We start from the raw sequence: 55,019 nt of genomic DNA on the forward strand, positions 1-55,019 counted from the left end.
GAGGGCGAGGAGCGCCGGTACCCGGGCGGTCAGGAGGACCGCTTCGAGATCCCCGACGACGAAGTGCGGGGCGCCCGCGGCGAGGAGGCCTACACCCACCTCGACGAGGACGGCCTCGTCAACCCCGAGACGGAGGTCGACGAGAACGCCGTCCTGCTGGGCAAGACCTCGCCGCCCCGGTTCCTCGAGGAGCCCGACGACATGGGCGGCCTCTCGCCCCAGAAGCGCCGCGAGACGTCGGTCACGATGCGCTCGGGCGAGTCCGGCGTGGTCGACACGGTCACGCTGATGGAGGGCGAGGACGGCTCCAAGCTCTCGAAGGTCTCCGTGCGCGACGAGCGGATCCCGGAGCTCGGTGACAAGTTCGCGTCACGCCACGGTCAGAAGGGCGTCGTGGGCCACATCGCGCCCCAGGAGGACATGCCCTTCACCGAGGAGGGCGTCGTCCCGGACCTCATCCTCAACCCCCACGCCCTGCCGTCGCGGATGACCGTCGGCCACGTTCTGGAGATGCTCGGCGGCAAGGTCGGCTCGCTTGAGGGCCGCCGCGTCGACGGCACCGCCTTCACGGGCGAGGACGAGGAGGAACTCCGCGGCGCGCTGGAGGGCCGCGGGTTCAAGTCCTCGGGCAAGGAGGTCATGTACTCCGGCGTCACGGGCGAGAAGATCGAGGCGGAGATCTTCGTCGGGACCATCTTCTACCAGAAGCTCTACCACATGGTCTCGAACAAGCTCCACGCCCGCTCCCGTGGCCCGGTGCAGGTGCTGACCCGCCAGCCCACCGAGGGCCGCGCCCGCGAGGGCGGCCTGCGCGTGGGCGAGATGGAGCGCGACGTCCTGATCGGCCACGGCGCCGCGATGGCGCTGAAGGAGCGCCTGCTCGACGAGTCCGACCGCGAGTGGATCAACGTCTGCGGGGAGTGCGGCATGACCGCCGTCGAGAACGTCGAGCAACGGCGGATCTACTGTCCGAACTGCGAGGAGGAGACCGAGATCCACGAGGTCGAGATGTCCTACGCCTTCAAGCTCCTGCTGGACGAGATGAAGGCGCTCGGCATCGCGCCCCGGATCGAACTGGAGGACGCTGTATAAATGAGCGCGCAAGGATCACCCAAGGAGATCGGTCAGATCAGCTTCGGGCTGATGGACCCCGAGGAGTATCGAGAGATGAGTGCCACGAAGGTCATCACGGCCGACACCTACGACGACGACGGATTCCCCATCGACATGGGGCTGATGGACCCGCGTCTGGGCGTGATCGACCCGGGCCTGGAGTGCAAGACCTGCGGCAAGCACTCCGGCTCCTGTAACGGCCACTTCGGCCACATCGAACTCGCCGCGCCGGTCATCCACGTGGGCTTCTCGAAGCTCATCCGCCGGCTGCTGCGGGGCACCTGTCGGAACTGCTCGCGGCTCGTCCTCGACGAGCGCGAGCGCGAGGAGTTCCTCGACCGCCTCGACCGGACCCGCGAACTGGGCCAGGACCTCAACGACGTCACCAAGGCCGCCATCCGGCAGGCCCGCAAGAAGGACGCCTGCCCGTTCTGCGGCGAGCCCCAGTACGACATCAAACACGAGAAGCCGACAACCTACTACGAGGTCCAGGACGTGCTGTCCTCGGAGTACTCCCAGCGCATCGTCGCGGCCATGGAGCCCGACGAGGAGCAAGGTCGCGAGCGCACCACGCCCCAGGAGCTGGCAGACGAGACGGGCATCGCCCCCTCGCGGGTCCAGGAGATTATCTCGGGCGAGTTCCGCCCGCGCGAGGAGGACCGCCGGGCCATCGAGTCGGCGCTGGACGTCGACCTGACCGAGGAGGACGAGAACAAGCTGATGCCCTCGGACATCCGCGACTGGTTCGAGGACATCCCGGACGGGGACATTGAGGTGCTCGGCATCAACCCCGAGCGCTCCCGGCCCGAGTGGATGATCCTCACCGTCCTCCCCGTGCCGCCGGTGACCGCTCGGCCGTCCATCACGCTCGACAACGGCCAGCGCTCCGAGGACGACCTCACCCACAAGCTGGTTGACATCATCCGGATCAACCAGCGGTTCATGGAGAACCGCGAGGCCGGTGCGCCCCAGCTGATCATCGAGGACCTCTGGGAGCTGCTGCAGTACCACGTCACCACCTTCATGGACAACGAGATCAGCGGTACGCCGCCGGCGCGACACCGCTCCGGCCGGCCGCTGAAGACCCTCTCCCAGCGCCTGAAGGGCAAGGAGGGCCGCTTCCGGGGCTCGCTCTCGGGCAAGCGCGTCAACTTCTCGGCGCGGACCGTCATCTCGCCGGACCCGACCCTCTCGCTGAACGAGGTCGGCGTCCCGGACCGCGTGGCCACGGAGATGACTCAGACGATGAACGTCAACGAGCGCAACCTCGACGACGCTCGTCGCTACGTCTCCAACGGCCCCGAGGAGCACCCCGGCGCCAACTACGTCAAGCGCCCCGACGGCCGGCGCCTGAAGGTCACCGAGAAGAACTGCGAGGAGCTGGCTGAGAAGGTCGAACCCGGCTGGGAGGTCTCCCGGCACCTGATCGACGGCGACATCGTGATCTTCAACCGGCAGCCGTCGCTGCACCGGATGTCCATCATGGCCCACGAGGTCGTGGTGATGCCGTACAAGACCTTCCGGCTGAACACGGTCGTCTGCCCGCCGTACAACGCCGACTTCGACGGCGACGAGATGAACATGCACGCCCTCCAGAACGAGGAGGCCCGTGCCGAGGCCCGCGTCCTGATGCGCGTCCAGGAGCAGATGCTCAGCCCGCGGTTCGGCGAGAACATCATCGGCGCCATTCAGGACCACATCTCGGGCACCCACCTGCTGACCCACACGAACCCGCACTTCAACGAGACGCAGGCGCTCGACCTGCTGCGGGCGACCCGGATCGACGAGCTCCCGGAGCCCTCCGGCGAGGAGGACGACCGTCCCTACTGGACCGGTCGGGCGCTCTTCTCGGAGCTGCTGCCCGACGACCTGGACCTCGAGTTCACCAGCGAAACCGGCGACGAGGTCGTCATCGAGGACGGCCAGCTGGTCGAGGGCACCATCGACGACAGCGCGGTCGGCGGCTTCGGCGGCGAAATCGTCGACACCGTCGCGAAGCGCTACTCCAAGACCCGGGCCCGCATTCTCGTCAACGAGGTCGCCTCGCTGGCGATGCGCTCGATCATGCACTTCGGGTTCTCCATCGGGATCGACGACGAGTCCGTCCCGCAGGAGGCCGAGGCCCAGATCCAGGAGGCCATCGAGAACGCCTACGAGCGCGTCGAGGAGCTCATCGAGACCTACGAGCGGGGCGAGCTCGAGAGCCTGCCCGGTCGGACCGTCGACGAGACGCTGGAGATGAAGATCATGCAGACGCTGGGCAAGGCCCGCGACTCCGCCGGTGACATCGCCGAAGAGCACTTCGACGACGACAACCCGGCCGTCGTGATGGCCGAGTCCGGCGCGCGTGGCTCGATGCTGAACCTGACCCAGATGGCCGGCTGCGTCGGCCAGCAGGCGGTCCGCGGCGAGCGGATCAACCGCGGGTACGAGGACCGCACCCTGAGCCACTTCGAGCAGGACGACCTCTCCGCGGACGCCCACGGCTTCGTGGAGGCCTCCTACCGGGGCGGGCTCGGCCCGAAGGAGTTCTTCTTCCACGCGATGGGCGGCCGCGAGGGCCTGGTCGACACGGCGGTCCGGACCTCCAAGTCCGGGTACCTGCAGCGCCGGCTGATCAATGCGCTGTCCGAGCTGGAGACCCAGTACGACGGTACCGTCAGGGACACCTCGGACAACATCGTCCAGTTCGAGTTCGGCGAGGACGGCACCTCGCCGGTGCGGGTCTCCTCCAGCGAGGAGGACGGCGTCGACGTCGAACAGATCGCCGACCGCGTGATGGAGTCGGAGTTCGACTCCGAGGAGGACAAGGCACAGTTCCTGGGCGAACGGACCGAGCCGACCAACCTCTCCGAACACGCCGACGACTGGTGGATGGCGGAGGGTGACGACTGATGAGCCGAGCAGACGTATCAGCCGACGTCGAGGCCGTCGTGGAGGACACCGAGCTTCCGCGGCGCCTCAAAGACCAGGTGTACAGCGCGGTGGCCGAGCGCGACGCGACCGTCGAGGAAGCCGACGAGATCGCCCAGGCCGTCGAGTCGCGGTACCTCGATACCCGGGTCGACCCGCTCGACCCGGTCGGGACGGTCTCGGCGCAGTCGATCGGGGAGCCCGGCACCCAGATGACGATGAACACGTTCCACTACGCCGGGGTCGCCGAGATCGACGTGACCCAGGGGCTCCCCCGGCTCATCGAGCTGGTGGACGCCCGGAAGACGCCGGACACGCCGATGATGACCGTCCACCTCGAGGACGAGTTCGCAGTCGACCGCGAGCGGGCCCACGAGGTCGTCTGGAAGATCGAGGCCACGCGCATCCTCGCGCTGGGTGACATCTCGACGAACGTGGCCGACATGCTCGTCCAGATCGACCTCAACGAGCAGACGCTGATGGAGCGGTGGCCCACCGAGAACGACGTCGAGGTCGTCGCCGAGGAGATCGCCGCCACCATCGAGTCGAAGCTGGGCGTCGAGGCCCGGCAGGTCGGCACGAACATCGAGTTCGGCCCCGAGGAGCCGTCCTACCGGGACCTGCTCCAGCTGGTCGAGGACCTCCGTGAGATCGTCTTCAAGGGGATCGACGACATCGATCGGGTCGTCATCCGCAAGGAGGAGACCGACCAGGGCGAGGAGTTCGTCCTCTACACCGAGGGGTCGGCCTTCGGCGACGTGCTCGACATCGAGGGCGTCGACGCCTCCCGGACCACGTGTAACAACATCCACGAGATCCACCGCAACCTCGGCATCGAGGCGGCCCGCGAGACCCTGATCAACGAGACGATGCACACCCTCGAGGAGCAGGGGCTCGACGACGTGAACATCCGCCACCTGATGCTGGTCGCGGACATCATGACCAACCGCGGCGAGATCGAGTCGATCGGCCGCCACGGCATCTCCGGCAACAAGGAGTCCGTGCTGGCCCGCGCCGCGTTCGAGGTCACGGTCAACCACCTGCTCGACGCCGCCATCCACGGCGAGATCGACGACCTCAACGGCGTCACCGAGAACGTCATCGTCGGCAAGCCGATCAAGCTCGGCACCGGCGACGTCGACCTCCGGATGGGCGCCAGCCAGGACTGACGGTCCGATGGAGGTCGCCCTCTCGGACGAGGCACGCCGGCTGGTCGCCCTGTTCGAAGACGAGACGGGCGCTGCGGTCCGGGACTGCGTCGTCGACGACGAGCACGATCGGCTGGTCTACCTCGTGGCCGCGGGCGACATGCCCGACGCGATCGGTCCGGGCGGCGAGGCCGTCCGGCGCGTCGAGGACCGCCTCGACCGCGAGATTCGGCTCGTCGAGGACGCGGAGACGGCCGCCGACTTCGTCGCGAACGCGCTGTCCCCGGCCGCGGTGTACAACGTGACGATCTCCGAGAACGGCGACACGGTCGCCTACGTCGAGGTCGCGCAGGCCGACCGCGGCGTCGCCATCGGCGAGGGCGGCAAGAACATCGAGGCCGCGCGCACGCTCGCGAAGCGGCACTTCGGCGTCGACGGGATCGAACTGCCCTGAGCGGCGCTCGCTTTTCGCTCTCTCACAGCTCCCGAGCGACTGCCACGGAAACTGCGCTCACGATCAGTCGCCGCCCGCGTCGCTCGCCCCGCTGCCGTCGGCGACGGCGGGCCGGTCGTCGCCGCCCTCGACCGGCCCGCGGTCCTCGCCGTCGGCGTCCGCGCTCGTCTCGAAGTGCTCGGTCAGCGCCCGGAGGTCACTGGCCCGGTCGGACAGCGAGTCGATGTTGCGCGTGACCTCCGTGATGGCGGCGGTCTGTTCCTCGGCCGCGGCGGCGGCGCTCTCGGCCCGCTCGGCCGTCTGGGAACTGACGTCGCCGACCTCGTCGACCATGGCGACGACCTCCTCGGTGGAGGCGGCCTGGTCGTCGGTGGCGTCGCTGATCGACTGGACGCCGTCGTCGGCGTCCTCGACGCGTTCGACGATCTCCGCCAGATTCTCGACGGTCGCCTCGACGCCGTCGACACCGTCGGCCACGCGGTCGCTCATCTCGCGCACGTCGGCCACGGCCTCGCCGGTGGCGTCCTGGACCTCGGCGATCAGGTCGCCGATCTCGCCGGTGGCCTCGGTCGTCTCCCGGGCCAGCGACTTGATCTCGTCGGCGACGACGGCGAAGCCCTCGCCCGCCTCGCCGGCGCGGGCGGCCTCGATCGAGGCGTTCAGCGCCAGCACGTTCGTCTGCTCGGCGACGTCCTCGATGAACTCGACGACCTCCCCGATGCGGTCCATCTCGGCGTCGAGGGCCTCGATCTGCTCGGCGGTGGCCCCGGCGGTCGCCTCGACGGCGTCCATCTCCTCGACCGTCCGGGCGGCCGTCGTCCGCCCCTCGGCGCCGGCCTCGGCGGCGGCCTGCGAGGTGCCGGCCACCGCGTCGGCTGAGGAGGCCACCTCCTCGATGGTCGCCGAGAGGTCGGTCATCTCGTCGGCGGCCTCCTGGACGGTCTCGTCCTGGCGCTCGGCGTCGGCGGCGATGGCCTGGACCGTGTCGCTGACCTCCTCGCTGGCGGTCTCGACCTCGCGGGCGCTGGCGGCGATGGTCTCGCTGGCGCCGTCGACCTCCCGGGCGAAGTCGTCGATGCGGTCGACGGTCCGCTCCAGTTCGGCCAGCATCTCGTTGCAGGCGCGGGCGATCTCGCGCATGGCGTCGCTGTCGACGCCGTCGTCGAGCCGCTGCGTCAGGTCTCCGTCGGCGGCCCGCGCCATGGTTGCACTGAACTGCTCTGCCTGTCGTTCGAGGTCGCTGGCCAGACGCTCGGCCTCCTCGCGGGCCTGCTCGGACTCGGCCCGGGCCTGCTCGATGTCGTCGACGAACCCCTCGAGGTCCCGGTGCATCCGGTCGAGAGACTCGCCGAGGGCCCCGGGGACGTCCTCGTCGAGGGCGTCGTCGTCGAACTCCCGGGCGGCCAGCGCCTCGGCCTGCGCGGCGACTGTCTGGAGGTACACCTGCGTCTCGCGGACCGCCGCCTGGACCTCGCCGACCTCGTCGATGCGGTCGCTGGCTGCCATCTCCGTGTCGAGGTCGCCGGCGGCCAGCGCGCGAGCGCGACTGGAGAGCGTACCCAGCGACCCCTTCACGTCCCGTCCCACGACGACGCCGATGACGGCCAGTCCGCCCAGGGCGACGGCAACGAGCGCGACGACGTTGGTCTGGACCTCGTCTCGCAGGCTGTAGGCGGCCGCGGTGGGTACGGACTTGACGACGACCCAGTCGGTGCCCGCGACGGGCGCGTAGGCGAGCAGCGATCCGTTGGCCCGGACGACGCCGGGGTCGCCGCTCTCGTTCAGGGCCGCGACGGCGCGCTCGCCCTGCGGGTCGACCGTCAGTTCCCGAGACTCGTTGGGAGCGAACAGGACCCGCCCCTCGCGGTCGACGACGCGGGTGTCACCGCCCTCGATCGCGTTGCGGAAGTCCCCCGCGACGGCCGTCGTGTTCACCACGAGCATGACGCCCGTCTCGCGGTCGGGGACGGGGCTGGCGAACGCCTGTCGGTTGACGGCGAGATGCCGGTACGTGTCGGAGGTCGCCACGTCCCCGTCGCTCTCGAACGTCAGCGCGCCGCGCTCCCACTCGGCCCCGAGCTTGTCCATCGTGAGCCCCATCATCGACACCCCGGAGCTCTGCTCGACCTTCTGCCGCTCGAAGTCCACGTAGTGGATCGCCTGGACGTACGCCGGCAGTCGGTCTCCCTCCTGGTCGAGCAACTCGCCGATTCTGCTCTGCTCGCCGGACCTGACGACCGCGTGGTTCGAGAGCAGGCGGGTCGCCTCCCGCTGGCGCTGCGCCCAGGTGGCCATCCCCGCGGCCTCCTGCTGGACGCTGGTCTCCAGCTGGGCGTCTCGCTGGTCGGTCAGCTCCGCGCCGACCCGCTCCTGTGTGTACAGTCCGAGGGCGGTCACGGCGACGGTCACCACGAGGACGACCAGTGCGAACTTCCTGAGGTAGCTCTTCCGGACGACGTCGGGGAGCGCGGATTCGAGGGACATGCGCCGGTCAGTGTTCGGAGGAGCCCCGCGACCCGGCTTAAAGGCTGCCCGCGGAGTATCAGCCCTGATAGCGGCGTCGCGGGTCTGTGGACGCGTGACGTGGAGCGAACAGAAAGAGGAGCCTTAAGTAGCTCGGCCGGGTACCACGGCCTACTATGGCGAACGGCAAGTACGCCGCACGCAAACTCAAGAAGGACCGCCAGAACCACCGGTGGTCCGACTCCGACTACGCGCGCCGGGAGCGGGGCCTGGGCAAGGCTTCGGACCCGCTCGAGGGCGCGCCCCAGGGTCGGGGTATCGTGCTCGAGAAGGTCGGCATCGAAGCGAAGCAGCCCAACTCCGCGATCCGGAAGTGCGTCCGGGTCCAGCTCATCAAGAACGGGAAGCAGGTCACCGCGTTCTGTCCCGGTGACGGCGCCATCTCGTTCATCGACGAGCACGACGAGGTCACCATCGCCGGCATCGGCGGGGCGAAGGGCCGCGCGATGGGCGACCTCTCGGGCGTCAACTACAAGGTCGAGAAGGTCAACGGCGTGTCGCTGATCGAACTCGTCCGCGGGAACGCCGAGAAGCCGGTGCGATAATCATGTCGGCAGAAGACTCTCCCGAGCCGGACGCCCCCGCGGGCTCCGACGAGGAAACCACTTCGGCCCAGCTCTTCGGCGAGTGGGACGTCACGGACATCGAGTTCCAGGACCCCTCGACCGAGCGCTACATCACGGTCACGCCCATCGCCCACACGATGGGGCGCCACACGGACAAGCAGTTCAAGAAGTCCCAGATCTCCATCGTCGAGCGGCTCATCAACCGCCTGATGCAGACCGAGGAGAACACGGGCAAGAAGCAGCTGGCGACCACGCTGGTTCAGGACGCCTTCGAGATCATCCACGAGCGCACGGAGGAGAACCCGGTGCAGGTACTCGTCACCGCCGTCGAGAACTCCGCGCCGCGCGAGGAGACCGTCCGCCTGAAGTACGGTGGCATCTCCGTCCCGAAGGCCGTCGACGTCTCGCCCCAGCGCCGCGTCGACCAGGCCCTGAAGTTCCTCGCCGAGGGCGTCTACGGCGACTCCTTCAAGACGACCACCGACGCCGAGGATGCGCTCGCCCAGCAGCTCATGGGCGCAGCCAACAACGACGTCGGCACCTACGCCGTCAACCAGAAGGAAGAGAAGGAACGCGTCGCGGCGGCCGCTCGGTAAGCCGTTCTGCGATCTCTCCCCGTCTTCTTCTCGCCCGTAGCTTCGGGTCCGTGCGTCTCGCCCTGACCGTCCGTCAGAGCCCCATCTCGTTGCGCAGGAAGAGCCCGGCCGACCTGAGCAGCGACGGCCGCGCGATCCGCTCCATCTCGGCGTCGGTCAGTTCGAAGTCGAACACGGCGAGGTTCTGTGCGAGGTGCTCGCGGCTCGTCGACCTGGGAATCGCGGTGACACCGTCCAGCTGGGTGATCCACCGCAGTGCGACCTGGGCGGGCGTCTTGCCGTAGCGCTCGCCGATCCGGCCCAGCAGGCCGTCGTCGACGAGGCCGCCGTGAGCCAGCGGGCTGTAGGCGGTCACCAGCATCTCCGCCGACCGGCAGTACTCCCGGAGCGTCCGGTGCGGGTAGTGGGGGTAGAGTCGCACCTGATCGGCCAACAGCGGGATCGGCGATTTCTCGCGGGCGCGCTTCAGGCGCCAGCGCCGGAAGTTGCTCACGCCGGCGTGCCGGATCAGCCCCTCGTCGCGCAGTTCGGCCATCGCCCGCGCCGTCCCCCGGAACGAGACGAGTGGGGCAGGCCAGTGCAGCAGGAGGAGGTCGACGTAGCCGGTGTCAAGCCGTTCGAGGCTCTCCCGTGTGGACTCGATCACGTCGTCGTAGCGGGCGTTGCCCGGATGGACCTTCGTCGTCAGGAAGACGTCCTCGCGGTCCACGTCGGCGTCGGCGATCGCCGATCCCACCTCGCGCTCGTTCTCGTACAGCTGTGCCGTGTCGACGTGCCGGTAGCCGAGGTCCAGCGCGGTCGACACCGCCTCGTAACACTGCTCTCCGGTGAGTTGCCACGTCCCGAGTCCGATCGCGGGGACCTCGGCGTCCCGGACCCGCACGTACTCCATAGTCCCACGACGGCCGACGGTAACTAAAACAGCCGTCCTCCGTTCCGTCACTCTTACTACCGCTTGCCCATCAGTCACGGGCATGTCAGACGAATCGGAATGGGGGGCGTCCCGGCGGCGCTTTCTGGCGCTGGCCGGCGGAGCGGCGCTCGCTGGCTGTACGTCGCCCGGGGCACCGTCGCAGGGCGAGCCGAACGGGTCCGACGGGTCGTCGAACGAGTCGACGACGAGCCCGTCGTCGGGGGGCGAGGAACTGCTGGGTTACGACGTCGGTATCGGGCACGACGAGACGGCGTGGGACGGATACGACACCGAGTGGTCGCCGCCGACCGACGCCCCGCCGACCGACCTGACGACCGAGCGGCTCGTCGAGAACCTGGAGATACCGTGGGACCTCTCGTTCGGGACCGACGGGACGCTGTTCATCACGGAGCGGGTCGGCCGCGTGCTGGCCTTCGAGGACGGCGAGGTGCGGACGCTCGCCGAGCCCGACGCGGCCATCGACGCCGGCTCCGTCGAGGCGGGGGCCGACGAGTCCAGCTGGTACGTGCAGGGCGGCGAGGGCGGCACGCTGGGGGTCGCGGCCCACCCGGCCTATCCCGATCCGCCGATCGTCTACGTCTACTACACCTACCAGACCGAGGACGGCCGCTTCAACAGGGTCGCGTACGTCGACGCGTCCGCCGACGACCCCGCCGAGGCGACGGGCACGCTGATCGACGAGATCCCGGCCGACAGCTACCACAACGGGGGCCGCCTGGAGTTCGGCCCGGCGAACTACCTGTGGGTCACCTGCGGCGACTCCCTCGAGGGCTCGCTCGCGCAGGACACCTCGTCGCCGGCGGGGTCGATCCTGCGGGTGACCCCGGCGGGCGACCCCGCGCCGGGCAACCCCGACCTCGGCGAGGACGCCGACCCGCGCGTCTTCACGTACGGCCACCGGAACCCGCAGGGGGTCGTCTGGCTCCCCGACGGGACGCCGATCGCCACCGAGCACGGCCCCACCGGGCGGGACGAACTCAACCGCCTCGTCGCCGGGGGGAACTACGGCTGGCCCGACGTCCGCAAGCGCGACGAGTATCTCGACGCCGACGACGTCCGCAAGCCGCTGGTCAACACCGGGACGGACGACAGCTGGGCGCCCTCCGGGGCGGTCTTCTACACCGGTGACGCGGTGCCCGGCCTGCGTAACCGGCTGCTGGTCGGCGGCCTGATCAGCCAGCGGCTGAACGTCGCGACGGTGACGCCCGGGGACGCGGAGGCCCCGCCGGTCGAGGACGGGGTCCGCTACGACCAGGAGTGGACCGACCCCGACTACGTGACCACCGCCCACCACCGCCTGGCCGACGAACTCGGTCGGATCCGGCACGTCGAACAGGGTCCCGACGGCGCGCTGTACGCCGTCACCTCCAACCGCGACGGCCGCGCCAGCGGCGAGTTCCCGACCGAGAGCGACGACGTGCTCGTGCGGATCAGTTCCGCCGAGTGACGCCGTCACCGGCGGAGTGATACTGCCGGCGGCGCGTGACGCGACCGGCCGACCGATCCCTCGCCCCAATCCCGTAAACCAGCATCTATTTCCCCGTTGACGGTGGACGGTCCCCCATGGCAGGGGAACACGAATCGGTCGAACTCGTCGGCGATCGGACCGTCGAGCTGTTCGCGCGGGCGGTGCTGTTCGCGGCGTTGACCGCGGCGCTCGCACAGGTGTCGATCCCGCTGCCGGGCGGCGTCCCCTTCTCGCTACAGCACTTCGGCGCCTTCTTCGCCGGGCTCCTGCTGGGGCCGCTGTGGGGCGGGTTCGCGTTGCTGGTGTACGTTCTGGCCGGTGCGGCGGGCGCGCCGGTGTACTCGAACGGCGCTGCGGGACTGGGCCACCTGTTCGGCCAGACCGGCGGCTTCCTCTTCGGCTTCCTCGCCTGCGCCGTCGTAGTCGGCGGTGTCGTCCACCGTCGGGTTGAACCGCGCGACCTCGCGGCCGTCTCGATTCCCGTCCAGGTGGCGGCCGTCCTCGTCGGACTGGTCGCCATCTACGTGGTCGGCGTCCCGTGGATGGCGTTCGTGGCGGGGCTCCCGCTGGAGCGGGCGGCCGGGGCGATGGCGCCGTTCTTCCCGCCGGACGTCGTGAAGGCCCTCGTCGCCGTCGCCGTGGTGCGGGGCGGCGACCTCATCCGCCGATGATCGAGGTCCGCGGCCTCGTCCACCGGTACGACGGCGAGGCGGCCGTCGACGGAGTGACGCTGACGATTCCGGACGGCGAGTTCCTGCTGCTCGTCGGGCCGAACGGGTCGGGGAAGACGACGCTCGTGCGCCACTTCGACGGTCTTCTCGAGCCGGACGCCGGGACCGTCGCGGTGGACGGCCGCGACGTGACCGAGCACCCGGTCGCCGCCCGGACGAGCGTCGGGATGGTGTTCCAGCATCCCCGCGACCAGTTCGTCGCCGCGACGGTCGGCGCCGACGTCGCCTTCGGCCCGGAGAACCTGGGGCTGGACCGCGACGAGATAGACCGCCGGGTCGAGGACGCCCTCGCGGCGGTGAACATGGCGGGCCGGGCCGACGACCGGATCGACGCGCTCTCCGGGGGCGAGCAGGCCCGCGTCGCCGTCGCGGGCGCGCTCGCGATAGACCCGGACCACCTCGTGCTCGACGAGCCGCTGGCGGGGCTCGACCGGCCCGCCCGCGAGTCGCTGCTGGAGCGGCTGGCGAGCCTCCACGCGGACGGAACCGGGATCGTCGTGGTCACCCACGACGTCGGCGGGCTGCTGGACCTGGCCGACCGCGTCGTCGGGCTCAGCGACGGGCGGGTCGCCGTCGACCGGCCGCCCGGCGCGGCCCGCGAGGAACTGGACCGCATCGGCGTGGGATGCTGAGCTACGAGCCGGGCGACGCGCTCGCCCACCGGCTGGACCCGCGGGCGAAGCTGTTCTTCCAGGCCGGCGCGGCGGTCGCCGCCTTCGCCAGAACCGACCCCGCGTGGCTGGCCGGGACGGCGCTGCTCGGCCTCTCGGCGTGCTGGCCGGCGCGGCTGTCGCCGCTGCGCGTTCTCCGGTCCTACCGCGTCGTGCTGATCGCCCTGGGGTTCGCACCGCTGCTCGCAGGGATCGCTCTCGGTCCGCCGTGGTTCCGGGTCGGCCCGGCGCTGGACTCGCTCCGGGCCGTCGCGCGCGTCGTGCCCGTCCTCTTCGTCAGCGCCGCGTACGTGACTACCACGCCCGTACGGGAGACGCGGGCCGCGATTCAGTGGCTCGTGCCCGGCCGGGTCGGCCAGGCGCTCGGCGTCGGCGTCTCGCTGACCGTCCGCTTCTTCCCGCTCGTCCTGCGAGACGTGCGGGCCACGCGGACCGCGATCTTCGCGCGGCTGGGCGACGAGCGGGCGCTCACCGACCGGGCGCGCCGGCTCTCGGTCCGGAGTCTCCACCGGGCGCTGGACCGCTCGGACCGCCTGGCGCTGGCGCTGCGCGCCCGGTGTTTCGCCTGGAACCCGACGCTGCCGCCCCTCTCCTTCGAGCCGCGGGACTACCCCGTCCTCGCTCTCGGACTCGTCCTGCTCGCGACGCCGCTGCTGGCCCTCGTCTAATCGGCCGTCAGAACCGTCACGACCGCGCAGTTGCCGAACCCGCCGACGTTGCAGGCCAGCGCGGTCGACGCTGGCACCTGCCGGTCACCGAGGGACTCCCTCCGGTCGCCCCTCGAGCCCACACTCGCTTCACTCGCGTGGACGCCCGCCCGGTCCGTCAGCTGGTCGTACAGATCGACGAGCTGGGCCACGCCGGAGGCGGCGATGGGGTGGCCCTTCGCCTTCAGCCCGCCGGAGGTGTTGACGGGCAGCCGGCCGTCCCGCGCCGTCGCGCTCTCGACGGCCAGCCGCCAGCCCGCGCCCCGCTCGGCGAACCCCAGCGCCTCAAGCTGGAGCGGCTCCAGTATCGTGAACATGTCGTGGACCTCCAGCAGATCGACCTCGTCGCGGTCGATGCCGGCCCGTCCCAGCGCCTCCCGGGGCGCGTCGTAGCGGTCGAGGTAGCGCCGGGCAGTCAGGCCCGCGAAGGCGGGGACTGTCACCCCGTGACGGTAGGCCGCGGGGTGAGCTACCGCGGAGATGCGGTCCGTCGCGGCCGCGGTCGAGGCGTGGGTCAACTTCTCGCCGCCGACCACGAGCGCGCAGTCGACCTCTCCGGCCCGGATCGCCCGCACGGCCGAGTACACCGCCGCAGCGCCCGCGGCGGAGGTCTGCTCGACGCACGTCGCGTGGGCCGGCGCCAGTCCCAGTTCGCCGGCGACGGCGGCCGCCAGTCCCTGCCTGCTGTCGTAGGAACCGCCCGACTCGGCGACGTAGAGGTGGTCGACGTCGCCGGGTTCGACGGCCGCGTCTGCGAGGCAGTCCCCCGCTGCGTCCGTCAGGAGGCCGACGAGGGGCTCCCCGAGCTCGCCGAACCGGGTCATCGCTGCCCCGGCCAGGGCGACCGTCCGGATCACGGGGTACACCCCCCTGCGGGCTGCCCGACTGCCCCGAACGTAAACCTCGACTTCAGCATGCGTTGACGACGTTCCGCGAGGGCCGTAAAGAAGTCGATGTGGAGGGTCCCGGCGGGAATTCGGTCAGTCGGCGGCCTGGTCGGTGCCGTTCGCGGTAGCGTAGGCCTGCGTGACGTCGACGAGCGCCTTCCGGTACTCGCTCTCGTCGGGATCCCGGGAGAGCGACCGGAAGTGCCGCTTGAACGAGTCCAGGCTCACGTGCGGGGCGTCGGCGGCCGCGGCGTGGGCGAGGTCGTAGATCGGGTGCCCCTCGTCGGCGAGGTCGTGGCGCTCGACCAGCCCCAGCGCGAAGGCGGCGTTGACCGCCGTGATGTCCGGGTCCGCGCCGGCGGTCAGCCGGTCCCACGCACCCCGCTCCCGGGGCGCGTCCAGCACCGCCGCGGCGAGGCTCGACTCCAGGAAGTCTACCAGTTTGTCAGCCGGCGCCACGTCGAGCCAGACGTCGTCGGCGTAGATGTCCTTCATGTGGTTGGCGATCTGGTAGCAGTGGGTCAGCGTCCGCCGCTCGACGCTCTCCCCCGCCAGCGCCAGGTAGATGGCCTCCCGCGTGGACTGGGTGTGGGAGGGGTGCTCGCGCTCGTAGTGGTGCATGTGGGCGAACTCGTGGAGGGCGAGTTCGCGGACCATGGCGCTCGTGGCCGCCTGCTGGGAGATGATCAGCAGGTGGCTCTCCTCGTCGTGGCTCACCCGGGTCCGCTCGTCGGGGTCCTCGCGGATCCGGATCGTCACGGGCCGGTCGAGGTCGTGCTCGGTCTCGAAGAGGTCCCGGGCGCCGAGAAACGGCTCCGCCGGCCCACCCTGCACGTGGACGTCCATACGTTACACAGGAAGGGATTCCGCCGTATTACTCTTGCGGGGGCGTGACACGGGCCGCACGACGGCGGCGGTATCGGCGTCGTTCCCGTGGGTCCTCGGGAATCGTTCTCCGCTGCGACCGTCCGCCCCTCCAACGAGCGTTCATTTGCGTGCTTCCAGTTGTCGCACGCACGCGGAAACACCGATAGACGGCTCCCTGCCGGTCGCCGTCTATCGAGCGTCCATTTGCGTGCTTCCAGTTGTCGCACGCAAATGGAAACGCCGGGAGACTCGTCGCTGCCCTCCTCGTCTCCCGAGCTTCCGCTCATGGGTAAGCGATTGTTGGTGGCGTCATAGCGCGGTTTCGAGGATCGTTTTGAGTGCTTCCTCACCGGGTTTCCGGCGGACGCGTTGGCGAAGCTGAAACGCTCTGAAGTAGGGCGTGAGCCTGTCTTTGGAGACGCCTCGATGTGGCGAGAGCCACCGTCGCGCCAGCGACGCGTGGCTCTCGCAGGTGTTCACGTGAACATCTCCATCAGCGTATTCCCCGTCGCCATGGACGACGTATTCGCGGTTGAACTCCTCGTCGTCCTCTAGCGGGTCGTAGGCCCGAAATCCATCCGTATAGACCGTCAGCGACTCCTCTTCATGACCGGAGAGCAGAAGTCGAACGGTCGATTCCTCGGCGGATTTCGCTGGCAGCACGTAGCAGTCGTTCGTTGCCCGATCAACCAGAACGAACACAGGCGGCTTGTCCTCGGCATATTTTCTACGTCCGCGTGTGGACAGCCCACGCGAGCGCGACGGTCGGTCGCGCTCGCGGCCTTTCAGGCCAGCTTTGACGTACAGTTCGTCGAGTTCGACCGGCCCGTCCAACTGTGGCCGAGGCGCGTCCAGCGCTCGCAGGAAGCGCTGGACGCGCCGATACACCGTCTTGTAGGAGACATCGATCTCCACGTCCAGCTGCCGAAGACTGGTGTTGAACCGGATGTAGGCGTAGACAGCGAGAAACCACTTCCTGAGTGCGATCGAAGAATGCTCGAAGACGGTTCCTGTCTTGTCGTTGAACGTGCGGTCGCAATTCTTACAGCGATACCGTTGAAACACCCGATAGCTGCCGTACCGAATCACGGATTCGGCACGGCAGCGCGGGCAATAGACGCCGTCACGCCAGCGAATCTGTGTCAGCAGATTCGCGGCACGACGCTCCGAGACGAACGTCTTGAGTGGAATCATGCTTCGTCGGGTGGCGCGTTCGCGCCACCCTTGCCCGCTGTGACTTCCAGCTACTGCTGCGAACTGACCAACAATCCTCTACCCAAGAGCGCGAGCTTCGGTGTTCGTGCTCCACTCTGTCGCACTCACACCGAAACACTACCCTTTTGATGCTGCTGCTGATAGTCAGCCGTATAATGGGCCGACGTAAAAAGATCGTTCAGGAATGTGAGACACTGATGGACTCACCGGAGCAGATCCGGAACATCGCCATCGCTGCTCACGTGGACCACGGGAAGACGACGCTCACGGACAACCTCCTCGCGGGCGCGGGTATGATCTCCGACGAGACTGCCGGCGAGCAGCTCGCGATGGACACCGAAGAGGACGAACAGGAACGCGGGATCACCATCGACGCGGCGAACGTCTCGATGACCCACGAGTACGAGGGCGAGAACCACCTCATCAACCTCATCGACACGCCGGGCCACGTCGACTTCGGTGGGGACGTCACGCGTGCGATGCGCGCCGTCGACGGTGCGCTGGTGGTCGTCGACGCCGTCGAGGGCGCGATGCCCCAGACCGAGACCGTCCTGCGACAGGCGCTGCGCGAGGGCGTCAAGCCGACCCTGTTCATCAACAAGGTCGACCGCCTGATCTCCGAGCTCCAGGAGGGGCCCGAGGAGATGCAGCGCCGGCTCCTGAGCGTCATCGACGACGTCAACGAACTCATCCGCGGGATGACCGAGGAGATGGACGACATCGATGACTGGACGGTCTCCGTCGAGGAGGGCACCGTCGGCTTCGGCTCCGCACTGTACAAGTGGGGCGTCTCCATGCCGTCGATGCAGCGCACCGGGATGGACTTCGGCGACATCATGGAGCTCGAGCGCGCCGACAAGCGCCAGGAGCTCCACGAGCGCACGCCGCTGTCCGACGTCGTGCTCGACATGGTCTGTGAGCACTTCCCGAACCCCATCGACGCCCAGCCCCGTCGTATCCCGCGCATCTGGCGCGGCGACGCGGACTCGGAGCTGGCCGACACCATGCGTCTGGTCGACGAGGAGGGCGAGGTCGTCCTGATGGTCACCGACATCGGCGTCGACCCCCACGCCGGCGAGATCGCCGCGGGCCGCGTCTTCTCCGGCACCCTGGAGAAGGGCCAGGACCTGTACGTCTCCGGGACCGCCGGGACGAACCGCGTCCAGAGTGTCGGCATCTACATGGGCGGCGAGCGCGAGGAAGTGGATCGCGTCCCCGCCGGCAACATCGCGGCCGTCACCGGCCTGAAGGACGCCATCGCGGGTTCGACCGTCTCCAGCGTCGAGATGACGCCGTTCGAGTCCATCGAGCACATCTCGGAGCCGGTCATCACGAAGTCCGTCGAGGCCCAGAACATGGACGACCTGCCGAAGCTAATCGAGACACTCCAGCAGGTCGCCAAGGAGGACCCGACGATCCAGATCGAGATCAACGAGGACACCGGCGAGCACCTCATCTCCGGACAGGGCGAACTCCACCTCGAAGTGATCGGCCAGCGCATCGAGCGCAACCAGGGCATCCCGATCAACACCGGCGAACCGATCGTCGTCTACCGCGAGGCGCCCCAGACCGAGTCCCGCGAGGTCGAGGGTATCTCGCCGAACCGCCACAACCGGTTCTACATCTCCATCGAGCCCCTCGACGAGGACATCGTCGAGACGATCAAGATGGGCGAGGCCTCCATGGACATGCCCGAACTGGAGCGCCGTGAGGCCCTCCAGGAGGCCGGCATGGACAAGGACACCTCCCAGAACATCGAACACATCCACGGGACGAACGTCCTCATCGACGACACGAAGGGTATCCAGCACCTCAACGAGACGATGGAGCTCCTGATCGAGGGGCTCGAGGACGCGCTCAACGACGGCCCGCTGGCCGCCGAACCGGTCCAGGGGACGCTCCTGCGCCTGCACGACGCGCGTCTCCACGAGGACGCCATCCACCGCGGTCCGGCACAGGTCATCCCGGCGATGCGCGAGGCCGTCCACAACGCACTCATCGACGCCGAGATCCGCCTGCTCGAGCCGATTCAGGACGTCCGCATCGACGTCCCCAACGAGCACATGGGCGCCGCCTCCGGCGAGATCCAGGGTCGCCGTGGCCGCGTCGACGACATGTATCAGGAGGGCGACCTCATGGTCGTCGAGGGCGTCGCTCCGGTCGACGAGATGATCGGCTTCTCCAGCGACATCCGGAGCGCCACGGAGGGCCGCGCCTCCTGGAACACGGAGAACGCCGGCTTCCAAGTCATGGCCGACAACCTCCAGCCCGACAAGATCACGGAGATCCGCGAGCGCAAGGGCATGAAGACAGAACTGCCCGAAGCGATCGACTACCTCTAAGCTACCACCTTTTTATTGCGGGGGGTCGCCTCCGGCGACCCCCGTCTGCTCACGGGCGCGTAGCGCCCGTTCGCACGGCCAGCGGGACCTTCGGTCCCGCTCGGCTTGCAAACACGTGGGCGAAAAACTCCCGGACGCTCGCTTCGCTCGCGTCCTCACGAGCGTCAGCGAGTGAGGGGTCGTCAGAGCTTCACTCTGACGGTGAACCGCGCTTCACTTCGCCCCGTGAGCGAAGCGAACGGGGGCTCGGAAGAGCTTGCTCTTCCGGTGGTCGGTGCGGATACTTGCCGCCTTCTCTTTCCGCTCTGTTGCCCCCAGCCTTAGGTCGGTCCGCCGCCAATCCGCGGGCATGGGCGACCGTATCCACCAGGTCGTGGACATCCTCGTGGCGGCCCTGATCGGCGGCTCCACCACGTGGCTATGGGCCTTCGCCCTGCCGCCGGGGCTCGCACTGACGCTGGGGAGCATCTTCGCGGCGATGTGGTACTTCTCGCGTAACCCGTGGGGGAGCGCCCGCGGCGAGGAGTACAACGCGTGGATCGACGACCTCTACGACCGGTACCTGCCGTGATCGATGGGCTCGCCGTCGGTGATACGCCACCGGCGGGGGACCGGCATTCAGCGACGGCCGTGGCTCTGGCTGCGCTGGTCTCCGGGCCGGCGATCAGGTCGCGAGTCAGTCGGCACCCTGGCCGGGCACGTACCCACAGGAGTCACAGGAGCCGGAGAAGTCACTACTGTCGAACTGTGCGTTGCATCGCGGGCAGGCGTTCGCCGGTGCCGTGGTACGGCTGCGGGTTCGTGCTGCCATCGTACGGACGAACTCGTCGCGGAAACTTGAAACTAGCCAAAGCATGAAAATTAATGACGAGCGGGCCGACGCGATAGTGTTATTATAAAAATATATTGGTCGGTCGACGTGACTCCGCTCATCGTCACAAACGAGCCGTGTAGAGCACGGGATCTCCGACGGCGTCAGCGGCGTCGCTGACGGGCGTAGAAAAGGAAAGAAATGAACCACGACAGCCAGGGAACCGGCTCCGGAACCTGCTGGGCACAGAGTCGGCGGCGCTACGGGCTAGTCGGCGCCCTGTCCGGGGATGTAGCCGCAGTGGCTACAGAAGCCGGGGAAGTCGGTGCTGTCGAACGATTCGCTGCAGTGCGGACAGGCGTTCGCCGGTGCCGCGTGGATGCGTGCTGTCATCACCCCAGCGGAACCGGTCGAGAGATATAAGCTTGCCTATAATATAGAAATGGTTATATAAGGTTGGTAATACGCATCAATATAGGCAACTGCTGGGTCCACTCGCGCGTTCGGGAACGACGCCACCCGTGATCGCCGGCGGGAACGGACGGATTCTTATAGCTCCCGCTCCCTGCTGTGGGATAATGAGCGGACGGACGCACGACGACTCGCGGGAGGTGATCGGGCGATGAGCGACTCGACCGACGAGGTGCGGGCCTACACAGTCCGGCTCGAACTCGTCGACGAGCCGGGCGAGCTGCTGCGCGCGCTCGAACCCATCGCCGAAAACGGCGGCAACCTCCTCTCTATCTTCCACGAGCGGGGCAACCTCACGCCCCGCGGCCACATCCCCGTCGAGGTCGACCTGGAGACGACGCCCGATCGCTTCGACGTCATCGTCGAGGCCCTCCAGGCGGCCGACTTCGACGTCATCCAGGCCGGCGCGGAGCGCTACGGCGAGGCGCTGACCGTCATCCTTTCGGGCCACATCGTCAACACGGACCTGTCGGATACCCTCTCGCGGATCCGCACCTCCAGCGACGCCACAGTGACGGACCTCTCGCTGTCCGCGCCCGAGGGCGAGGAGGACGTCTCCAGCGCCCGCCTGCGCCTGGCCACCGAACCGGGCAAGGTCGAGAACACGCTCACCGCAGTCCGGGAGATCGCCGACGAGAAGGACCTCACCGTGGTCGAGCCGCTCGCCGCGGGTGATGCGGCGTGAGACTCGCCGTCGTGGGCGCCGGCGCCGTCGGTAGCTCCGTTGCGGAACTGGCCGGCGAGTACGGCCACACCGTGACCGCGCTGGCCGACTCGAAGGGAGCCGTCGTCGATCCCGACGGGATCGACGTGGAGTCGGCGCTGGCGGCCAAGCGCACGGACGGCGTCGTCGGAAGCGCCGCCCCCGAGGACGCGCTGGACGGCGAGTACGACGTCCTCGTCGAGGCCACGCCGACGACGCTGGGCGACGCCCAGCCCGGGTTCGGCCACGTCCGGGCCGCGCTGGAGCGGGGCCGCCACGTCGTGCTGGCCAACAAGGGCCCAGTCGCCGAGCGCTACGGCGAGGTCGTGGAACTGGAGCGGGACAGCGACGGCGAGGTGCTGTTCGAGGCCACCGTCGGCGGCGCGATGCCGGTGCTCTCGACCATCGACGACTTCGGACCCGAGCACATCACCGCGGCCCGGGGCGTGCTCAACGGCACGGCCAACTTCATCCTCTCGCGGATGGCCGCCGAGGGGCTGGACTACGAGCACGTCCTCGCCGAGGCCCAGGACCTCGGCGTCGCCGAGGCCGACCCGACCTTCGACGTTGAGGGGACCGACGCCGCGCTGAAGTGCGTCATCGTCGCGAACGTCCTCGCGCAGGGCGACCGGGAGTACAGCCTCGAGGACGCCGAGGTCGAAGGGATCAGCACCATCCCGGGCAGCGCGCTGGAGCTGGCCCAGGAGGACGGCCGCACGATCCGGCTGATCGGCGAGGTCGTCGACGGCGAGGTCCGCGTCGGCCCGCGGCTCGTCCCCGAGAACGCGGCACTCGCCGTGTCGGGCACGCGCAACATCGTCCAGTTCGAGACCGAACACGCCGGCCGGCTGAACGTCTCCGGCCGCGGCGCGGGCGGACCCGAGACGGCGACCGCGGTGCTGGCCGACGTCGGTCGCCTGTCCGAGTAACCGCGCCCCGCCGCTGACCCGCCACCGATTCCCGGGCTCCGCCTCGACGACGGGCCCGCTCGGCCGTCCCGCGTCCCCGGCCCAGCGTGTGACTGCGTGGCAAATCGCAGGAGGGCTCCGTGATGGCCTGTACGGGACTTCGAAATGGTTTTATGAACAACCGCGCAAAGATTCCGATATAGCGCCTCTGCGCGTGAGATACACCAATGAGCAACGATCGCCACCAGAACCTGGCCATCATCGGCCACGTGGACCACGGGAAGAGTACGCTCGTCGGGCGACTCCTGTACGAGACGGGATCCGTCCCCGAGCACGTCATCGAACAGCACAAGGAAGAAGCCGAGGAGAAGGGCAAGGGCGGCTTCGAGTTCGCTTACGTCATGGACAACCTCGCCGAGGAGCGCGAGCGCGGGGTCACCATCGACATCGCCCACCAGGAGTTCAGCACGGACACGTACGACTTCACCATCGTCGACTGTCCGGGTCACCGCGACTTCGTGAAGAACATGATCACGGGCGCGTCCCAGGCCGACAACGCCGTCCTCGTCGTCGCCGCTGACGACGGCGTCGCGCCCCAGACCCAGGAGCACGTGTTCCTGGCCCGCACGCTCGGCATCGGCGAACTCATCATCGGCGTCAACAAGATGGACCTCGTCGACTACGGCGAGTCCGACTACAACCAGGTCGTCGAAGAGGTCAAGGACCTCCTCAACCAGGTCCGCTTCGACACCGAGAACGCGAAGTTCATCCCGATCTCCGCGTTCGAGGGCGACAACGTCGCCGAGCAGTCCGACAACATGGGCTGGTACGACGGCCCGACCCTGCTCGAGTCGCTCAACGACCTGCCCGAGCCGGAGCCGCCGACGGACGCCCCGCTGCGCCTGCCGATCCAGGACGTCTACACGATCGACGGCATCGGTACCGTGCCGGTCGGCCGCGTCGAGACGGGCATCCTGAACGACGGCGACAACGTCAGCTTCCAGCCCTCGGACGTCGGTGGCGAGGTCAAGACCATCGAGATGCACCACGAAGAGGTGCCCAAGGCCGAGCCCGGTGACAACGTCGGGTTCAACGTCCGCGGCATCGGCAAGGACGACATCCGCCGGGGCGACGTCTGTGGCCCGGCCGACGACCCGCCGACGGTCGCCGAGACCTTCCAGGCCCAGGTCGTCGTCATGCAGCACCCGAGCGTGATCACGGCCGGTTACACGCCGGTCTTCCACGCCCACACGGCTCAGGTCGCCTGTACGATCGAGTCCATCGATCAGAAGATCGACCCCTCCTCCGGCGAGGTCGCCGAGGAGAACCCGGACTTCATCCAGAACGGCGACGCCGCCGTCGTCACGGTCCGGCCCCAGAAGCCGCTCAGCATCGAGCCGTCGAGCGAGATCCCCGAGCTCGGGAGCTTCGCCATCCGCGACATGGGCCAGACCATCGCCGCCGGCAAGGTCCTGAGCGTCGACGAGCGATAACGCATGCAGCAGGCACGCGTCCGGTTGGCGGGCACCAGCCCCGAGGACCTCGACGACATCACCGAGGACGTCCGGGACATCGCCAACAAGACCGGGGTCGAACTCTCCGGTCCGGTCCCGCTCCCGACGAAGACGCTGGAAGTTCCCACTCGCAAGTCCCCCGACGGTGAAGGGACTGCGACGTGGGAGCACTGGGAGATGCGCGTCCACAAGCGCCTCATCGACATCGACGCCGACGAACGGGCGCTGCGCCAGCTGATGCGCATTCAGGTCCCGAACGACGTCTCGATCGAGATCGTCCTCGAGGACTGAGCAAACCCGAACAGGTTTGCGAAGGTCGGAAGACGGCGGAGCCGTCTTCCGGTACTGAGTGGAATCCCTGATTCCATGAGGGTCGAAAGACGCCTTCGGCGTCTTTCGGGACTGAGCTGAACTGACCGCGGTTTGCGGTACCCGAGGTGCGCGACGCGCCTCGGTCTGAGCCCGCGCGGTGCGGGTTCGACCTCCGCTGTATGCTCGCTCGCAGAGGTGTTCGACCTTCGATCGCCTCTCTTTGCCTCTCCGAGCGGCGACACGACGACGTACTATTTGCGAGGCTCCAGTCGCCCAGTGGCGTCTCCGACGCTTTCTGACGACCACTCGAACGGTTGCGGCGGCTGCAGCGGCGCGGGTCATTGTCCGACACGGTGGCTCAAACCCGCGACAGAACGGAAGCCTCAAGTACGACTCGCCCGGTACGATTGGATGCGGGCTCGTAGATCAGTGGCAGATCGCTTCCTTCGCAAGGAAGAGGCCCCGGGTTCAAATCCCGGCGAGTCCATTCCTTCCTTCCGCTCACTTCGTTCGCTCCAGTCAGTCATTCCCTCGCCGACCCTCGCGAAGCCTTCGGCTTCGCTCGGTCCCGGCGAGTCCTCTGTTTGATCCAGTCGTAGCGTTTCTACTCCAGTCAGAGTAACTAACCGTCGCGATAGTAGTCGGTTACTTTGATAACAGTGGATGGGGCATCGTTCATACAGTTATGGACGAAAAAGCGGTGAGGGATTACGTGGCCGAGACACAGTCCGTCATCGACGCCTCACCGCAGATGGACGAAGCGAACACCAAGGCAGCAGTTCTCCGGGACTTTCTCGAACTTCTCGGGTGGGAGGTCCCCGCGAACACGCAACTCGAATACTCGGTGGAAGCGTTCGGGAGGACCTACCGAGTCGATTATGCCCTGGTGCTGGAAGGCACGCCTGTCGCGTTCATCGAGGCCAAGGGTGTCGACACGGCCCTCTCCGAGAAGCACCGCGACCAGTTAGCCGCGTATCTGAAGAACGAGGACGTGAACTGGGGAATTCTGACGAACGGGGAGGAGTACGAGTTCTACCGTCGTCGAGTCGTCGACTCGAAGGTAACTGTGAACGCGCTCTCCGATGCGACACTTCAGAGCCTGCCCGACCAGATCAATATCCTGCGAGCGTTCACGGAGCACGCGATCCAGACGGGCGATGCGGAGAAAATCGCCACCCGGGTCAACGAACTGAAGCGCGCCCGAAAGACGCTCGAAACCGAGAAAGACCGGCTGGCTCTCGAGGTCACTGAACTGTTGACCGATTCCGTCTCCGACGTCGTCGCTTCTCCCGCCGAATCGCAGGCCAAGGAGATGATCGACGGACTCGTCCAGGAGATCGAGCGCGAGATAGACCCAGACAGGGCGTCCCCGTCCGCGGCGGATTCGGATGCGAGCGAGGACGGGATGGACGGCCTGATCCGAAACGGCGGCAGGAAGCGGCGGCCGTTCGACACCTCGGGCAGATACGTGATCAGGATCTACGACGGGGACGACGCCGTAGCCGCAGTGAGCGACCGTACGCAGGCGAAAGCGATGGTCGGAGTCGCTAACTATCTCGTCAGGTTTCACGGGCTGACGGATCGAATAGACGTCCCGTGGGTGCCCTCCCGGAACAAGGCGATAATCAACGACGAACCGGAGTGGGCCGAAGCCGATCCGGTGTACAAGGAACTGGTCGACGGGCATCACATCGATACGAAACTGAGCAAACGCGGGAAGAAGCGAGAAGTAGAACGGATGGCCGCTGAATGCGGGGTCACTGTCGAGTTCGACGGTGACTGGTGAGTGGACTGGTTTTCGAGACACGGAGTTCCCTCAATCCGCTGTGGGTTCTCTTCCTGCGGCAGGGATTTCGTAGCACCCTGAGACCGGACTGCGGTTCTTCTGTGGTGGGACGAAGAACGGGCGTCGAACTCCCGCATCACGACGAATCCCGAACACGTCGCTCACAGCGGCCGCCACTACATCTTTCCTTCGTCACCCGTAATACCATACTGAATGACACTACCAGTCACCGTCGCAGACGTCCACCAGATGACGCCCGACGTGAAGCAGTTCCGCCTCGTGGCAGAGGACCACACTTTCGAGTACGAACCCGGCCAGCACACCCACATTCACTTCGAGCAGGACGGCGAGGAGGTCGAGCGCCCGTACACGGCCGCGTGCCTGCCGGGGACGGGCCAGATCGTGATGGCGATCAAGCGCTACGACGACGGGACGGCGTCGGTCTGGATGCACGAACGGACGCCGGGCGACGAGATCGAGATCAACGAGGTCGACGGCGATCTCTACGTGCGGGACCTCGACCGGGACGCCGTGTTCGTCGCGACGGGGACGGGCATCACGCCGATCTACCCGATGCTGAAGCAGTACGCCCGCGAGGGCGAGGGCAACGCCCACCTCGTGTTCGGCGAGCGCGACGAGGACCACCTCATCTTCCGGGAGAGCCTCGACCAGCTCAACGCCGAACACGACCACGTCGACGTCGACTACGTGCTCTCCAAGGCCGACGACGACTGGCCGGGTCGGGAGGGCCACGTGCAGGACCACCTCCCCGACGCGCTGGAGCGCGTCGCCATCGACGAGGCGGCCGTCTACGTCTGCGGCGTCCCCGAGATGGTCGTCGAGACGGAGGAGCTGTTCGTCGACGCAGGCGTCGACGAGGAGCGGGTCTACACCGAGGGCTGGGAGGCGGACGCGGCCGGGGAGTAGGGAACCGGAAGCCAATCGATGGGAAGCCGCATCTACGTGCGGACCACCTCGAATGAGCGCTTACACCCGCTGCGCTCCAATCACCGACGCAATGGAACTCATCGACGAACTCGGCGAGGTCGGCCAGAAACAGCCGATAGAGATCACGGCGGACGACGGGACGACGGTCGAGGGGCACGTCAGCCAGTCGATCTACGAACCGGGCAACAAGCTCCGGCTGGAGATTTCGGCCGGCGAGGACGACGGGTACCAGCGCTTTCAGGTCCGGGCGGACGCCGAAGACGGCGACTGGCCGACGCCCCACGTCAGGGGCCGAGAGACGGGGAACGACGACTGGACGGACCTGGGGACGGTCGCCGACGTCGAGGTAGAGACGGGCCACCGGACGAACACCGAGGACATGGACGTCCAGGGCGAGGCCGACCCGGACGCGGAGGAGTAGCGGCAGCCCGCATCGGCCCGGCAGTCCCGACGACCGCGGACTACCGCTCGTCGAGGGCGGCGTTGGCCAGGTCGTCGGCGGCGCCGTTGTCCGACCGGCCGACGTGGCGGATCTCGAAGTCGTCGAACTCGTCGGCGAGCTCCCGGACCTCCTCGTAGAGGTCGATCAGGTTCGATGCACGAACGTCGTACTGGCCGCGGACCTGCCGGACGACGAGCTCGGAGTCGCCCTCCGCGATGACGTCGGTGTGGCCGGCCTCCAGTGCGCGTTCGAGGCCGCGCCGGAGCGCCCGGTACTCGGCCTCGTTGTTGGTGGCCTCGCCGACGAACTCGTGGCCCTCGACGCCGTCGCCGTCCGCCAGGACTCGGTACCCGATAGCGGCCGGACCGGGGTTGCCGCGCGACGCGCCGTCGAACTCGACGAAGGTTGGCATGGGGGTACGCGAACGTCGTCCCACAAGAACCCACTGGATTCGGTGCCGGTTCTGAAAACCGGCCGTCGCTCGCTGTGCGGCCCGTACCGCGGAGTCGACACCGGCGTCAGGAACTCCTGATCTCCAGGATCCCGTCGTTGGTCGTGATCTCGGTCGCCTCGGGCGGGACCTCGAACTCGAACTGTCGGTCGCCGGCGACGACGATGGCCGTGTCACCGACGATGTCGAGGCCGGCGTCGACGCCCTGGCCGAAGTCCACCACGAGGACGGTCTCGTCGTCGTAGTTCCGCTGTGTGATCGTCACGTCCTCTCCCTGATCCGCGGCAGAACGGAGTGGGGCTGGCGCCTCCATACTCGTCGTTGGGTCGGCGCAGGGTTAAGTCCACTACCTGTGTCCATACGTCCGATTCGCCGATCGCGAACGCCTGCCGTGCGGCTCCGCAGCGGGACCGCCGTCACGCGGTTTCGCGGCGCAGCGCCGCGGCGCCGTCAGCCGCCCGATACCCGCGACCGCTGACGCCTGTGGGCGCGTCAGCCGCCGTCGTCCTCGGCGTCTGCTTCTTCGTCCTCCTGCTCCTGTGGTTCCTCCTCCTCACCTTTCTCCCACTCCTCCTGCTGTTGCTCGGTCGGCATCGTCTGGGTCTCCTCGCTGGAGGTGTGGCCGGTCCCGTCTTCGCTGTCCTCCTCGTTGCCGTTGCCGTCGGACATAGCAGCAGAACGTAGGGGCGGCACGCCGTTGTCGCTTGTTGCCAGCTACCGCTCTCTGCGGACCGATCGGCTGCCAGCTGTCGATCGGTCGCCGCGCCTACCCCGCTCCGACGGGGGCTACTCCACGCCGCCGACGCCGCTCTCGGCGTCGGGCAGGTCGCGGGGTTCGGCCTCCAGTCCCAGTTCCTCGAGGGCGGCCTCCATGTGCTCCTCCTTGGCGTAGTCGGCGCCGTCCTCCTCGCGGATGCGCTGAGTGGTCGCCAGCACCTCGGCGCGGCGGTCGTCGGGCACGTCGAACTTGTCGGTCGTGATCTCCACGACGAGGCCGTTGTTGTCCCGGGTGTACACGGAGTGGAAGATGCCCCGGTCGAAGACGTTGTACCCCTTCCCGGCGTCCTCCAGCGCCTGCATCATCTCCTCGAAGCGGTCCGGCGCGACGCGGAGCGCGATGTGGTGGACCCCGCCGATGGCGCTGCGCTGGGGCCGGGGGTCGGACTGGCGGTCGTCGCTGACGAAGAAGGTGAGGATGCGGCCGTCGCCGGTGTCGAAGAAGAGGTGGGTCTGGGAGGGGTCGTCGAGGTTCGGCTGGCGCAGCACCAGCGGCATCCCCAGGAGGTCCCGGTAGAACGCGATGGTGTCCTCGGCGTTCGAGCCCCAGATGGTGATGTGGTCGGTCCCCGTCGTGTGGATCGGGCTGTCCGGCAGGTCGTCGCTGACTGGTCGGCCGTCGCTCATACCTCCCGATAGCGGCCGGAACGGAATATAGCTATCCTCGTCCGCGACCAACTGCGACCGCCCTGCGCCCCGCTGTCGCCGCGCTGTCGCGGTCACTCGGTCGCCTCGAAGTCGGGGTCCCAGGCGAGCATGCTCCCGACGAACAGGACGACCCCGCCCAGCAGCAGGAGGAGGCTCGAGCCGAACACCGGGGCCAGGAACGGCGCCGCCCCGACGATCGCGCCGGCCACGCCAGCGATCGACAGCAGCCCGGCGACGAGCCCGACGGCCGCGAGCGCCAGGCCGAGCACGGCCACGGCGAGCCACTGGAGCGGCGGGTCCTCGGCGGCGCTCTCGACGTCGGCGTCGGTGTCCATCGCTCGCCACTCGCGGGGCCACCCACGTACCGCTTACGCCTCGACGCCGTAGAGCCACTTGGTGCCGTAGAAGACGAACCACGCCATCCAGATGCAGAAGACCGCCAGCCACACCGCGTACTGGACGGCCGGGCGCGGGACGAGAACGTAGCCGACGGCGAGCAGCAGCGCGACGCCGGCGACCGCCGCCGCGTCCCAGCGGTCCGGTTCGGGCGGGTCCATGCCGTCCTCGTTGGCGTTGAGGTGGTTGAACGCTACTGGCTGATGCCGTACACGTCGCCCGTCCAGTCCCGAGCGGGGTGGTCGTAGACGGGGTGGTTCCGGTCGGCGTCGTCCAGGCGCTCCAGGTCCTCCTCGGCGATGTCCCAGTCGAACAGTTCGAGGTTCTGGCGGACGTGATCGGGCGTGGTGGACTTGGGGAGGGTGACGATTCCGCGCTCGAGCTCCCACTTCAGGATCACCTGCGCCACCGACCTGTCGTACTCCTCGGCCAGGTCCTGGACGACCTCGTCCTCGAAGACCTCGGTCCGGCCCAGCGGCGCGGCGGCCTCGATCACGGTGTCGGTCTCGCGGCAGTACTCGACGAGGTCGGGCCGCTGGAGCCAGGGGTGGAACTCGATTTGGTTGACGGCGATGGGCACGTCCGAGACGTGCCGCGCGCAGGAGAGCTGGTAGGCGCTGAAGTTCGAGACGCCCACGTTGCGGACGAGTCCGCGGTCGTGCAGCGTCGCCATCGCGTTCATCGTCTCCCGCAGCGAGATGGCCGGGTTCGGCCAGTGGATCAGGTACAGGTCGAGGTAGTCCGTCCCGAGACGCTCCAGCGAGGCCTCGCAGGACCGGATCACCGACTCGTAGTCGAGGTTCTTCGGCAGCACCTTCGAGGTGAGCCAGACGTCGTCGCGGTCGTAGTCGGCCAGCACCTCGCCGATCTCGTCCTCGTTCATGTAGCCCTCGGCCGTGTCGACGTGGCCGTAGCCGGCGTCGAGACCGGCGCGGACGGACTCGCGGACCGTGTCGCCGTCGATGTCCCACGTGCCCACGCCGACCTGTGGCAGTTCGTCACCGCTCGGTAGCGTCACTGTCGGTACCTGCGTCATCACGCACGACTGCGACCGCCCGGGGATTAACGGTTTGGGCGACCTGTCGATTCGAGTACGAAACACGCCCGACACTTTCACGTCCGCCACGCGGACGCGCCTCGCCTGCCTCGCCGCTGGGCTGGGACCGGAGCCGGAGCGGTCTCTGGCGGACGGGCGGGCCCTGCGGCCGTCAGCCTGCTCGCGAGCGGAGTGAGCGAAGCGAACGAGGGCTCGAACGGGGACCAGCGGGAGCCTCTCGGCGTTCGGACGACTACTCGTCGTAGGGCCAGTTCGGATCGCGCTCGGCGTCGCCCGGCGGACCGGCCTCCTCGACGGCGTCGGGGACGCAGGCGCCGTGTTCGCGGAAGTTCGCGCGTGCCTGCACGAGGCTGACGTGGTTGGTGTCGCTGACGTACTCCGGATCACCGAACTGGACGGGGTCGTCAAGCCACTGGCAGACGGGGCAGACGGCGTAGGAACCTGGGGGACACCGGGGCAGGGTCCGGTAACCACAGCAGGGACAGAATCCGAGTTCGCGCGATGCCGGATTACCGGGCGCGTCGGCAGCCATAACTGGCTCTCTGTACGACCTCGGAGCGCTTAGAACTGTGGGGGGTAAGCCGTCCGTAACGGGGGAACCGGCCGACGCCGGCCGGGGCGCGGCGCTACTCCTCGGCCGCCTCGACGCGACCGGCGTACTTCTCCAGTTCCGCGGCGAGTTCGCGGGCCTGCTCCGCGGAGAGCGCGACCTTGTCCGCGTGGGGCTCGACCTCGTCGAGCTGGGTGTTGTCCATCTCCAGCTGTAGCTCCACGTGGTCCGGGTCGTCGCGGGAGTCCGTCGTCGCGTTGAGGACTGCGTAGGCCTCCTCGTCGAACCCGTGGCCCTCCACCGTCCCGTCGAGCAGATCGAACGTCGTGTACGCGTTGACCTTCAGGATGCGGTCGACCATACCCCCTCTTGTGACGGTCCGCACTTAAGCGCGAAGCTCTCCCTAGGTCTTTCACTCGGATCGTCTGTTGGCTGCCCACAGACTTCCGTGACATCGAACGCCCTCGGCCCGCTCTCTGGAAGGATCGCGACAACTTCGAACGACCAGAAAGCCCTCGGCTCGCTCGGGTCGCGCGAGCCACGCTGCGCGCTTCGCTCACTTCGTTCGCTGTAGTGCTTGCGGGCTCGTGCTTCCCCGACCGAGCCTCGCCCTTTCATCCGCCAGGGAATTGCTCGCGCCACGAGGGCGCGAGCGATTGCTTCCACCACTCCTCCCCGGATTCGCGGCGTCCGCCGCGAATCACGCTTCCTGACCGCACTGCGGCCGGGAGCGGCCTCCGTGCCGCGTAGCGAGGGACCGAAGGTCCCTCGGACCTCGCGGTGCAACCGCGAGAACCCGGGGACGAGCAGGTCTGCGGTTGCGGCCTGGCGTCCTGCCGAGCGGAGCGAGGTGGTTCGAGAGAGCTTCGCTCTCTCGTCATGCCGAAAATCTTCGATTTTCGAGCACAGGGCTCGAAAGACGTGCGAAGCGAGTCTTTCGGTGGACGAAAGGGCGAAGACCGCTCGCGCCGGAGGGCAGTCGCTCCGCCGGCACTACCCGAACGGAGTGAGGGTATCCGACGGAGCGGCCGCGAGCGGGCCGAGGGCTTTCTGAGTCCCGTCGTCTGTGCCGTCTGTCGCGTCCGAGAGGGAGAACGTGGCAGCAGCCAGCCGGTTCGAGAACGGAAAGAGACGTCGAGAAGAGAAGTCGGGAGAGAGAAACCGCGTTGGGACCCTAGTCGTCGGCGGGAGTCAGCGGCTTGCCCTCGCCGTCGGTGGGCGCGGGCGAGGCGTCCATGTCGTCGTCCTCGGCGTAGGGGTACCAGGTCTGCTTGGTGTTGTGCATGTACGGGTCATCGTAGTCGGTCTCCTCGGGCTCGACGAGCTCGGCCAGCGTCTCCTCGTCGCGGGACTCGACGAGCTCGCGGAAGGTCTCGCCGTCCTGACGGCGCTCTTTGAAGTTCTCGACGAGGTTCTGGATGGCGCCGGGGACCTCGTCGGCGGGGACGCGCATCTCCACCCAGTCGGCGAAGCGCGGGTCCTCGCCGAGGCCGCCGCCGAGGCCGATGTCCAGGGCCTCGACGGGCTCGCCGTCCTTACGGGTCTTCATGCCGCGCAGTGAGACGTCGGCGATCTGAGGCTGGGCGCAGGAGGCGGTACAGCCCGAGAGGTGGATGTGGAAGTCCTCGTGGTCCTCGGGGAGGTCGACATTGCCCTCCAGCCAGCGCGCGTAGCGCACCTGGCGGTTCTTCGTCTCGACGATCGAGAGCGAGCAGTACTCGGTGCCCGTGCAGGCGATGGAGCCGCGCTTGAACGGGCTCGGGTCGGGCGAGTACTCCTCCAGCAGGGGCTCCTCGAGGAGCGCGTCGAGGCTCTCCTCGGAGACGTCCGTGACGATGACGTTCTGGCGCTGGGTCAGGCGGACCTCACCGGAGCCGTACTCCTCGGCGAGGTCGGCGAGTTCCAGCACCTCGTCGGCGCCCATGCGGCCGACGAGGACGTTGAGGCCGACGTAGTAGTTGCCGTCGGGCTGCTCGTGGACGCCGACGTGGTCGTCGTGGCCGACCTGGTTGCCGGAGTTGTAGGTGTACTCGTCGCGCATGTCCTCGCCGGCGGTGGGCAGCTCGAAGTCGACGTACTCCTCCTGGAGGACGTCGCGGACCTTCTCGGGGCCCCACTCGTCGACGAGGAACTTGATGCGGGCGTTGTAGCGGTCGTCGCGGTCGCCGTAGTCGCGAAAGAGCGCGGAGAGGCCGCCGGCGACGTCGGGGACCCGTTCTTCGGGGACCCAGACGTCGATGTCGCGGGCGAAGCGGGGCTCCTTGCGGGCGAGGCCGCCGCCGACCCGGACGTTGAAGCCGAGTTCGCCGTCCCTCTCGGCGGGCTCGAAGGCGAGGTCGTTGATGTCGCCCTGGCCGCAGCCCTCGTCACAGCCGGTGATGGAGACCTTCCACTTCCGGGGCAGGTTGACGTGGTCGTCGTCGCCCTTGAACGTCTCGTGGAGGTTCTCGGCGACGGGCCAGGCGTCGATGTGCTCGTGGCTGTCCTTGCCGGCGACAGGACAGCCGACGATGTTCCGCCAGGAGTCACCGCAGGCCTGCTGGGTGGAGAGACCGACCGACTCGAGCTTCTCGAAGATCTCCGGGATGTCCTCGATCTTGATCCAGTGGAGCTGGATGGACTGGCGGGTCGTCCAGTCGCAGTAGGCGTCGCCGAACTCGGGGTTCTGGGCGGGGCCCTGGGCGTACTCTCTGGCGACCTCGCCGATGACCTCGAGCTGGCCGGGCTCGACGACGCCGTTGGGCGTGCCGATCCGCATCATGAAGTACGACTCCTGGCCGGAGCGCTGGTGGTAGAGGCCCCACCACTTGAAGCGCTCGAACCAGGCGTCCTGCTCGTCTTCGGGGATGGCGTCCCATCCCTCCTCGGCGAACTCCATCAGGTGCTCCCTGATTTCGTTGCCGTACACCTCGTCTTTCCACTTCTCGACTTTCGTCGGCATAGTAGTACTACGTAGCCAATAGCCCCGAACATATACCCCTCGCCTTGCCGTCAAAGGTCCCCACCTCTCGCCGCATCAGGAGAAAGTTGCCTATTCTCCGGGATCGGCCAGTCGGCGGCGCTTCTCGGGAACGTGGACGCTCTCGTGGTCGACGCCGTAGAACTCGCCGGATTCGGGGTCGATGACGCGTCCGACGATCAGCCAGTCGGTGACGCCCTCGGTCCCGCAGGCGATACAGCGGCCCGCGATGCGCGCCTCGATGTCGGGCGGGTCGGGCTCGACCTCGACGAAGCCCTCGGCGAGGAAATCGGTCGGTTCGCAGCCACAGAGGTCGCTTCGCGCCAGGAGCCACAGGTCGCTGACGTTCACCTCTCGGGAGTCGTTGACGCTGATCCAGGCCCCGTCGTCGAGCTGGTGGACGTCGGTGGTCATTACATATTATTACATCTCCCGGATACGTCAGTCCGTCGCCGATTTCAAGATTCGCCGCAACACCGATCTCCCCGCCGCCCTCTTGCTGTCCTTGTCACATGGTACCACAGCTCACTTCCTGTCGGACTCCGCACACGATAGCTGCACTGATTGCCGGTAGTCGGGAGTGCGGGACAAGATTACGGGTGAGAGCGGGCTTAAGGAGGCAGGTGGCTATAGGTGGAACCACGTTGACCGACGCGGTGCCGCGCCGCGCGGGAGCACGACGATGACGACTGCACAACAGGACCACGACGACGCAGAAGAGCCGGCGACCGACCACCTCGACGGCGCCGACGAGCAGGGCTCGTCGGCTCATCGGGAGCATCTCGACGACGTCGAGGACGGATGCGGTTGCACCGAGATCTGGGAGCACCTCTCGGAGAACCGCGAGGACGCCGCCGCCGACGACTGAGTCGCCGCTGTAGCCGTGACCAGCGACGCCGACGCGTCCGGATCCCTCCGACGCGGGGCCGCACCGGGCACGCTCGCACGGGACGTTTTTAACGAACGACTCCGAACGGAAAGTGATGACCGCTGACGGAAGCCCGTCGACGGACCGCGAGTCGCCGGTCGGGAAGCCGGTGATCCGCGGCGATCCGTCGCTGATGGGCGACCGCGCCGAGGAGGCCGTCGAGTTCGACCCGGACGACCCCGAGAGCCTCGAACTGGCGGCCGACACCGTCAGGGCCTTCTCGGAGAACACGGCCGGCGCCGACGACAACGTGTACATGCTGCGGGGAGCGGCCGCCTGCGCTGCCCTCGTCCGCGGCGAGGGATCCTACAAGGCCGCCGCCGAGCGGGCCGGCGGCGAGGCCACGGTCTCGTTCATCCGCAAGTGGTCCCGCGTCCACGACCTGCCGCGGGCCATCCGCCTCCACGTCGCGCTGGGCCACATCGCGCCGACCGCCGCCAAGCACATCGCCCGCGTCGGCGGCGAGGCTCGCTACCTGCTGGCCTGGGCCGCCATCGACCACGACCTGACCGTCCGGCAGATCCGATCCGTCGCCAGCGCGATCAACGACGGCGAGAGCGTCGCGGCGGCCCTCGCCGACGAGGGCGCCACGCTGGGCGAGATAACCCTCGACCTCGACCCCGAGGCCTACCGCGAACTCCGCCGCCACGCCGCCCTCGAGACTCGCTCGCCCGGCGCCCTCGTCTCGGAGATCCTGTCGCAGGAACTGGACAGCGCCGAGTGAGTCCCCCGGACGTCCCGTCCGAGCTCACGCCCGCGAGATGGTGACGTAGCGGACTTCGGTGGCCACGTTCCGTCCCGACACGTCGTCGGCCATCTGATCGAGGTCGTCGACGACGTCCGGCTGGTCCTGGTCGGTGCTGACGCCGACGGTCACTATCACCCGGTCTGGCTCCTGGAACAGCGGCGTGTTGGTGTGTTCGGTCTCCACCTCGACCAGCGTCAGCCCGGCGCCGGTGACGATCTCCTCGGCCCCCTCCTGGATCCGCTCCTCCGTCGCCGCCCGCTCGTAGGTGTCGACGGTCACGCCGCCGAGGAAGGCCGACAGGACGAGGATGGACAGCGCGAGGACGCCGATGCGTTGGAGCGTCGCACTCCGGGCCTCGTCGAGGCGGAACCACCGGGTCGGTCGGTAGCCCTGGTACCACAGAACGATCAGCGCCGCGAAGTTGATCGAAATGATGTTCACCAGGGTCAGCACGCCGGATCCGAGGCTGACGAGCGGTTGCCCCCACGCCAGGCCGATGCCGACGGTCGCCGCCGGCGGGATCAGCGCCACGGAGATCATCACGCCGACCAGCGCTGTCGATACCCCGGAGGAGAGGCTCAGGGCGCCCGCGACGCCGGCCCCCAGCGCGACCACGAGCGAGAGGAAGTCCGGGGCTACCCGTTCGCGCACCTGCTGGATCGTCGTCACGTCGGTCAGGGGCGGGACGAGGTGGAGCGACCTGATGAGCCCGGCGAAGACGGCGGCGGCGGCGATGGAGAGCACGACTCCCAGTATCTGGAGCTTCAGGCCGCGCCGGAACAGCTCGCTGTCGTCGACCACGGTCCCGACGCTGGTCGACAGCGCCGGTCCCACCAGCGGCGCGATGACCATCGAGCCGACCACGACCGCCGGGGAGTTCAGCAGGAGGCCGGCCGTGGCGATGACCGAGCTGATGACGGTCATCGTGACGTAGTTCGACAGCGTCGCTGACAGCTCTCTGGCCGCCGACGTCAGCTCCTCGCGGGCGATGCGGCTCTCGTCGTGGTCCTCGGCGTAGCGCTCCTCCAGCTCCTCGAACTGCTCGGAGACGACCGTGTTCGCCTCCAGGATGACCGTGTAGGCGTCCTCCTCGATACCGACCTCCCGGAGGTTGGCGAGGACGGGCTCGACGGCCGGCGTCGGCAGCGGGAACGAGACCAGGGCGGTGAACTCCCGGCCGCTGGTCTCGTCGCTGACGACGTAGTCGATTCCCTCGTCGTCGAGGACGGCCAGGACGGTCTCGCGCTTCCCCGCCGGGATCGTCACCTGGACGAGTCGCACGTTTCGGCTTGTGCCCCGCGGGGGCAAATAAGAACTGGTACCGGCCCGCCTACCGCTCGATACCTGCCGGCCCAGCGTCGAACGCGCCGCGAGCCGGTTCGGGGACGTACCCCGACAGGTCGGCGTCGTCGAGGTCGATCCGCTCGCCGCGCTCGGCCGCGAGGTACGAGGCGGCGACGAGTTCCGCCACCTCCAGGCCGTCTTTGAGGTCCTCGCTGGCGTCCTCGCCGGCGCGGAACGCCTCGACGACGTGTTCGTTCTGATCGAGGTAGCCGTAGGTGGCGCCCTCCTGCGGGAGGACGGGCATCTTCCCGCGGTCGGCTTCCTGCTTCTCGACCACGTAGCCGGCGTCCTCTGCCGCGCGGTCCGAGAAGAACACGTCCGTGCCGGACTCCAGCGTGTTGATCGTGCCCGAGTACTCCGGCCCGAGCAGTTCGATGGTGATCCGCAGCCCGGACCCGACGAAGCACCAGGAGTTGGTGGCCTCGCCGACGACGAGGTCGCCCTCCGGCGTCTCGTAGAAGACGCTGGCCGACGCGTAGTCCTCCGAGGGCGCGCCCGCGTAGTCGACGCCGTACTCCTCGGCGAGGTCGTCGGCGTACTCCTCGCGGCCCCACTTCAGCGTCGAGATGTCGGCCGACACCGCGACGGGTTCCAGGTCGTCCGTCTCGCCCGGGCGCGAGAGGAGGTGTTTGTTCACTTTATGCGAGTGACACATCATGTCGTTGAGGACGCCGCCGCCCTGCTTCTCGCCGTCCCAGAACCACGTCGAGTGCGGGCCGGAGTGCTCCTCGGCGGACCGGGCGAGGTACGGCCGGCCCGAACCCTCGGCGCTGTCCCATAGCAGTTCGCGCATCCTGTCGACGCCGGGCATGTGGACCTGGTTCTCCAGGTACGCCTCGTTCAGCCCCGTCCCCTCGACGAGGTCGACGACCTCGCGGGCCTCGTCGACCGTCCGGGCCAGGGGCTTCTCGACGGCGATGCCATCCAGTTCCGCCCGGCCCTGCTCGACCTCCTCGACGATGGCCTCGACCGTCTCGACGCGCGTGTGGTTGGGCGAGGTGACCCACACCGCGTCTACCTCGTCGTGGCGGACGAGGTCACGCACGTCGCCCGTCGTCATCGGGTCGCCGCTCCCGGCCTCGCGACACTCCTCGGCCACCGCCTCGGCCTTGCTCACCGTCGGATTCATGACACCGGTCACGTCCGCGCCGCGGATGCGTTCGAAGGTCGCCGCGTGGAACTCCCGCGTGATGAAACCCGCGCCGACGAAGCCGACGCCCAGTCGCTCTGATGGCATGTGTCGCGGTGACTCACCAGGAGGACAAAAAGATTGTTTCGATAGTTCAAAAAACTACGAGCTCCGCCGTCGCTGATCCGGTCGCGACGGACTGGCGTCACGGACCGCCGGCCACGACGCCGCTCAGAGGTCGATCGACCGAGAAGGCGACTCCTCGGCGACCTCGTCGACGCTGACCTCGCGGCCGAGTTCGTCGGCGAGGTAGATCCCCTCCATGACGAGCATGGAGTTGAGCGCGATCTCGCCCGTGGGGATCGGGTCGACCGTGCCGCGGACGGTCTCGACCCAGTGGTCGAACTGCGTCGGGCGGTCGCTGGCGTCGTAGCCGGACTCGCTCTCGATGAGCGCCTGCCGGCGCTCGTAGTCCTCGACGTCGACCTCGGCAGTGATCTCGTAGTCGCTCGCCGTGGTCAGGTACTCGAGCGGGTCGAACGCCAGGCCGCCCTCGCTGCCGACGACCGTACCGCGCTCGTCGGGAGAGAACATGTGCCAGGCGGCCCGGATCTCCAGGCGGGAGCCGTCCGCGAGCCGGGCGGCGCCCGTTCCCGCGTCCTCCACGTCGTAGTCCGACTCCTCGAAGCGCTCCTCGTAGAGCTCCTCGTTCTCGCCGACCAGCTCCTCGCCGTAGCTGTCCTCGTGGTACTCGAACGTCTGGCCGTTGACGCGCTCGACGGCCGGGTTCCCGAGCAGGTACAGCATGCGCCCGATCTCGTAGGTCCCGATGTCGAACACCGGGCCGCCGCCCGCCGACTCCTTCTGGACGAACGAGGGCGTGCCGTACCCGTCGACGTACGGCCGGCCGCGGCGGCGCGAGTAGACCGAGCGGGCGAACGAGACGTCGCCGAGCCGCCCCTCCTCGACGAAGCGCTTCGCCGCGCGCGTCTCCCCAGTGAACAGCTCCATGTTCTGGACGCCCAGGTGTTTGCCCGCGTCTTCTGCGGCCTCGAGGATGCGCTTCGCGTCCGCGTAACTCCCCGCGAGGGGCTTCTCGCAGAAGACGTGCTTGCCCGCATCGAACGCCTCGACGGCCATCGGTTCGTGAAGGTTGTTGTGTACGCAGACGCTGATCGCGTCGATCTCGTCGTCGGCCAGCATGTCGCGGAAGTCCGCGTAGACGTCGGGGACGCCCAACTCCTCCGCGAGCGCCGTCGCCGCGTCCTCGTCGACGTCCGCGATGGCCTTCACGCGCGTGTCTTCGACCGCCTGATACTCCTCGGTGTGCTTCCGGCCGCGGTTGCCCGCGCCGATGATACCGATCGTGACTGTCATGGTTGGATCTTCGCCGGTCGCCCGACGCGTGAGATACCCACTCATTCGCCAGCCACCTGTTAAAAGCATCGACGACAACAACACCCGCTGTTAATTGCCACACGTATCTACTTCGTTTAACGGAATCTGACGGCGACGGCGCTTTCGCGCCCTTTCAGTGACAACAGGGGCCGTAGTCGCGCCGCGACCGCGGGCGACCGCCGACCGAAACCGCGCTCCATATGCCGCTCGCCCGGCTACGGGCGGGTATGTTCGAGACGCGACCGGACCGGTCGAGCGAGGTGGTGCTCGTCGGCCGGTCGAACGTCGGCAAGTCGACGCTGATGCGGGAGATAACGGGCCACGACGTCTCCACCGGCCAGCGACCGGGCGTCACCCGGGAGCCGAACCACTTCGACTGGGTGTCCGAGGACTTCGTCGTCACCGACCTCCCCGGCTTCGGGTTCATGGACGGCGTCCCCGAAGAGGTCCGCGAGCGGATCAAGACCGACGTGGTCCGCTACGTCGAGGAGCACGCCGACGAGATCCTCGTCGGCATCCTCGTGCTCGACGGCAAGGCGGCCGTCGACATCATGGACCGCCACTCCGGCCCCGACGAGGTGCCCCACGCCGTCGAGCTGTTCCACTTCCTCCGGGACGTCGACGTCGAACCCGTCGTTGCCGTCAACAAGATGGACAAGGTCGACGACGAGGACGACCGGCTGAACGACATCTGCGAGCGGCTCGGCCTCGTGCCGCCCTGGCAGCAGTGGCCCGAGACCATCGCCCCCATCAGCGCCAAGCGCGGTACCGTCGAGCCGCTCAACGAGGCCGTCCGCGAGCACCTCCACGAGGCCGGACGGGACGACCTGTTCCAGTTCTTCTGACGCGACCGGCGTTCGCCCTCGCCCACGATCGTCTGTCTCACTTTCGTCGCCGCGAGTGACGACTGCCGCCGTCTCCGGTTTGAATTTACGACCTGTCTAGACGAGGGCAAAGTTCGAAACATCGTAAAATACGCCTTCGACTATGAAAATGTTACCCTAAAACTAGCGTAATAAATCAGCATGGGTGGGGGTCGAACGCGAGGTGACGTGACGTGTCCGCGGGTGGGACCGCGGTGGTCGCCCCGCGTTCGCCTTCTCTGGTGGGTGTGAACGAATGACGGCGAACGAATCACAGCGGTCGACGGCGAACAGTGTATCGAGTATCCGGTGTTCGCGGGGGGACGGCGCGGACGCCGCCGACGGGGGAATCGGCGCGGTCACCGCGGTCGTCCTGGCCCTGGCGCTGCTGGGCGTTCCGGCGGTCGCAGCGGTGGGATCCGCCCAGGACGCGACGCCGATCGAGATCTCGGCGCCCGACTCGGTCGAACCGGGCGCGACGACGGAGGTGTCCTACACCGTCACGAACCCGACGGCCGACGCGCGAGGCTTCTCGGTGACGAACGGCCTCCCGAACGGCTGGGAGATCCGCGGGGTCACCAGAACCGGTCCGGTGATGTACGGACCCCTCTCGGGCACGTGGATGTGGACCGAGCCACTCGCACCGGGCGAGTCGCGCACCGTGTCGGCGACCGTCGAGGTGCCCGCGAACGCCAGCGGCACCGCGACGCTCACGCCGGAGGTACTGGCGGCGAACGGCGCGAACTGGACCGCGTCCGAGAGCGTGGCCATCGACGACGGGGACGAGACCGATCCCGGAGAAGGCGACGAGAGCGACGACACCGGAGACGGTAGTGACGGCGAAGAATCGGACGACGGCGGATCTGACGCCGGTGACGCACCGGATGAGGACGACGACGAGAGATCCGATCAGGACGAGGACGCCGGTGAGAGCGAACCGCTGTCGGTCTCCGCACCCGAGTCCGTGACGCCGGGCGCGACGGCGGAGGTGTCCTACACCGTCACGAACACGGACGAGAGGAGTCGCAGCTTCAGTCTCAACGACGGGGTCCCGGACGGCTGGACCGTCCGGAACGCCACGAAGACGAGCACGTTGCTGTACGCGAACTCGTCCGGTGTCTGGATGTGGATCGAGCCCTTCGCGTCGGGCGAGTCTCGCACGGCGTCGGTGACCGTCGAGATGCCCGAGAACGCCAGCGGCACCGCGACCGTCGCGCCTGAACTGCTCGTCGACAACGGCGAGAACGTGACGATCACCAGGACGCTGTCGGTGACGTCAACCGGTGACGGAACGGGCGACGACGGCGGAGAGGGCGACGAGAGCGACGAGAGCGACGGAACTGATGGTAACGACAGCGACGAGAACGACAGCGGCTCCGATACCGAACCGGATCAAGACGACGACGCCGACGATGGTGACGAGACCGACGGTGACGAATCGGACCAGAGTGACGGTGTCGGTGACGGTCCGGACCAGGGCGGCGACGAGAACGAGGACGAGAGCAGTCCTCCGAGCGACGGCGCAGATCCTGGAGAAGACGACGATAACGACTCGAACGACGAGACCGATCCGGACGACACCAGTGACTCGGACGACGATGCCGACGACGACTCGGACGACAACGGCTCGAACGACGACGATTCGGACGACAACGGCTCGAACGACGACGATTCGGACGACAACGGCTCGAACGACGATTCGAACGACAGCAGCTCCGGCGGCAGCTCCGCTAGTAGCGGCGGCGTCCCTCCCGGCGACGACGCAGGCGGCGACGAGACGACGGCGTCGGCGACCCCGACGCCCGCGACGACGACTGCTGTCACCACGACGCAGAGTGAGACGACGGCGGCCGTCACCGAGACGGCGGTCGCGACTGGGACCTACACGCCGACCGAGACGGAGGTACCGCCCACACCGATGACGGAAGCCGAGCCGACGACCGGCTCCGGCCCCGGATTCACCGGTGCGACGGTCCTGCTGTCGGTGCTAATCACGGTCGCGGTGCTCCGGCGGCGCTGACGGGCGGAGGACCCGCTCTGTTCGCCTCTCTACTCCCTGCTCCCGACGCACCAGAGATTCCCGTGCCCGCGAGAGCGAGGCCAGCGACCGTCTCGAGACACATCTGCTCCACGCCTGGTTCGCCGCGTCGTTCCCACGCAGACGGTCGAGAGCGGCGCCGTCGATAGCGTCACTCCCAGCCGGCCCACTCGCGGTGCCGCGCCGCGACGGCGTCGACGCCCTCGTCGTCCAGCGGGCCGTCCTCGGTGACGACGGTGACCGCCTCGGACGGCGTCACGTCGAACGTCGGATTGGCGACGGAGACGGACGCGTCGCCGTCGTACACCTCGGTCGGGTCGCGCTCTTCGCGTTCGATCCGCTCGCCTGCGGCGATCTTCGCGCTCGCGGCGACGACGTAGCAGGGACAGACCGCCGGCGCCGCCAGCGCGGCCGCCCGCGTGCCGACCTTGTTGACGACCCGGCCGTCCGGGAGGATCCGGTCGGCGCCGACGACGAGCGCGCCCTCCTCGCGCCGGGCGAGTTCCGCGGGGAAGGCCGCGTCCGTCGTGAGCGTCACCTCACACCCGTCGGCCAGCGATTCCGCAACGCCGACGCCCTCGCGACCGGGCCGCGACTCGGCGACCAGGACCGCGTCGGGATCGGCCGCTGCCAGGGCCCGTCGGACGGTCCCGGACCGCGAGAGCGTCGCGACGCGGTCCGGCAGCCGATCCGCCGCGGCCGCGGCGGCTCGCTCGTCCGCGTAGTAGGCGCGCTCGATCCCCGTCGCCGCGGCGCGCTCGACCGCGGCCGGGGTCCGCTCGTCGCCGGCCTCGTGCATCGCGCGGTTGACCCGGTTCTCGACGACGGCCATCGAGGGCCGGGCGTCAAGCAGCGCCGCCGCGACGGCGGCGAGTCCGTCCCAGCCCGCCGCGTCGTCGCCGTCGCCGCTCTCGCCGTCAGCGAACCGCTCGCGCTCGGTCGCCTCCGCCGCGCGCTCTCGTCCCTCGACCGCCGCGGCCGCCTCGTCGCGCAGGACTTCCAGCGCCCTGACCGAGAGCCACGACGAGCCGTGCTCGCGGTCCTCGCGCACGGCGGCCGCGCGCGGCCGGACGCGGTCGTAAGAGGTCCACAGCGCCGGGACCGTCTCGCGGCGGAGGATCTCCGTCGGCGGGACCCACTCGTACTCGGCGGTCTCCCAGTCGGTCTCGACGTCGCGGTCGTCGATCTCGAAGAGGAACGGGTGGACCCGCCAGCGATAGTCGCCGTCCTCGACCTCGAAGGACTCGCCGGCCCGGACCGGCGTCGCGTTGACCACGCCGACCTCCTCGCCGAGCTCCGCACGCGCCGCTGCCTCGGGGTCGCGGTCCCGGCCCTCGTCGTCGGCGACGTGGCCGGCGACCCCGCCCCACCGGCCCGGATAGGAGCCCACCTCGTCGCTGCGGCGCAACAGGAGCACGTCGCTGCGATGGCGCAGGAAGCACGTGACCACGGGCGTCGCGTCCATGGTGAGTGGTCGGACCGGAGCCGCAATCAATCCGGGGGGACGGGCCTCGTCGTGCGCGAAGCGGCCTACGGCGACGCCTCTCGCCGGGCCTTTTACCCAGGGTGGCCTACCGGCCAACATGGAGATAGCCATCGTCAGCGACACGCACGTTCCCTCTCGGGCGTCGCGGATTCCCGAGACCGTCCGCGACCGGATCGCGTCGGCGGATCACGTGCTCCACGCCGGCGACTTCGACTCCAGAGGGGCGATAGCGAACGTCCGCGACCTGGCGCCGGAACTGACCGCCGTCGCTGGGAACGTGGATCCCGCCGTGGGCCTGCCCTCGGTGGCCTCGGTCGACCTCGGCGGCGTGACGTTCGTGGTCACCCACGGCACCGGGCCCGACAGGGGCTACGAGGACCGCGTGGCCGACGCCGTCCGCCAGCGCGACGGCGACGTGGGCGTCTCGGGCCACACCCACGAGGTGATGGACGTCGAGCGGGACGGGATGCGGCTGCTCAACCCCGGCTCGGCGACCGGGGCCGCGCCGGCCCGGCGGACGACGATGATGACGGCGACGGTCGAGGACGGAGACCTGGACGTGGAGCTGCACGAGATTTGACCGGTCCCGACGGTGGCGACCCTTACTGGTATCGGGCCCCTTTTTCCGGTCCCCTGACGAGGGTGGCGTATGGAGGTCTTCGCGGTCGAGGGACTGCCGGAGGTGCGCCCCGGCGACGACCTGGCGGCCATGATCGACGAGCGGGTCGACCTGCGGCCCGACGACGTGGTCTGCGTGGCCAGCACCGTCGTCTCCAAGGCGGAGGGCCGGCAGGCGGACTTCGACGACTTCCCGGCCGGCGAGCGGGCCCGCGGCATCGCCGAGCGGATCGGCGACCTCGCGGGCGAGGAGAAGGACCCCCGGTTCGCACAGGCAGTCCTCGACGAAAGCGAGGAACTGCTGCTGGAGGTCCCGTTCCTGCTCGCCACGACGCGCTTCGGTCACAGCACCGTCAACGCCGGGATCGACCGCTCGAACGTGCCCGACGCGGACCTGCTCCTGCTGCCCGAAGACCCGACGGCCAGCGCCGAGCGGATCAGGTCCGGGCTGGGCGGCGACCCAGCCGTGATCGTCACGGACACCTCCGGTCGGCCGTTCCGGCACGGCCAGCGCGGCGTGGCGCTGGGCTGGGACGGCGTCCCCGCCGCCCGCGACTGGCGCGGCGAGCGGGACCGCGACGGCCGGAAGATGGACGTCACCGTCCAGGCCGTCGTCGACGAACTCGCAGCCGCGGCCAACCTCGTCACCGGCGAGGGCGACGGGGGAACCCCGGTCGCCGTGGTCCGCCACTTCGAGTTCGGCGACCACGACGGCAGCGACGCGCTGTTCCGCGACCGCGAGGGCGACCTCGTCAGGCAGGCGCTGGCCGAGTGGGAGTACGAGGACTGATTCGACCGACCACGAGCGATGTACGCAATCGAGATCACCCCCGAGCATCCGATCGAGGAACTGACCGAGCTGGCCGTCGCGGCGGAGGAGGCCGACTTCGACGCCGTCGTGGCCAGCCACCACTACAACAACCGCGACCAGTTCATGGCATTGACTGCCATGGCCCGCGCCACGGAGGAGATCCGGGTAGGCACGGGCGTCGCCAACCCCTACGAGACCCACCCCGTGACGCTGGCCTCGCGGACGGCGACGCTGTCCGAGGTCAGCGACGGGCGCGCCCTCTTCGGGATCGGTCCCGGCGACGGCTCGACGCTCTCGAACCTCGGCGTCGACCGGGACCGTCCGCTCCGGCGCGTCCTGGAGACGTTCAAAGTGGCCCAGCGGCTCTGGGACGGCGAGCGCGTCGACCACGACGGCACCTTCACCGCCCGCGGCGCCGGCCTCAACTACGACGTCGGCGACGTCCCGGTCTACGTCGGCGCGCAGGGCCCGCACATGACGCGGATGGCCGCCAAGCACGCCGACGGCGCCATGTACAACGGCGCCCACCCGCGGGACCTCGCGTGGGCCGCCGAGCGCGCGGCGGAGGGAGCGGAAGACCGGCCCGACGAGCGCGGCGAGTTCGACCTGGCCGCCTACGCCAGCGTCTCGGTCGCCGAGGACGAGGAGCGCGCCCGCGAGGCGGCACGCCGCCCCGTCGCCTTCATCGCCGCCGGCGCTCCGGAGCCGGTCCTGCAGCGCCACGACCTCGATCCCGAACGGGCGGAGAACGTGGGCGAGGCCATCGCTGCCGGCGACTTCCGGGCGGCCGACGAGCGCGTCTCAGAGGCGATGATCGACGCCTTCTGCGCCGCCGGCACGCCGGAGACCGTCGCCGAGCGGACCGACGAACTGCTCGAACACGCCGACAGCGTCGTCTACGCCTCGCCGCTCGGCCCCGACCCGGAGCGGGCTATCGATCTGCTCGCGGCTGCCCGCGACTCCCGACGTCGGGCGTGATCAGGTCGACGGCCGCGCCCAGCGTCAGATAGCCCATCACCGCGATCGAGGCGCCGATCAGCAGTCCACCCATTACGACCAGAAGTGCCGAGAGGGGGTCGACCGTCATGACCTCCAGGAACTCGCCCGGCATACTGACGATGCTGTCGATCAGCTCACTCAGCAGCGATTGCATGGGGGACCGTTGGCACACCCGCCACTTGGCTCTCCCGGTCCGCTTCTAGGAACGGTGTGTACCTTCTGTGGGGACAGGTCCGTTATGATTGGGAACAACCAGAAAGCCCCGGCCTGTTCGACTCGGGGGTGGTTCGAGAGACGGCTCTCCCGTCTCTCGTCATCACGAAAGATGCCTCTGGCATCTTTCGAACGACCTCGCTGTGCGCTTCGCTCACTCCGTTCGCTGCAGTGCTTGCGTCGGCCGCCGTCGTCGAACAGGCCGCCCCTTTCAGTCCCACCCGTGTCGGCTGGTCAATCAGCCGAAAGGTGGGACTGAAAGGGGCCGACCCGCTCCGGGAACCCCGGCGAAGCAAGCACCGTCGTTCGAGAGAGTCTCGTGATCACGAAAGACGCCGGAGGCGTCTTTCGAACGACAACACAGTGAGGACCGCAGCGAGCCGCGGGACCGGAGCAGGTCGGGGGCTTTCTGGTTCTCGTCCTATCCAGTTGCTAGGCTACACGCGACGGTGGCGGGGAACCTAAGGCCCGCGAGCGCACAGCGAGAGGTATGTCGGAGGACGCATCGCTGACCGACTTCGCGGCGGGCGACGACGGCGAGAGCGGCGACGAGCCGGTGAGCGACGGCGAGGCGGCCGACGAGAGCGACGGCGCCACGGACGGCGACGGGACGGGGACCGACGAGACGACCGCGACGGACGACGTCGAGCCGGCGGAGACGACCTTCGCGTGGTCGCCGGACGGCGTCTGCGAGGCCTGCGGGGTGGGCGCCGAGCGGCGGTGGCGCGGCGAGGCGGGGCTGGTCTGCGGCGAGTGCAAGGAGTGGTGAACAGCGGCGAATCGTCGACGCGGTCGTGACCGCTCTGCCGGGACCGCACGGCCGTACGGACGCACTGATTCCCCCAGCAGAGTTACAAGTGTTCGACCCATAGACGGCCGCACGACAGGAGTACGCGCCGCCGTGGGTCGCCCCCGGGGGAGGGGTGCCCCCGCCGCTGGCGCGAAGCGTCGGAAACCATGACAGATACGGACACCACACGAGGGACGCAGGTCGAGACCACGGTCGGGGACGCCAACCGGGTCGCGACGGAGGTGATCGAGAACGTCGAGGAGGTGATCGTCGGTCACCGCGAGGAGATCGAGCACATCGTGACGGCGATGCTCGGTCGCGGGCACGTCCTGCTGGAGGACGTCCCCGGCGTGGGGAAGACAATGCTCGCGCGGGCGGTGGCGGCCTCCTTCGACGGCAAGTTCTCCCGTATCCAGTTCACGCCGGACCTGCTACCGACCGACGTGACCGGGGTCAACGTCTACAATCAGGAGACCGAGCGCTTCGAGTTCCAGCGCGGCCCCATCTTCGGCAACGTCGTGCTGGGCGACGAGATCAACCGCGCGCCGCCGAAGACGCAGTCGGCGCTGCTGGAAGCGATGGAGGAGGGGCAGGTCACCGTCGACGGCGAGACGCGCGAGGTGCCGACGCCCTTTACCGTCATCGCGACGCAGAACACCGTCGATGGGAACCGGACCTACGACCTCCCCATGGCCGAACTGGACCGGTTCACGAAGAAGCTCCGGCTCGGGTATCCCGACGCCGCCGAGGAGACGGAGCTGCTCGATCGGGTCGTCGGACGACACCCGATCGACGACCTCTCGCCGGTGACGACGCAGGAGGAGTTCCGCCGGGCCCGCGAGACGGCCGCCGACGTGACCGTCGAGGAGCCTGTGCGCGAGTACGCGACGCGGCTGGCGCGGTTCACCCGCGAGAACGCCCAGTACGGGGTGAGCCCGCGCGGGAGCATCGCCCTCCTGCGGGCGTCCCAGGGGCGGGCCGTGCTGGACCGCCGTGACTACGTCGTCCCAGAGGACGTGCGCACGGAGGCGCGCGTCGTGATGCCACACCGGATCAGGACCGACAGCGCGGAGGAGACGGGGGCCGACGTCGTCGGTCGAGCCCTCGAGACGGTGCCCGTCGAGTGAGATGCGACCCACTCGCCGCGGATACGCCGCCCTCGCCGTCGTCGCCCTCGCCGTCCTGAACGCCTGGCTGTCGGGCCCGCGAGCGCTGAACGCCGTGGCGGCGCCGCTGCTGGTCGCCGTCGCGGCCGGGGCCGTCCAGGTGCATCGGGTCGGGGAGCCGAGCGTCGAGCGCTCCGAGCCACGGCACGGGTTTCCCGGGGAGTCCCGCACCGTGGAACTGCGCGTCGACGGCGGCGGCGTCGCGGCCGTCGAGGACCGCGTTGGCGAGGGGCTCTCCGGCGGCGTCCGGGCCGAGCGGTCCCTCCCGGCGACCGTCAGCTACGAGGTGACTTACGAGCGACGCGGGGTCCACCGGATCGGTCCGGCGACGGTGGCCGTCCGCGACGTGCTCGGCCTAGTCGAGACCGAGTACGAGGTCTACGAGCACGACGAGGCGCTGGTCTTCCCGCGGGTCCACTCGCTGGCCGAGGCGGGCGTGTTCCGCCGGACGCTGGGTCCGGAGAGCGACGAGCGCACCGAGTTCGACCGCCTGCGGGAGTACGTTCCGGGGGACTCGCTGCGCGACGTCGCCTGGAAGGCCAGCGCCAAGAACGACGACCTGCTCGTGACGGAGTACACCGACCCGGCCGACGAAGAGGCGATCAGCGTCGCTGCCCGCAGTGAGGACAACTGTGCCGACGAGATGGCCACCGCGGCCGCGACGCTCGTCGTCGGCGCCGTCCGGGCCGGCCTGGCCTTCGAACTGACCCTGCCCGACGGCGAACTGGCCCAGGGGTTCGGCGATACCCACCGCCAGTACGCGCTGGAGTTGCTCGCGCAGACGACCGGGGGTGACGTCCCGGAGGACGCCTGGAACGAGGCCGACGTCCGCGTCCACGCCGACGCCGACGGGACGAGGGTGGCCGTCGGCGGGCGCGAGCGCGATCTGGCCGACCTGACAGCGACGCGCGACAATCCGCTGGTCGCGGAGGTGGAGGCGTGAGCGCCGGCGTTCGCGATGGCTCGGGGAGCCGCCGGCGTCCGGACATCGACTGGGTACGCGCGCTGGCGCTGCTGGCCGTGGCGGCGATGCTCGGTACCGCCCTGCAGGTCATGTACCACTTCATCGACGTGACCGGAGTGCCGTCGCAGTTCCTCGTCCTGTTGGCGCTGTCGTTCGTCCTCGCGACCGTCCTCGCGCGGACCGTCCGGCCGGCGGTCGCCGTCGCCGTCGGCGCCGCGCTCCTCGCGGCCGGCATCTGGTGGTACCTCTCCCGGCTGAGCGGGCCCGTGCTCTGGGGCGTCCTGCTGAGCGATACGCTCGGGCTGCTGTCCGGCCGGTCGCTGCTGCAGATCGCGAACATCCGGGCGTGGGTGCTCGGGGTCACGCCCGGTCCCGTGGTCGTGACCTGGTACTTCGCCGTCCGGCGGCGGTACGCGGTCGCCGTCACCGTCGCCGGTGCGACGCTGGGCTTCTTCGTGCTGACCGGCGACGCGGACGTGGTGACGACGCTGTCGGGCGTGGTCGCCGGCGCGGTGGCCATCGGCCTCGGCGACTTCGACCGCCGGGGCGAACCGGTCGTCAGCGCCGAGACCATCGCCGTCGTCGCGGCGGCGATGATCGTCGTCCCCTCGCTGGTGTCGGTGGTGCCGACGACCGCGGCGGACGTCCAGGTGGCCGGCGAGATCGGACCGGACGCGTCGCTGGAGGCGAGCCTCGTGACCGCCGACGACGACATCTCCGTGCAGGGCCCGATCACGCTCTCGCCGGAGGTGCGGTTCACGGTCGAGGCCGACGAGGGGCGCTACTGGCGCGTGGCAAGTTACGACCGCTACACCGGCCAGGACTGGGTCCGGACCGGCGGCACCGACCCCTACGAGGGGACCCTCGATCCGCCGCCCGGCCCGACGCGGCGCGTCGACCAGACCGTCCGGCCCGAGACCGAACTGGGCGTCGCGCCGTCGGCCTGGAAGCCGATCCAGGTCGAGGGGCTGAATGGCGCCCGCGTCGCCGAGGACGGGAGCCTCGCGACGGGCGAGACGGTCGGCAGCGGCGAGGTCTATCGCGTCCGCAGCGCCGTCCCGGACCCGTCGCCGGCGCAGCTCCGCGAGGCCGGTACCGACTATCCCGAGGGGATTCAGGAGCGGTACACCCAGCTCCCCGAGAGCACGCCCGACCGCGTGGGCGTCCGCACCGAGCGGCTCACCCGGAACGCCGACAACCCCTACGAGACGGCCCTGACGATCGAACAGTGGCTGCGGAACAACCGGGACTACTCGCTTTCCGTCCAGCGGCCGAACGGCGACGTCGCCGACGGGTTCCTCTTCGAGATGGACGCCGGTTACTGCACCTACTACGCCACGACGATGACGACGATGCTGCGCAGCCAGGACATCCCGGCGCGGTTCGTCGTCGGCTACACCTCGGGCCAGCGCGTCGAGGAGGACCGCTGGGTGGTCCGCGGGCTGAACGCCCACGCCTGGGTCGAGGCCTACTTCCCCGAGTACGGCTGGGTCCGCTTCGATCCCACGCCGAGCGGACCCCGCGAGGCGGCCCGCCAGGAGCGCCTCGATGCGGCCCGCGCGTCCAACGAGTCGAACGTCGACACCGGGGGATCCCAGCAGGTGACCGAGCAGTGGACGCCGACGGACGACGGGTCGTCGTCGGGCCAGACGCCGGTCGACGACGGGGATCAGACCAGCCCCGCATCGGGACGGGACGTCGACCCCTCGACGCCGCCCGGCGGGATCATCACCGCCGACCTCGATCAGGACGGCGTGGCGAGCGACCCCGGAGGACCCGACGGCGGCAGTGGCGACGGCGGCGGCGCGTTCCCGTCGCCGACGCGCCAGGAGTTCGCGCTGGCCGCCGTCGCGCTGGTGGGGCTGGCCGTCGGTCTGCGCCGCAGCGGCGTCGTCGAGAAGACGTACCGCGCGGCCTGGCTGCGCTACCAGCCCCGGACGGACGACCCGGCACGGGACGTCGAGCGGGCCTTCCAGCGGCTCGTCTACCACCTCGAGCGCGACCACTACCGCTCGCGGCTGGCCACCGAGACCGTCGACGAGTATCTGGACGCCGTCGACGCCGACGAGCGAGCGCGCCGCGTCGCGGCGATCCGCGAGCGCTGCCGGTACGCCGGGGAGGCCGACCCGGCGGACGCCGACGAGGCGGTTCGCCTGGTGAACGAACTCGTGCGGTAGTCGACCCCACGGTCGGCCACCTCGCCCGCCCTGTGGCGCGTCGCGTGCGTATACCAGTAAGTGTTTAATAGGTAGATTTCGTAAGCCGACCTGTAATGTCGGAAGTCTACTCGCTGACCAAGGCGAGTACGCCCCACGACCTCAGCCACAGCCAGTCAACCACCAGCCGAGTGCGCACGGTGAACTATGTCTGAGGTCTGCTCGACGTGCGGCCTGCCTGAGGAGCTCTGCGTCTGCGAGGACGTCGCCAAGGAGTCCCAGGAGATCAACATCCGCATCGACGAGCGTCGCTACGGGAAGGAGGTAACGATAATCGAGGGGTTCGACCCCAACGACGTCGATATGGACAGCCTGTCGTCCGATCTCAAGTCCAAGTTCGCCTGCGGTGGGACGGTCGAGGACGACCAGATCGAGCTCCAGGGCAACCACACCGGTCGCGTCGAGGACTTCCTCCGCGACAAGGGTTTCAACGTCGCGTGACTGTTACCTGACTCTCTCCGCTTCGATATCGCGGCCCCGCTCTCTCGATTCGGCGTACCAGAGTCGCGTCGCGCGCCAGCGCTGCTCTGACCCGATCGAACGCGGTTCCGACGCGTCCGAACCGACGGACGAGCGACGCGACCGCGCGCCGCGACTCCCCGCCGACGGTCGCGGTCCCGCGCGCCGCGGCCTGAAGCGGCCCCCTTATTGCTCCTCCCGTTCGTACCGGTGGCAATGACCGTTCGACACGACGGTCTGGCCGTCGAGTGGCTGGGCTACGCCACGATCAGGCTGGCCGGCGAGGAGAGCGTCGTCTACACGGATCCCGGGCGCTACGGCCTGCTGACGGGCGAGTGGGAACCCGACTCCGACGACCTCGCCCACCCGCCGTCGCGGGACTACCGGGCCGAGGACGGCGACGTGGTGTGCGTCAGCCACGTCCACCACTACGACCCCGACGGCATCGAGCGCGTCGCGAGCGACGACGCCACCGTCGTCGCCTTCGAGGGAATCGACGACGAGGCCGAGAAGCGCGGTCTGCCGCCGCTGGCCGACCTGCCCCACGACGTCGAGCGCGTGGGGGCGAAGGACACGCTGACCGTCGGCGACGTCGACATCTGGACCACGCCGGCGTACAACGAGCCCGACGGACCCCACACCCGACCGGACGGGACTCCGTACCACCCGGAGGGGTTCGGCTGCGGGTTCGTCGTCGACGTCGAGGGGACGCGAGCCTTCTGGCCGGGCGACACGGACGTCCTCCCGGGCCACCGGACGATGGGGTCGATGGACGTCTCCCTGTTCTGCCCGCCGATCGGTCAGCGGTTCACCATGGACCGCTGCGAGGCGGCCGGGCTCGCCGTGCGGATCGACCCCGACCTCGTGCTGCCCGTCCACTACGACACGTTCTCGACGCTGGCCGCCGACTCCCGTGCGTTCGCCGCCGCAGTCGCCGCTGCAGGCGTGCCGGTCGTGCTGGACGAGAACTGAGCCGCTCGTCTGTCGCCCGGACCGTTTATACCGCAGCGCCGCCGACTCGGGGACATGTCCGACGGAGAGTTCGAGGACTACGGCGGGCGACACGTTCCGGAAGCGCTAGTGGAACCGCTCGAACAGCTAGCGGCGGCCTACGACGAGGTCGCCGGCACCGACGAGTTCCAGGCCGAACTGCGGGCGCTGCTGGAGGACTTCGCGGGGCGGCCGACGCCGCTGTTCCACGCGGAGACGCTCAGCGAGCGCTACGGGGCCAAGATCTACCTCAAGCGCGAGGACCTGCTCCACGGCGGCGCACACAAGATCAACAACACGCTCGGGCAGGCGCTGCTCGCGAAGCAGTCGGGCCGCGACCGGCTCATCGCCGAGACGGGCGCCGGCCAGCACGGCGTCGCGACGGCGATGGCGGGCGCCCTGCTGGACCTGGACACCGAGATCTACATGGGGACGAAAGACGTCGAGCGCCAGGAGATGAACGTCTTCAGGATGCGCCTGCTGGGCGCCGAGGTCAACGAGGTCACCCGCGGCGACGAGGGGCTGGCCGACGCCGTCGACGCCGCCCTGGAGGACTTCGCCGCGAACGTCGACGACACCCACTACCTGGTGGGCTCCGTGGTCGGCCCCGACCCCTTCCCGCGGATGGTCCGGGACTTCCAGGCGGTCATCGGTCGGGAAGCGAAAGAGCAGTTCCGCGAGCGGACGGGCGGGCTCCCGGACGCGGCGGTCGCGGCCGTCGGCGGCGGCAGTAACGCCATGGGCCTGTTCCACGCCTTCAGGGACGACGACGTGGCGTTCTACGGCGCCGAGGGCGGCGGCGAGGGGACGGACTCGAACCGCCACGCCGCGCCGCTCTCCGCCGGGCAGACGGGGACCCTCCACGGGATGAAGACCCGCGTCATCGACGACGACGTGGAGGTCCACTCCGTCTCGGCGGGACTCGACTACCCCGGCGCCGGCCCCGAACACGCCATGTTCCGGGAGGTCGGCCGGGCGGAGTACCGCGGGATCACCGACGACGAGGCGCTGGCCGCGTTCCGCGAACTGAGCGAGGCGGAGGGGATCATCCCGGCGCTGGAGTCCAGCCACGCCGTCGCGCTGGCGGCGGATCTGGCCGAGTCGGGCGAGCACGACGAGATCCTCGTCAACCTCAGCGGCCGCGGCGACAAGGACGTGGCCCGGGCCGCCGAGCTGTTCGACCTGTCCTGACGGGCGGGCTTCCGACTGGGGCGTGGACGGCTACTCGTCGTAGGTCCAGTAGTCGACCGAGCCCACGTCGATCCGGACGGGGGTGTTCTCCGACCAGGCGTCGTCGCCGGCGCCGTACTTGCGGTTGATCCGCCGCAGGACCGCTTCGGCCTCGTCCTCGTCGTCGATCACCGTCGCCGTCCCGCGGATCGACGCGCCCCACCGCGCGCGGCCGTCCTCGTCCTTCTGGACCGAAAGCGCGACGCGCGGGTTCTCGCGGATGTTGGCCAGCTTGCGGCCCGTGATCGCGAGCTCGACGACGCCGTCCTCGTAGCGGTACCACAGCGGGGCGACGTGAGGCTTCCCGTCGCGACAGGTCCCGAGGTGGGCGATGAGGCGTTCGCTCGTGAGCAGTTCCTCGGCCTCGTCGGGGACGTCCGTGGTCACGGGACCCGCTACGGGCTCTGGGATGCTTAACCTGTCTCCGAGGTGACCGGACGGGGGACGTAACAGCGGGGTCAGCGAGTCAGTACAGCGGCGCGATCTCCTCTGCGCCCTCGTGGACGAGGCTCTGGAGGTTGTCCTCGCTCTCGGTCCTGATCTCCTCGATGTTGTCCTGGGCCTCGATGGCGACCTTCTGGAGCTCCTTGACCCGGGGGACCTGGTGGACGCCGGAGAAGAGGACGACGCCGGCGACGGAGTCGGACCCGGGCAGCGGGTAGTCGCCGCCCCGGACCTCCATGGAGCCGGTCTCCTCCTCGAGCCACTTGCGGCCGCGCTCGATGCCCTTGCGGTCGAGGTGTTCGGGCGGACCGCCGGCG

General features: G+C 68.9%; 57 protein-coding genes and 1 tRNA gene (2 of these 58 cut by a window edge). 34 read left to right on the top strand and 24 right to left on the bottom strand.

Translation table 11 applies throughout. From position 1 onward, the window contains the following. The 4 genes in view from rpoB to LCY71_RS09940 are tightly spaced (at most 7 nt apart) and all read left to right on the top strand, a layout consistent with a single transcriptional unit that may run on beyond the window. Positions 1–1,092 carry the 3' portion of a DNA-directed RNA polymerase subunit B gene (gene rpoB / locus LCY71_RS09925; RefSeq protein ID WP_225332990.1) on the top strand. 759 nt of this gene lie to the left of the window's left edge, so only the last 1,092 of its 1,851 coding nucleotides appear in the window; its start codon lies off the left edge, out of view; it ends in the stop codon at positions 1,090–1,092. Beyond that, a complete protein-coding gene (locus LCY71_RS09930; protein WP_225332991.1) occupies positions 1,093–4,008 on the top strand; it encodes a DNA-directed RNA polymerase subunit A' in 2,916 nt (971 codons plus the stop codon). It abuts the gene before it with no gap. Continuing rightward, the gene (gene rpoA2, locus LCY71_RS09935) at positions 4,008–5,195 is read left to right on the top strand and encodes a DNA-directed RNA polymerase subunit A'' (RefSeq protein WP_225332992.1); all 1,188 of its coding nucleotides are present in this window, start codon (positions 4,008–4,010) and stop codon (positions 5,193–5,195) included. Before LCY71_RS09930 ends, rpoA2 begins: the two co-directional genes overlap by 1 nt. A 7-nt stretch (positions 5,196–5,202) precedes the next feature. Beyond that, positions 5,203–5,628 (top strand): NusA-like transcription termination signal-binding factor, encoded by a 426-nt coding sequence (locus tag LCY71_RS09940; RefSeq protein ID WP_225332993.1) that lies wholly within the window; start codon positions 5,203–5,205, stop codon positions 5,626–5,628. A 63-nt stretch (positions 5,629–5,691) separates the two neighbouring features. Here LCY71_RS09940 and LCY71_RS09945 read toward each other — a convergent pair whose 3' ends face one another. Beyond that, entirely contained in the window at positions 5,692–8,112 is a 2,421-nt protein-coding gene (locus tag LCY71_RS09945; protein ID WP_225332994.1) for a methyl-accepting chemotaxis protein, read from the bottom strand. 155 nt (positions 8,113–8,267) lie between these two features. On the opposite strand from LCY71_RS09945, the gene LCY71_RS09950 reads away from it, so the two are divergent. Then, positions 8,268–8,696 (top strand): 30S ribosomal protein S12, encoded by a 429-nt coding sequence (locus LCY71_RS09950; RefSeq protein ID WP_225332995.1) that lies wholly within the window; start codon positions 8,268–8,270, stop codon positions 8,694–8,696. A 2-nt stretch (positions 8,697–8,698) separates the two neighbouring features. Next, positions 8,699–9,313 (top strand): 30S ribosomal protein S7, encoded by a 615-nt coding sequence (locus LCY71_RS09955; protein WP_225332996.1) that lies wholly within the window; start codon positions 8,699–8,701, stop codon positions 9,311–9,313. A gap of 73 nt (positions 9,314–9,386) precedes the next feature. On the opposite strand, the gene LCY71_RS09960 is transcribed toward LCY71_RS09955, so the two are convergent. After that, positions 9,387–10,205, bottom strand: coding sequence for an aldo/keto reductase (locus LCY71_RS09960; RefSeq protein ID WP_225332997.1), 819 nt, complete (start codon positions 10,203–10,205; stop codon positions 9,387–9,389). Positions 10,206–10,287: 82 nt separating this feature from the next. Between LCY71_RS09960 and LCY71_RS09965 the strand changes: the two genes are divergently transcribed. The 4 genes from LCY71_RS09965 (at position 10,288) to LCY71_RS09980 (ending at position 13,785) form a co-directional block, all read left to right on the top strand. Continuing rightward, positions 10,288–11,694 carry a PQQ-dependent sugar dehydrogenase gene (locus LCY71_RS09965; RefSeq protein ID WP_225332998.1) on the top strand — a complete coding sequence of 469 codons (1,407 nt, stop codon included), beginning with the start codon at positions 10,288–10,290 and terminating at the stop codon, positions 11,692–11,694. A gap of 116 nt (positions 11,695–11,810) precedes the next feature. Beyond that, positions 11,811–12,386: a biotin transporter BioY gene (locus LCY71_RS09970; RefSeq protein ID WP_225332999.1), complete on the top strand. Its 576-nt coding sequence runs from the start codon at positions 11,811–11,813 to the stop codon at positions 12,384–12,386. Then, positions 12,383–13,078, top strand: coding sequence for an energy-coupling factor ABC transporter ATP-binding protein (locus LCY71_RS09975; RefSeq protein WP_225333000.1), 696 nt, complete (start codon positions 12,383–12,385; stop codon positions 13,076–13,078). The genes LCY71_RS09970 and LCY71_RS09975 overlap by 4 nt, the downstream gene beginning before the upstream one ends. Further along, on the top strand, positions 13,072–13,785 hold the full coding sequence (locus LCY71_RS09980) for an energy-coupling factor transporter transmembrane component T family protein (protein WP_225333001.1): 714 nt from the start codon (positions 13,072–13,074) through the stop codon (positions 13,783–13,785). The genes LCY71_RS09975 and LCY71_RS09980 overlap by 7 nt, the downstream gene beginning before the upstream one ends. Here the strand turns inward: LCY71_RS09980 and LCY71_RS09985 are convergent. From LCY71_RS09985 to LCY71_RS09995, 3 genes are all read right to left on the bottom strand, one after another. Continuing rightward, the gene (locus LCY71_RS09985) at positions 13,782–14,678 is read right to left on the bottom strand and encodes a thiolase C-terminal domain-containing protein (protein ID WP_225335902.1); all 897 of its coding nucleotides are present in this window, start codon (positions 14,676–14,678) and stop codon (positions 13,782–13,784) included. The genes LCY71_RS09980 and LCY71_RS09985 overlap by 4 nt on opposite strands. A 126-nt stretch (positions 14,679–14,804) precedes the next feature. After that, entirely contained in the window at positions 14,805–15,557 is a 753-nt protein-coding gene (locus LCY71_RS09990; protein WP_225333002.1) for a DUF5781 family protein, read from the bottom strand. A gap of 330 nt (positions 15,558–15,887) precedes the next feature. After that, complete coding sequence (locus tag LCY71_RS09995; RefSeq protein ID WP_225333003.1) at positions 15,888–16,772, bottom strand: IS1595 family transposase; 885 nt, start codon at positions 16,770–16,772, stop codon at positions 15,888–15,890. Positions 16,773–16,948: 176 nt separating this feature from the next. Between LCY71_RS09995 and LCY71_RS10000 the strand changes: the two genes are divergently transcribed. Together LCY71_RS10000 and LCY71_RS10005 are read left to right on the top strand one after the other, a co-directional pair. Continuing rightward, positions 16,949–19,135, top strand: a complete 2,187-nt coding sequence (locus LCY71_RS10000) for an elongation factor EF-2 (protein WP_225333004.1) — start codon at positions 16,949–16,951, stop codon at positions 19,133–19,135. Positions 19,136–19,484: 349 nt separating this feature from the next. Further along, positions 19,485–19,706 carry a hypothetical protein gene (locus tag LCY71_RS10005; protein WP_225333005.1) on the top strand — a complete coding sequence of 74 codons (222 nt, stop codon included), beginning with the start codon at positions 19,485–19,487 and terminating at the stop codon, positions 19,704–19,706. 507 nt (positions 19,707–20,213) lie between these two features. On the opposite strand, the gene LCY71_RS21445 is transcribed toward LCY71_RS10005, so the two are convergent. Next, positions 20,214–20,339: a hypothetical protein gene (locus LCY71_RS21445; RefSeq protein WP_263654000.1), complete on the bottom strand. Its 126-nt coding sequence runs from the start codon at positions 20,337–20,339 to the stop codon at positions 20,214–20,216. A 229-nt stretch (positions 20,340–20,568) separates the two neighbouring features. On the opposite strand from LCY71_RS21445, the gene LCY71_RS10010 reads away from it, so the two are divergent. From LCY71_RS10010 to LCY71_RS10045, 8 genes are all read left to right on the top strand, one after another. Further along, positions 20,569–21,102 (top strand): amino acid-binding protein, encoded by a 534-nt coding sequence (locus LCY71_RS10010; RefSeq protein WP_225333006.1) that lies wholly within the window; start codon positions 20,569–20,571, stop codon positions 21,100–21,102. Beyond that, positions 21,099–22,049 (top strand): homoserine dehydrogenase, encoded by a 951-nt coding sequence (locus tag LCY71_RS10015; RefSeq protein WP_225333007.1) that lies wholly within the window; start codon positions 21,099–21,101, stop codon positions 22,047–22,049. Before LCY71_RS10010 ends, LCY71_RS10015 begins: the two co-directional genes overlap by 4 nt. A 206-nt stretch (positions 22,050–22,255) precedes the next feature. Next, entirely contained in the window at positions 22,256–23,521 is a 1,266-nt protein-coding gene (tuf, locus tag LCY71_RS10020; RefSeq protein ID WP_225333008.1) for a translation elongation factor EF-1 subunit alpha, read from the top strand. A 3-nt stretch (positions 23,522–23,524) separates the two neighbouring features. After that, positions 23,525–23,833 (top strand): 30S ribosomal protein S10, encoded by a 309-nt coding sequence (gene rpsJ, locus LCY71_RS10025; protein WP_225333009.1) that lies wholly within the window; start codon positions 23,525–23,527, stop codon positions 23,831–23,833. Between the two features lie 436 nt (positions 23,834–24,269). After that, positions 24,270–24,341 (top strand) — tRNA-Ala (locus LCY71_RS10030). A gap of 198 nt (positions 24,342–24,539) precedes the next feature. Continuing rightward, complete coding sequence (locus LCY71_RS10035; protein ID WP_225333010.1) at positions 24,540–25,640, top strand: type I restriction enzyme HsdR N-terminal domain-containing protein; 1,101 nt, start codon at positions 24,540–24,542, stop codon at positions 25,638–25,640. A 213-nt stretch (positions 25,641–25,853) separates the two neighbouring features. Continuing rightward, complete coding sequence (locus LCY71_RS10040; RefSeq protein WP_225333011.1) at positions 25,854–26,567, top strand: ferredoxin--NADP reductase; 714 nt, start codon at positions 25,854–25,856, stop codon at positions 26,565–26,567. 91 nt (positions 26,568–26,658) lie between these two features. Further along, complete coding sequence (locus tag LCY71_RS10045; protein ID WP_225333012.1) at positions 26,659–27,009, top strand: hypothetical protein; 351 nt, start codon at positions 26,659–26,661, stop codon at positions 27,007–27,009. Between the two features lie 40 nt (positions 27,010–27,049). On the opposite strand, the gene LCY71_RS10050 is transcribed toward LCY71_RS10045, so the two are convergent. The 11 genes from LCY71_RS10050 to LCY71_RS10100 form a co-directional block, all read right to left on the bottom strand. Next, positions 27,050–27,442: a ribonuclease HI family protein gene (locus LCY71_RS10050; protein ID WP_225333013.1), complete on the bottom strand. Its 393-nt coding sequence runs from the start codon at positions 27,440–27,442 to the stop codon at positions 27,050–27,052. A gap of 106 nt (positions 27,443–27,548) precedes the next feature. Beyond that, entirely contained in the window at positions 27,549–27,794 is a 246-nt protein-coding gene (locus LCY71_RS10055; RefSeq protein ID WP_225333014.1) for a DUF7127 family protein, read from the bottom strand. 179 nt (positions 27,795–27,973) lie between these two features. Further along, positions 27,974–28,150 (bottom strand): hypothetical protein, encoded by a 177-nt coding sequence (locus LCY71_RS10060; protein WP_225333015.1) that lies wholly within the window; start codon positions 28,148–28,150, stop codon positions 27,974–27,976. Between the two features lie 117 nt (positions 28,151–28,267). Further along, positions 28,268–28,885: a VOC family protein gene (locus tag LCY71_RS10065; protein WP_225333016.1), complete on the bottom strand. Its 618-nt coding sequence runs from the start codon at positions 28,883–28,885 to the stop codon at positions 28,268–28,270. A 92-nt stretch (positions 28,886–28,977) separates the two neighbouring features. Beyond that, complete coding sequence (locus LCY71_RS10070; RefSeq protein ID WP_225333017.1) at positions 28,978–29,241, bottom strand: hypothetical protein; 264 nt, start codon at positions 29,239–29,241, stop codon at positions 28,978–28,980. Positions 29,242–29,274: 33 nt separating this feature from the next. After that, positions 29,275–29,463, bottom strand: a complete 189-nt coding sequence (locus tag LCY71_RS10075) for a hypothetical protein (RefSeq protein ID WP_225333018.1) — start codon at positions 29,461–29,463, stop codon at positions 29,275–29,277. Between the two features lie 32 nt (positions 29,464–29,495). Continuing rightward, positions 29,496–30,338: an aldo/keto reductase gene (locus tag LCY71_RS10080; RefSeq protein ID WP_225333019.1), complete on the bottom strand. Its 843-nt coding sequence runs from the start codon at positions 30,336–30,338 to the stop codon at positions 29,496–29,498. Positions 30,339–30,591: 253 nt separating this feature from the next. Next, positions 30,592–30,891 carry a CPCC family cysteine-rich protein gene (locus LCY71_RS10085; protein ID WP_225333020.1) on the bottom strand — a complete coding sequence of 100 codons (300 nt, stop codon included), beginning with the start codon at positions 30,889–30,891 and terminating at the stop codon, positions 30,592–30,594. A 94-nt stretch (positions 30,892–30,985) separates the two neighbouring features. Beyond that, on the bottom strand, positions 30,986–31,270 hold the full coding sequence (locus tag LCY71_RS10090) for a DUF6360 family protein (RefSeq protein WP_225333021.1): 285 nt from the start codon (positions 31,268–31,270) through the stop codon (positions 30,986–30,988). 813 nt (positions 31,271–32,083) lie between these two features. Continuing rightward, positions 32,084–33,850, bottom strand: a complete 1,767-nt coding sequence (locus LCY71_RS10095; RefSeq protein ID WP_225333022.1) for a nitrite/sulfite reductase — start codon at positions 33,848–33,850, stop codon at positions 32,084–32,086. Between the two features lie 90 nt (positions 33,851–33,940). Then, positions 33,941–34,282, bottom strand: coding sequence for a DUF8134 family protein (locus tag LCY71_RS10100; protein ID WP_225333023.1), 342 nt, complete (start codon positions 34,280–34,282; stop codon positions 33,941–33,943). Between the two features lie 268 nt (positions 34,283–34,550). On the opposite strand from LCY71_RS10100, the gene LCY71_RS10105 reads away from it, so the two are divergent. Next, entirely contained in the window at positions 34,551–34,736 is a 186-nt protein-coding gene (locus LCY71_RS10105; RefSeq protein WP_225333024.1) for a DUF8595 family protein, read from the top strand. Positions 34,737–34,851: 115 nt separating this feature from the next. Then, positions 34,852–35,520 (top strand): DUF7119 family protein, encoded by a 669-nt coding sequence (locus LCY71_RS10110; protein ID WP_225333025.1) that lies wholly within the window; start codon positions 34,852–34,854, stop codon positions 35,518–35,520. A 24-nt stretch (positions 35,521–35,544) separates the two neighbouring features. Here the strand turns inward: LCY71_RS10110 and LCY71_RS10115 are convergent, their stop codons facing one another. The 3 genes from LCY71_RS10115 to LCY71_RS10125 all read right to left on the bottom strand — a co-directional run bounded on the left by LCY71_RS10115 (position 35,545) and on the right by LCY71_RS10125 (position 39,394). Further along, on the bottom strand, positions 35,545–36,825 hold the full coding sequence (locus LCY71_RS10115; protein ID WP_225333026.1) for a TIGR00341 family protein: 1,281 nt from the start codon (positions 36,823–36,825) through the stop codon (positions 35,545–35,547). Positions 36,826–36,874: 49 nt separating this feature from the next. Continuing rightward, positions 36,875–38,125 (bottom strand): Gfo/Idh/MocA family protein, encoded by a 1,251-nt coding sequence (locus tag LCY71_RS10120; protein ID WP_225333027.1) that lies wholly within the window; start codon positions 38,123–38,125, stop codon positions 36,875–36,877. 123 nt (positions 38,126–38,248) lie between these two features. After that, positions 38,249–39,394, bottom strand: coding sequence for a Gfo/Idh/MocA family protein (locus LCY71_RS10125; RefSeq protein WP_225333028.1), 1,146 nt, complete (start codon positions 39,392–39,394; stop codon positions 38,249–38,251). 248 nt (positions 39,395–39,642) lie between these two features. Here LCY71_RS10125 and engB point away from each other — a divergent pair, with 248 nt between their 5' ends. Both engB and LCY71_RS10135 read left to right on the top strand, forming a co-directional pair. Next, positions 39,643–40,260, top strand: a complete 618-nt coding sequence (engB, locus tag LCY71_RS10130; protein WP_225333029.1) for a GTP-binding protein EngB — start codon at positions 39,643–39,645, stop codon at positions 40,258–40,260. 274 nt (positions 40,261–40,534) lie between these two features. Next, the gene (locus LCY71_RS10135; protein ID WP_225333030.1) at positions 40,535–42,298 is read left to right on the top strand and encodes a COG1361 family protein; all 1,764 of its coding nucleotides are present in this window, start codon (positions 40,535–40,537) and stop codon (positions 42,296–42,298) included. A gap of 169 nt (positions 42,299–42,467) precedes the next feature. On the opposite strand, the gene LCY71_RS10140 is transcribed toward LCY71_RS10135, so the two are convergent. Next, entirely contained in the window at positions 42,468–43,781 is a 1,314-nt protein-coding gene (locus LCY71_RS10140; protein WP_225333031.1) for an eIF2B alpha/beta/delta subunit family protein, read from the bottom strand. A gap of 118 nt (positions 43,782–43,899) precedes the next feature. Here LCY71_RS10140 and LCY71_RS10145 point away from each other — a divergent pair, with 118 nt between their 5' ends. The 3 genes from LCY71_RS10145 to LCY71_RS10155 all read left to right on the top strand — a co-directional run bounded on the left by LCY71_RS10145 (position 43,900) and on the right by LCY71_RS10155 (position 46,209). Continuing rightward, positions 43,900–44,382 carry a metallophosphoesterase family protein gene (locus tag LCY71_RS10145; protein WP_225333032.1) on the top strand — a complete coding sequence of 161 codons (483 nt, stop codon included), beginning with the start codon at positions 43,900–43,902 and terminating at the stop codon, positions 44,380–44,382. A 69-nt stretch (positions 44,383–44,451) separates the two neighbouring features. Continuing rightward, positions 44,452–45,210: a coenzyme F420-0:L-glutamate ligase gene (locus LCY71_RS10150; protein ID WP_225333033.1), complete on the top strand. Its 759-nt coding sequence runs from the start codon at positions 44,452–44,454 to the stop codon at positions 45,208–45,210. A gap of 18 nt (positions 45,211–45,228) precedes the next feature. Further along, the gene (locus LCY71_RS10155; RefSeq protein ID WP_225333034.1) at positions 45,229–46,209 is read left to right on the top strand and encodes a 5,10-methylenetetrahydromethanopterin reductase; all 981 of its coding nucleotides are present in this window, start codon (positions 45,229–45,231) and stop codon (positions 46,207–46,209) included. Here the strand turns inward: LCY71_RS10155 and LCY71_RS10160 are convergent. Beyond that, positions 46,163–46,384, bottom strand: a complete 222-nt coding sequence (locus LCY71_RS10160) for a DUF8024 family protein (protein WP_225333035.1) — start codon at positions 46,382–46,384, stop codon at positions 46,163–46,165. The two genes, LCY71_RS10155 and LCY71_RS10160, sit on opposite strands and share 47 nt — an antisense overlap. 549 nt (positions 46,385–46,933) lie before the next feature. Between LCY71_RS10160 and LCY71_RS10165 the strand changes: the two genes are divergently transcribed. The 7 genes from LCY71_RS10165 (at position 46,934) to trpB (ending at position 54,219) form a co-directional block, all read left to right on the top strand. After that, positions 46,934–47,212, top strand: a complete 279-nt coding sequence (locus tag LCY71_RS10165) for a DUF7573 domain-containing protein (protein ID WP_225333036.1) — start codon at positions 46,934–46,936, stop codon at positions 47,210–47,212. Between the two features lie 188 nt (positions 47,213–47,400). Continuing rightward, a complete protein-coding gene (locus LCY71_RS10170; protein ID WP_225333037.1) occupies positions 47,401–48,360 on the top strand; it encodes an AAA family ATPase in 960 nt (319 codons plus the stop codon). A gap of 1 nt (position 48,361) precedes the next feature. Beyond that, positions 48,362–49,342 carry a DUF58 domain-containing protein gene (locus LCY71_RS10175; protein ID WP_225333038.1) on the top strand — a complete coding sequence of 327 codons (981 nt, stop codon included), beginning with the start codon at positions 48,362–48,364 and terminating at the stop codon, positions 49,340–49,342. Then, entirely contained in the window at positions 49,339–51,540 is a 2,202-nt protein-coding gene (locus LCY71_RS10180) for a transglutaminase TgpA family protein (RefSeq protein WP_225333039.1), read from the top strand. The genes LCY71_RS10175 and LCY71_RS10180 overlap by 4 nt, the downstream gene beginning before the upstream one ends. A gap of 186 nt (positions 51,541–51,726) precedes the next feature. Continuing rightward, positions 51,727–52,020, top strand: a complete 294-nt coding sequence (gene yciH / locus LCY71_RS10185; protein WP_225333040.1) for a stress response translation initiation inhibitor YciH — start codon at positions 51,727–51,729, stop codon at positions 52,018–52,020. A 234-nt stretch (positions 52,021–52,254) separates the two neighbouring features. Further along, positions 52,255–53,010, top strand: coding sequence for an MBL fold metallo-hydrolase (locus tag LCY71_RS10190; RefSeq protein WP_225333041.1), 756 nt, complete (start codon positions 52,255–52,257; stop codon positions 53,008–53,010). Positions 53,011–53,064: 54 nt separating this feature from the next. Continuing rightward, positions 53,065–54,219, top strand: a complete 1,155-nt coding sequence (gene trpB, locus LCY71_RS10195) for a tryptophan synthase subunit beta (RefSeq protein WP_225333042.1) — start codon at positions 53,065–53,067, stop codon at positions 54,217–54,219. Between the two features lie 30 nt (positions 54,220–54,249). Here trpB and LCY71_RS10200 read toward each other — a convergent pair whose 3' ends face one another. Then, entirely contained in the window at positions 54,250–54,645 is a 396-nt protein-coding gene (locus LCY71_RS10200) for a pyridoxamine 5'-phosphate oxidase family protein (protein ID WP_225333043.1), read from the bottom strand. Between the two features lie 79 nt (positions 54,646–54,724). Beyond that, a protein-coding gene (locus LCY71_RS10205) for a tubulin/FtsZ family protein (protein ID WP_225333044.1) crosses the window boundary here: on the bottom strand, positions 54,725–55,019 show its 3' end. The gene runs 884 nt beyond the window's last position; only the last 295 of its 1,179 coding nucleotides appear in the window; its start codon lies beyond the right edge, outside the window — the gene reads right to left on this strand; its stop codon occupies positions 54,725–54,727.

This window comes from Halomicrobium urmianum, assembly GCF_020217425.1.
Taxonomy (GTDB): domain Archaea; phylum Halobacteriota; class Halobacteria; order Halobacteriales; family Haloarculaceae; genus Halomicrobium; species Halomicrobium urmianum.

What these genes read in the sequence shown, in the direction of transcription:
- LCY71_RS09930 (WP_225332991.1), top strand. Translation starts at nt 1,093, where the DNA reads ATGAGCGCGCAAGGATCACCCAAGGAGATCGGTCAGATCAGCTTCGGG.
- rpoA2 (WP_225332992.1), top strand. Translation starts at nt 4,008, where the DNA reads ATGAGCCGAGCAGACGTATCAGCCGACGTCGAGGCCGTCGTGGAGGAC.
- LCY71_RS09940 (WP_225332993.1), top strand. Translation starts at nt 5,203, where the DNA reads ATGGAGGTCGCCCTCTCGGACGAGGCACGCCGGCTGGTCGCCCTGTTC.
- LCY71_RS09945 (WP_225332994.1), bottom strand. Translation starts at nt 8,112, where the DNA reads ATGTCCCTCGAATCCGCGCTCCCCGACGTCGTCCGGAAGAGCTACCTC.
- LCY71_RS09950 (WP_225332995.1), top strand. Translation starts at nt 8,268, where the DNA reads ATGGCGAACGGCAAGTACGCCGCACGCAAACTCAAGAAGGACCGCCAG.
- LCY71_RS09955 (WP_225332996.1), top strand. Translation starts at nt 8,699, where the DNA reads ATGTCGGCAGAAGACTCTCCCGAGCCGGACGCCCCCGCGGGCTCCGAC.
- LCY71_RS09960 (WP_225332997.1), bottom strand. Translation starts at nt 10,205, where the DNA reads ATGGAGTACGTGCGGGTCCGGGACGCCGAGGTCCCCGCGATCGGACTC.
- LCY71_RS09965 (WP_225332998.1), top strand. Translation starts at nt 10,288, where the DNA reads ATGTCAGACGAATCGGAATGGGGGGCGTCCCGGCGGCGCTTTCTGGCG.
- LCY71_RS09970 (WP_225332999.1), top strand. Translation starts at nt 11,811, where the DNA reads ATGGCAGGGGAACACGAATCGGTCGAACTCGTCGGCGATCGGACCGTC.
- LCY71_RS09975 (WP_225333000.1), top strand. Translation starts at nt 12,383, where the DNA reads ATGATCGAGGTCCGCGGCCTCGTCCACCGGTACGACGGCGAGGCGGCC.
- LCY71_RS09980 (WP_225333001.1), top strand. Translation starts at nt 13,072, where the DNA reads ATGCTGAGCTACGAGCCGGGCGACGCGCTCGCCCACCGGCTGGACCCG.
- LCY71_RS09990 (WP_225333002.1), bottom strand. Translation starts at nt 15,557, where the DNA reads ATGGACGTCCACGTGCAGGGTGGGCCGGCGGAGCCGTTTCTCGGCGCC.
- LCY71_RS09995 (WP_225333003.1), bottom strand. Translation starts at nt 16,772, where the DNA reads ATGATTCCACTCAAGACGTTCGTCTCGGAGCGTCGTGCCGCGAATCTG.
- LCY71_RS10000 (WP_225333004.1), top strand. Translation starts at nt 16,949, where the DNA reads ATGGGCCGACGTAAAAAGATCGTTCAGGAATGTGAGACACTGATGGAC.
- LCY71_RS10005 (WP_225333005.1), top strand. Translation starts at nt 19,485, where the DNA reads ATGGGCGACCGTATCCACCAGGTCGTGGACATCCTCGTGGCGGCCCTG.
- LCY71_RS21445 (WP_263654000.1), bottom strand. Translation starts at nt 20,339, where the DNA reads ATGACAGCACGCATCCACGCGGCACCGGCGAACGCCTGTCCGCACTGC.
- LCY71_RS10010 (WP_225333006.1), top strand. Translation starts at nt 20,569, where the DNA reads ATGAGCGACTCGACCGACGAGGTGCGGGCCTACACAGTCCGGCTCGAA.
- tuf (WP_225333008.1), top strand. Translation starts at nt 22,256, where the DNA reads ATGAGCAACGATCGCCACCAGAACCTGGCCATCATCGGCCACGTGGAC.
- rpsJ (WP_225333009.1), top strand. Translation starts at nt 23,525, where the DNA reads ATGCAGCAGGCACGCGTCCGGTTGGCGGGCACCAGCCCCGAGGACCTC.
- LCY71_RS10035 (WP_225333010.1), top strand. Translation starts at nt 24,540, where the DNA reads ATGGACGAAAAAGCGGTGAGGGATTACGTGGCCGAGACACAGTCCGTC.
- LCY71_RS10040 (WP_225333011.1), top strand. Translation starts at nt 25,854, where the DNA reads ATGACACTACCAGTCACCGTCGCAGACGTCCACCAGATGACGCCCGAC.
- LCY71_RS10045 (WP_225333012.1), top strand. Translation starts at nt 26,659, where the DNA reads ATGGAACTCATCGACGAACTCGGCGAGGTCGGCCAGAAACAGCCGATA.
- LCY71_RS10050 (WP_225333013.1), bottom strand. Translation starts at nt 27,442, where the DNA reads ATGCCAACCTTCGTCGAGTTCGACGGCGCGTCGCGCGGCAACCCCGGT.
- LCY71_RS10055 (WP_225333014.1), bottom strand. Translation starts at nt 27,794, where the DNA reads ATGGAGGCGCCAGCCCCACTCCGTTCTGCCGCGGATCAGGGAGAGGAC.
- LCY71_RS10060 (WP_225333015.1), bottom strand. Translation starts at nt 28,150, where the DNA reads ATGTCCGACGGCAACGGCAACGAGGAGGACAGCGAAGACGGGACCGGC.
- LCY71_RS10065 (WP_225333016.1), bottom strand. Translation starts at nt 28,885, where the DNA reads ATGAGCGACGGCCGACCAGTCAGCGACGACCTGCCGGACAGCCCGATC.
- LCY71_RS10070 (WP_225333017.1), bottom strand. Translation starts at nt 29,241, where the DNA reads ATGGACACCGACGCCGACGTCGAGAGCGCCGCCGAGGACCCGCCGCTC.
- LCY71_RS10075 (WP_225333018.1), bottom strand. Translation starts at nt 29,463, where the DNA reads ATGGACCCGCCCGAACCGGACCGCTGGGACGCGGCGGCGGTCGCCGGC.
- LCY71_RS10080 (WP_225333019.1), bottom strand. Translation starts at nt 30,338, where the DNA reads ATGACGCAGGTACCGACAGTGACGCTACCGAGCGGTGACGAACTGCCA.
- LCY71_RS10085 (WP_225333020.1), bottom strand. Translation starts at nt 30,891, where the DNA reads ATGGCTGCCGACGCGCCCGGTAATCCGGCATCGCGCGAACTCGGATTC.
- LCY71_RS10090 (WP_225333021.1), bottom strand. Translation starts at nt 31,270, where the DNA reads ATGGTCGACCGCATCCTGAAGGTCAACGCGTACACGACGTTCGATCTG.
- LCY71_RS10095 (WP_225333022.1), bottom strand. Translation starts at nt 33,850, where the DNA reads ATGCCGACGAAAGTCGAGAAGTGGAAAGACGAGGTGTACGGCAACGAA.
- LCY71_RS10100 (WP_225333023.1), bottom strand. Translation starts at nt 34,282, where the DNA reads ATGACCACCGACGTCCACCAGCTCGACGACGGGGCCTGGATCAGCGTC.
- LCY71_RS10105 (WP_225333024.1), top strand. Translation starts at nt 34,551, where the DNA reads ATGACGACTGCACAACAGGACCACGACGACGCAGAAGAGCCGGCGACC.
- LCY71_RS10110 (WP_225333025.1), top strand. Translation starts at nt 34,852, where the DNA reads ATGACCGCTGACGGAAGCCCGTCGACGGACCGCGAGTCGCCGGTCGGG.
- LCY71_RS10120 (WP_225333027.1), bottom strand. Translation starts at nt 38,125, where the DNA reads ATGCCATCAGAGCGACTGGGCGTCGGCTTCGTCGGCGCGGGTTTCATC.
- LCY71_RS10125 (WP_225333028.1), bottom strand. Translation starts at nt 39,394, where the DNA reads ATGACAGTCACGATCGGTATCATCGGCGCGGGCAACCGCGGCCGGAAG.
- engB (WP_225333029.1), top strand. Translation starts at nt 39,643, where the DNA reads ATGTTCGAGACGCGACCGGACCGGTCGAGCGAGGTGGTGCTCGTCGGC.
- LCY71_RS10135 (WP_225333030.1), top strand. Translation starts at nt 40,535, where the DNA reads ATGACGGCGAACGAATCACAGCGGTCGACGGCGAACAGTGTATCGAGT.
- LCY71_RS10140 (WP_225333031.1), bottom strand. Translation starts at nt 43,781, where the DNA reads ATGGACGCGACGCCCGTGGTCACGTGCTTCCTGCGCCATCGCAGCGAC.
- LCY71_RS10145 (WP_225333032.1), top strand. Translation starts at nt 43,900, where the DNA reads ATGGAGATAGCCATCGTCAGCGACACGCACGTTCCCTCTCGGGCGTCG.
- LCY71_RS10150 (WP_225333033.1), top strand. Translation starts at nt 44,452, where the DNA reads ATGGAGGTCTTCGCGGTCGAGGGACTGCCGGAGGTGCGCCCCGGCGAC.
- LCY71_RS10155 (WP_225333034.1), top strand. Translation starts at nt 45,229, where the DNA reads ATGTACGCAATCGAGATCACCCCCGAGCATCCGATCGAGGAACTGACC.
- LCY71_RS10160 (WP_225333035.1), bottom strand. Translation starts at nt 46,384, where the DNA reads ATGCAATCGCTGCTGAGTGAGCTGATCGACAGCATCGTCAGTATGCCG.
- LCY71_RS10165 (WP_225333036.1), top strand. Translation starts at nt 46,934, where the DNA reads ATGTCGGAGGACGCATCGCTGACCGACTTCGCGGCGGGCGACGACGGC.
- LCY71_RS10170 (WP_225333037.1), top strand. Translation starts at nt 47,401, where the DNA reads ATGACAGATACGGACACCACACGAGGGACGCAGGTCGAGACCACGGTC.
- LCY71_RS10175 (WP_225333038.1), top strand. Translation starts at nt 48,362, where the DNA reads ATGCGACCCACTCGCCGCGGATACGCCGCCCTCGCCGTCGTCGCCCTC.
- yciH (WP_225333040.1), top strand. Translation starts at nt 51,727, where the DNA reads ATGTCTGAGGTCTGCTCGACGTGCGGCCTGCCTGAGGAGCTCTGCGTC.
- LCY71_RS10190 (WP_225333041.1), top strand. Translation starts at nt 52,255, where the DNA reads ATGACCGTTCGACACGACGGTCTGGCCGTCGAGTGGCTGGGCTACGCC.
- trpB (WP_225333042.1), top strand. Translation starts at nt 53,065, where the DNA reads ATGTCCGACGGAGAGTTCGAGGACTACGGCGGGCGACACGTTCCGGAA.